Origin of the sequence: Bradyrhizobium sp. STM 3843 (assembly GCF_000239815.1) — a bacterium.
Classification (GTDB): Bacteria; Pseudomonadota; Alphaproteobacteria; order Rhizobiales; family Xanthobacteraceae; genus Bradyrhizobium.
In genome coordinates, this window is the sequence record NZ_CAFK01000336.1 from 1 (window position 1) to 55567 (window position 55567).

At 64.1% G+C, this 55567-nt stretch carries 52 protein-coding genes, 1 tRNA gene and 1 other RNA gene; 23 read left to right on the top strand and 31 right to left on the bottom strand.

What is annotated here, in order from left to right:
* The first annotated feature begins 107 nt into the window (after positions 1-107).
* From hrpB to BRAS3843_RS36885, 3 genes are all read left to right on the top strand, one after another.
* The gene (hrpB, locus tag BRAS3843_RS36875; RefSeq protein ID WP_008974384.1) at positions 108-2582 is read left to right on the top strand and encodes an ATP-dependent helicase HrpB; all 2475 of its coding nucleotides are present in this window, start codon (positions 108-110) and stop codon (positions 2580-2582) included.
* Between the two features lie 166 nt (positions 2583-2748).
* Positions 2749-3246, top strand: coding sequence for a TIGR02281 family clan AA aspartic protease (locus BRAS3843_RS36880; protein ID WP_008974385.1), 498 nt, complete (start codon positions 2749-2751; stop codon positions 3244-3246).
* 126 nt (positions 3247-3372) lie between these two features.
* The gene (locus tag BRAS3843_RS36885; RefSeq protein ID WP_008974386.1) at positions 3373-4872 is read left to right on the top strand and encodes a phosphomannomutase/phosphoglucomutase; all 1500 of its coding nucleotides are present in this window, start codon (positions 3373-3375) and stop codon (positions 4870-4872) included.
* Positions 4873-4927: 55 nt separating this feature from the next.
* Here the strand turns inward: BRAS3843_RS36885 and BRAS3843_RS36890 are convergent, their stop codons facing one another.
* The 5 genes from BRAS3843_RS36890 to BRAS3843_RS36910 form a co-directional block, all read right to left on the bottom strand.
* Positions 4928-6394: a methyl-accepting chemotaxis protein gene (locus BRAS3843_RS36890; protein WP_008974387.1), complete on the bottom strand. Its 1467-nt coding sequence runs from the start codon at positions 6392-6394 to the stop codon at positions 4928-4930.
* Between the two features lie 19 nt (positions 6395-6413).
* Positions 6414-6743 carry a hypothetical protein gene (locus BRAS3843_RS36895; protein ID WP_008974388.1) on the bottom strand — a complete coding sequence of 110 codons (330 nt, stop codon included), beginning with the start codon at positions 6741-6743 and terminating at the stop codon, positions 6414-6416.
* Positions 6744-6870: 127 nt separating this feature from the next.
* A complete protein-coding gene (locus BRAS3843_RS36900; protein ID WP_008974389.1) occupies positions 6871-7371 on the bottom strand; it encodes an Lrp/AsnC family transcriptional regulator in 501 nt (166 codons plus the stop codon).
* 194 nt (positions 7372-7565) lie between these two features.
* The gene (nudC, locus tag BRAS3843_RS36905; protein WP_008974390.1) at positions 7566-8504 is read right to left on the bottom strand and encodes an NAD(+) diphosphatase; all 939 of its coding nucleotides are present in this window, start codon (positions 8502-8504) and stop codon (positions 7566-7568) included.
* A 3-nt stretch (positions 8505-8507) separates the two neighbouring features.
* Positions 8508-8927 (bottom strand): HIT family protein, encoded by a 420-nt coding sequence (locus tag BRAS3843_RS36910; RefSeq protein WP_008974391.1) that lies wholly within the window; start codon positions 8925-8927, stop codon positions 8508-8510.
* Positions 8928-9078: 151 nt separating this feature from the next.
* Here BRAS3843_RS36910 and ffs point away from each other — a divergent pair.
* From ffs to BRAS3843_RS36935, 6 genes are all read left to right on the top strand, one after another.
* Positions 9079-9175: signal recognition particle sRNA small type (gene ffs, locus BRAS3843_RS39210), an RNA gene on the top strand.
* A 117-nt stretch (positions 9176-9292) separates the two neighbouring features.
* Positions 9293-11170: a DNA polymerase III subunit gamma/tau gene (locus tag BRAS3843_RS36915; protein ID WP_008974392.1), complete on the top strand. Its 1878-nt coding sequence runs from the start codon at positions 9293-9295 to the stop codon at positions 11168-11170.
* A 13-nt stretch (positions 11171-11183) separates the two neighbouring features.
* Positions 11184-11504: a YbaB/EbfC family nucleoid-associated protein gene (locus tag BRAS3843_RS36920; protein ID WP_008974393.1), complete on the top strand. Its 321-nt coding sequence runs from the start codon at positions 11184-11186 to the stop codon at positions 11502-11504.
* A gap of 26 nt (positions 11505-11530) precedes the next feature.
* Entirely contained in the window at positions 11531-12130 is a 600-nt protein-coding gene (gene recR, locus BRAS3843_RS36925; RefSeq protein ID WP_008974394.1) for a recombination mediator RecR, read from the top strand.
* Between the two features lie 22 nt (positions 12131-12152).
* The gene (locus BRAS3843_RS36930; protein WP_008974395.1) at positions 12153-12578 is read left to right on the top strand and encodes a hypothetical protein; all 426 of its coding nucleotides are present in this window, start codon (positions 12153-12155) and stop codon (positions 12576-12578) included.
* A 61-nt stretch (positions 12579-12639) separates the two neighbouring features.
* The gene (locus BRAS3843_RS36935; RefSeq protein WP_008974396.1) at positions 12640-13020 is read left to right on the top strand and encodes a hypothetical protein; all 381 of its coding nucleotides are present in this window, start codon (positions 12640-12642) and stop codon (positions 13018-13020) included.
* Between the two features lies 1 nt (position 13021).
* On the opposite strand, the gene BRAS3843_RS36940 is transcribed toward BRAS3843_RS36935, so the two are convergent.
* From BRAS3843_RS36940 to rmuC, 3 genes are all read right to left on the bottom strand, one after another.
* Positions 13022-14404 carry an MFS transporter gene (locus tag BRAS3843_RS36940; protein ID WP_008974397.1) on the bottom strand — a complete coding sequence of 461 codons (1383 nt, stop codon included), beginning with the start codon at positions 14402-14404 and terminating at the stop codon, positions 13022-13024.
* A gap of 171 nt (positions 14405-14575) precedes the next feature.
* Positions 14576-14875 carry a GIY-YIG nuclease family protein gene (locus BRAS3843_RS36945; RefSeq protein WP_008974398.1) on the bottom strand — a complete coding sequence of 100 codons (300 nt, stop codon included), beginning with the start codon at positions 14873-14875 and terminating at the stop codon, positions 14576-14578.
* An 84-nt stretch (positions 14876-14959) separates the two neighbouring features.
* Positions 14960-16174, bottom strand: a complete 1215-nt coding sequence (gene rmuC, locus BRAS3843_RS36950; protein WP_035984074.1) for a DNA recombination protein RmuC — start codon at positions 16172-16174, stop codon at positions 14960-14962.
* A 179-nt stretch (positions 16175-16353) separates the two neighbouring features.
* Between rmuC and def the strand changes: the two genes are divergently transcribed.
* The 4 genes from def (at position 16354) to BRAS3843_RS36970 (ending at position 20981) form a co-directional block, all read left to right on the top strand.
* A complete protein-coding gene (def, locus tag BRAS3843_RS36955; RefSeq protein ID WP_008974400.1) occupies positions 16354-16881 on the top strand; it encodes a peptide deformylase in 528 nt (175 codons plus the stop codon).
* Between the two features lie 94 nt (positions 16882-16975).
* Positions 16976-17911: a methionyl-tRNA formyltransferase gene (gene fmt, locus BRAS3843_RS36960; RefSeq protein WP_008974401.1), complete on the top strand. Its 936-nt coding sequence runs from the start codon at positions 16976-16978 to the stop codon at positions 17909-17911.
* A 118-nt stretch (positions 17912-18029) separates the two neighbouring features.
* Positions 18030-18767, top strand: coding sequence for a tRNA pseudouridine(38-40) synthase TruA (gene truA / locus BRAS3843_RS36965; protein ID WP_008974402.1), 738 nt, complete (start codon positions 18030-18032; stop codon positions 18765-18767).
* A gap of 156 nt (positions 18768-18923) precedes the next feature.
* On the top strand, positions 18924-20981 hold the full coding sequence (locus tag BRAS3843_RS36970) for a methyl-accepting chemotaxis protein (RefSeq protein ID WP_008974403.1): 2058 nt from the start codon (positions 18924-18926) through the stop codon (positions 20979-20981).
* Positions 20982-20991: 10 nt separating this feature from the next.
* Here BRAS3843_RS36970 and dapE read toward each other — a convergent pair whose 3' ends face one another.
* The 10 genes from dapE to rpmH form a co-directional block, all read right to left on the bottom strand.
* On the bottom strand, positions 20992-22158 hold the full coding sequence (dapE, locus tag BRAS3843_RS36975) for a succinyl-diaminopimelate desuccinylase (protein ID WP_008974404.1): 1167 nt from the start codon (positions 22156-22158) through the stop codon (positions 20992-20994).
* A gap of 69 nt (positions 22159-22227) precedes the next feature.
* Positions 22228-23073: a 2,3,4,5-tetrahydropyridine-2,6-dicarboxylate N-succinyltransferase gene (gene dapD, locus BRAS3843_RS36980; RefSeq protein WP_008974405.1), complete on the bottom strand. Its 846-nt coding sequence runs from the start codon at positions 23071-23073 to the stop codon at positions 22228-22230.
* 260 nt (positions 23074-23333) lie between these two features.
* Complete coding sequence (locus BRAS3843_RS36985; protein ID WP_008974406.1) at positions 23334-24026, bottom strand: pyrimidine 5'-nucleotidase; 693 nt, start codon at positions 24024-24026, stop codon at positions 23334-23336.
* A 219-nt stretch (positions 24027-24245) separates the two neighbouring features.
* Positions 24246-25244: a DUF1036 domain-containing protein gene (locus tag BRAS3843_RS36990; RefSeq protein ID WP_139025087.1), complete on the bottom strand. Its 999-nt coding sequence runs from the start codon at positions 25242-25244 to the stop codon at positions 24246-24248.
* 124 nt (positions 25245-25368) lie between these two features.
* Entirely contained in the window at positions 25369-26265 is an 897-nt protein-coding gene (argB, locus tag BRAS3843_RS36995) for an acetylglutamate kinase (RefSeq protein ID WP_008974409.1), read from the bottom strand.
* A gap of 70 nt (positions 26266-26335) precedes the next feature.
* A complete protein-coding gene (locus BRAS3843_RS37000) occupies positions 26336-26707 on the bottom strand; it encodes a DUF423 domain-containing protein (RefSeq protein WP_008974410.1) in 372 nt (123 codons plus the stop codon).
* Positions 26704-27363, bottom strand: coding sequence for a ribosome biogenesis GTP-binding protein YihA/YsxC (yihA, locus tag BRAS3843_RS37005; protein ID WP_008974411.1), 660 nt, complete (start codon positions 27361-27363; stop codon positions 26704-26706). Before yihA ends, BRAS3843_RS37000 begins: the two co-directional genes overlap by 4 nt.
* 163 nt (positions 27364-27526) lie before the next feature.
* On the bottom strand, positions 27527-29389 hold the full coding sequence (gene yidC, locus BRAS3843_RS37010) for a membrane protein insertase YidC (RefSeq protein ID WP_008974412.1): 1863 nt from the start codon (positions 29387-29389) through the stop codon (positions 27527-27529).
* Positions 29386-29799: a ribonuclease P protein component gene (gene rnpA, locus BRAS3843_RS37015; protein ID WP_008974413.1), complete on the bottom strand. Its 414-nt coding sequence runs from the start codon at positions 29797-29799 to the stop codon at positions 29386-29388. The genes yidC and rnpA overlap by 4 nt, the downstream gene beginning before the upstream one ends.
* A 32-nt stretch (positions 29800-29831) precedes the next feature.
* Positions 29832-29966 (bottom strand): 50S ribosomal protein L34, encoded by a 135-nt coding sequence (gene rpmH / locus BRAS3843_RS37020; RefSeq protein WP_006609582.1) that lies wholly within the window; start codon positions 29964-29966, stop codon positions 29832-29834.
* Between the two features lie 407 nt (positions 29967-30373).
* Here rpmH and BRAS3843_RS37025 point away from each other — a divergent pair, with 407 nt between their 5' ends.
* Both BRAS3843_RS37025 and BRAS3843_RS37030 read left to right on the top strand, forming a co-directional pair.
* Complete coding sequence (locus tag BRAS3843_RS37025; RefSeq protein ID WP_008974415.1) at positions 30374-31849, top strand: HAMP domain-containing sensor histidine kinase; 1476 nt, start codon at positions 30374-30376, stop codon at positions 31847-31849.
* Positions 31850-32249: 400 nt separating this feature from the next.
* A tRNA-Arg gene (locus BRAS3843_RS37030) sits at positions 32250-32326 on the top strand.
* Between the two features lie 31 nt (positions 32327-32357).
* Here BRAS3843_RS37030 and BRAS3843_RS37035 read toward each other — a convergent pair.
* The 6 genes from BRAS3843_RS37035 to BRAS3843_RS37055 form a co-directional block, all read right to left on the bottom strand.
* Positions 32358-33188: a pentapeptide repeat-containing protein gene (locus BRAS3843_RS37035; protein ID WP_008974416.1), complete on the bottom strand. Its 831-nt coding sequence runs from the start codon at positions 33186-33188 to the stop codon at positions 32358-32360.
* 254 nt (positions 33189-33442) lie between these two features.
* Positions 33443-35698, bottom strand: a complete 2256-nt coding sequence (locus tag BRAS3843_RS41150) for a hypothetical protein (RefSeq protein WP_139025088.1) — start codon at positions 35696-35698, stop codon at positions 33443-33445.
* 980 nt (positions 35699-36678) lie between these two features.
* Positions 36679-36891: a hypothetical protein gene (locus tag BRAS3843_RS41160; RefSeq protein WP_139025089.1), complete on the bottom strand. Its 213-nt coding sequence runs from the start codon at positions 36889-36891 to the stop codon at positions 36679-36681.
* Positions 36892-36986: 95 nt separating this feature from the next.
* Positions 36987-37790 (bottom strand): hypothetical protein, encoded by an 804-nt coding sequence (locus tag BRAS3843_RS37045; RefSeq protein ID WP_008974422.1) that lies wholly within the window; start codon positions 37788-37790, stop codon positions 36987-36989.
* Complete coding sequence (locus BRAS3843_RS37050; protein WP_008974423.1) at positions 37771-39972, bottom strand: AAA family ATPase; 2202 nt, start codon at positions 39970-39972, stop codon at positions 37771-37773. The genes BRAS3843_RS37045 and BRAS3843_RS37050 overlap by 20 nt, the downstream gene beginning before the upstream one ends.
* Positions 39973-40043: 71 nt before the next feature.
* Positions 40044-41687 (bottom strand): hypothetical protein, encoded by a 1644-nt coding sequence (locus BRAS3843_RS37055; protein ID WP_008974424.1) that lies wholly within the window; start codon positions 41685-41687, stop codon positions 40044-40046.
* A 786-nt stretch (positions 41688-42473) separates the two neighbouring features.
* Between BRAS3843_RS37055 and BRAS3843_RS37060 the strand changes: the two genes are divergently transcribed.
* On the top strand, positions 42474-43256 hold the full coding sequence (locus BRAS3843_RS37060) for an alpha/beta hydrolase (protein ID WP_008974425.1): 783 nt from the start codon (positions 42474-42476) through the stop codon (positions 43254-43256).
* 99 nt (positions 43257-43355) lie between these two features.
* On the opposite strand, the gene BRAS3843_RS37065 is transcribed toward BRAS3843_RS37060, so the two are convergent.
* On the bottom strand, positions 43356-43643 hold the full coding sequence (locus BRAS3843_RS37065; RefSeq protein ID WP_008974426.1) for a type II toxin-antitoxin system ParD family antitoxin: 288 nt from the start codon (positions 43641-43643) through the stop codon (positions 43356-43358).
* Between the two features lie 227 nt (positions 43644-43870).
* Positions 43871-44167, bottom strand: a complete 297-nt coding sequence (locus tag BRAS3843_RS37070) for a DUF2061 domain-containing protein (RefSeq protein WP_008974427.1) — start codon at positions 44165-44167, stop codon at positions 43871-43873.
* Between the two features lie 485 nt (positions 44168-44652).
* Here BRAS3843_RS37070 and BRAS3843_RS37075 point away from each other — a divergent pair, with 485 nt between their 5' ends.
* The 5 genes from BRAS3843_RS37075 to BRAS3843_RS39150 all read left to right on the top strand — a co-directional run bounded on the left by BRAS3843_RS37075 (position 44653) and on the right by BRAS3843_RS39150 (position 49321).
* Positions 44653-45117 (top strand): hypothetical protein, encoded by a 465-nt coding sequence (locus BRAS3843_RS37075; protein WP_008974428.1) that lies wholly within the window; start codon positions 44653-44655, stop codon positions 45115-45117.
* A complete protein-coding gene (locus BRAS3843_RS39145) occupies positions 45114-45644 on the top strand; it encodes a DUF3592 domain-containing protein (protein ID WP_008974429.1) in 531 nt (176 codons plus the stop codon). Before BRAS3843_RS37075 ends, BRAS3843_RS39145 begins: the two co-directional genes overlap by 4 nt.
* Before the next feature lie 170 nt (positions 45645-45814).
* On the top strand, positions 45815-46882 hold the full coding sequence (gene hisC, locus BRAS3843_RS37090) for a histidinol-phosphate transaminase (RefSeq protein ID WP_008974430.1): 1068 nt from the start codon (positions 45815-45817) through the stop codon (positions 46880-46882).
* Between the two features lie 110 nt (positions 46883-46992).
* Positions 46993-47472: a GNAT family N-acetyltransferase gene (locus tag BRAS3843_RS37095; protein ID WP_050886598.1), complete on the top strand. Its 480-nt coding sequence runs from the start codon at positions 46993-46995 to the stop codon at positions 47470-47472.
* Between the two features lie 364 nt (positions 47473-47836).
* Complete coding sequence (locus BRAS3843_RS39150) at positions 47837-49321, top strand: pentapeptide repeat-containing protein (RefSeq protein ID WP_008974432.1); 1485 nt, start codon at positions 47837-47839, stop codon at positions 49319-49321.
* Positions 49322-49378: 57 nt separating this feature from the next.
* Here BRAS3843_RS39150 and BRAS3843_RS37105 read toward each other — a convergent pair whose 3' ends face one another.
* Complete coding sequence (locus tag BRAS3843_RS37105) at positions 49379-50203, bottom strand: NAD(+)--dinitrogen-reductase ADP-D-ribosyltransferase (RefSeq protein WP_035984080.1); 825 nt, start codon at positions 50201-50203, stop codon at positions 49379-49381.
* Between the two features lie 313 nt (positions 50204-50516).
* On the opposite strand from BRAS3843_RS37105, the gene BRAS3843_RS37110 reads away from it, so the two are divergent.
* Together BRAS3843_RS37110 and BRAS3843_RS37115 are read left to right on the top strand one after the other, a co-directional pair.
* The gene (locus BRAS3843_RS37110) at positions 50517-50717 is read left to right on the top strand and encodes a hypothetical protein (protein WP_008974434.1); all 201 of its coding nucleotides are present in this window, start codon (positions 50517-50519) and stop codon (positions 50715-50717) included.
* 46 nt (positions 50718-50763) lie between these two features.
* Complete coding sequence (locus BRAS3843_RS37115) at positions 50764-51024, top strand: hypothetical protein (RefSeq protein WP_008974435.1); 261 nt, start codon at positions 50764-50766, stop codon at positions 51022-51024.
* Positions 51025-51255: 231 nt separating this feature from the next.
* Here BRAS3843_RS37115 and BRAS3843_RS37120 read toward each other — a convergent pair whose 3' ends face one another.
* The 4 genes from BRAS3843_RS37120 to BRAS3843_RS37135 all read right to left on the bottom strand — a co-directional run bounded on the left by BRAS3843_RS37120 (position 51256) and on the right by BRAS3843_RS37135 (position 55560).
* Positions 51256-51879, bottom strand: coding sequence for a PAS domain-containing protein (locus BRAS3843_RS37120; protein WP_244425564.1), 624 nt, complete (start codon positions 51877-51879; stop codon positions 51256-51258).
* 67 nt (positions 51880-51946) lie between these two features.
* Complete coding sequence (locus tag BRAS3843_RS37125) at positions 51947-52897, bottom strand: aldo/keto reductase (RefSeq protein WP_008974438.1); 951 nt, start codon at positions 52895-52897, stop codon at positions 51947-51949.
* 165 nt (positions 52898-53062) lie between these two features.
* Positions 53063-54325: a serine hydrolase domain-containing protein gene (locus BRAS3843_RS37130; protein WP_008974439.1), complete on the bottom strand. Its 1263-nt coding sequence runs from the start codon at positions 54323-54325 to the stop codon at positions 53063-53065.
* A gap of 11 nt (positions 54326-54336) precedes the next feature.
* The gene (locus tag BRAS3843_RS37135) at positions 54337-55560 is read right to left on the bottom strand and encodes an ABC transporter substrate-binding protein (protein ID WP_008974440.1); all 1224 of its coding nucleotides are present in this window, start codon (positions 55558-55560) and stop codon (positions 54337-54339) included.
* Positions 55561-55567 lie beyond the last annotated feature (7 nt).

Consider the following 55567-nt stretch of genomic DNA (forward strand, 5'->3'; position numbering starts at 1 on the left):
GTATCCATCCGTCGAGCGCGAGGCTTACCCCTCACCCGGTTTCTCACTTCGTTCGAAACCACCCTCTCCCACAAGGGGAGAGGGTATGAGTAACCGTGGCCGAGAGATTGCCCCTTCGCTTCGACACGCCGCTGCCCATCGATCCCGTGCTCGACGAGCTGTCGCGCACGCTCGAACGCAGCACCACCGCCGTCCTTGTCGCGCCGCCCGGCGCCGGCAAGACCACGCGGGTGCCGCTGGCGCTGCTGGATGCGCCCTGGGCCAGGAATAAGAAAATCATCGTGCTGGAGCCGCGGCGGATCGCAGCGCGCGCCAGCGCCGAGCGCATGGCCAAGACGCTGGGCGAGCGCGCGGGTGAGACCGTCGGCTACCGTGTCCGATTCGGTTCGAAAGTGTCGCGTGCGACCCGGATCGAGGTCGTCACCGAAGGCATCTTCTCGCGCCAGATCCTTGATGACCCCGAGCTCGACGGCGTTGCCGCCGTGCTGTTCGACGAATTCCATGAGCGCTCGCTGGACGCGGATCTTGGCTTGGCGCTGGCGCGCGATGCGCAACAGGGACTGCGCGAAGACCTGCGGCTCCTGGTGATGTCGGCCACGCTCGACGGCGCGCGGGTTGCGAAATTGCTCGGCAATGCGGCGGTGGTGGAAAGCGAGGGCCGCGCCTATCCGGTCGAGACCCGCTATCTCGGCCGCAAGGTGGATGTGCCGGTCGAGCGCCAGATGGCGGACGCGATCGCGACAGCCTTGCGCGCGGACACCGGTTCGGTGCTGGCCTTCCTGCCGGGCGCCGCCGAGATCCGCCGCACGCAGACCATGCTGGCCGAGCGCGTTCACGATGCATCGACCGAGATCGTGCCGCTGTTCGGCGCGCTCGATGCGGCCGTGCAGGACCGCGCGATCTCGCCGGCTCCCAAAGGAAGCCGCAAGGTGGTGCTGGCGACCTCGATCGCCGAAACGTCGCTTACCATCGAAGGCGTGCGCATCGTGGTCGATTCCGGGCTGGCGCGCGTGCCGCGCTACGAGCCGGATATCGGGCTGACGCGTCTGGAGACCGTGCGCGCCTCGCGCGCGGCGGTGGATCAGCGTCGCGGCCGCGCCGGCCGCACTGAGCCCGGCGTGTGCTACCGGTTGTGGGACGAGCCGCAGACCGCCTCGCTTCCGGCCTATACCCAGCCTGAAATCCTCAGCGCCGATTTGTCGTCGCTGGTGCTCGATCTCGCGCAATGGGGCGTGTCCGATCCTGGGACGCTCAGCTTCCTCGATCAGCCGCCTGCGCCGGCGCTGAAGGAGGCACGCGAGCTGCTCAGCGAGCTCGGCGCGCTCGATGCCGACGGCCGCATCACCGAGGAAGGCCAGCGGCTGCGTGGGCTGGCGCTGCCGCCGCGGCTGGCCCGCATGATCGTCGACTCCGCCCGCTATGGCGCCGCCGAGCAGGCTGCCGCTGTCGCCGCCATCCTCAGTGAGCGGGGGCTTGGCGGCGACAGCGTCGATCTCGAGGTGCGGCTCGATCAGTTCCGCCGCGACCGCTCGCAACGCGCCCAGAGCGCGCGCGACATGGCGCGGCGCTGGGCCGCGCAGGTGGCTTTGTCCCCGTCCGCGCAACAGGCAGGGGAGCTCTCCACCGGCATCATGCTCGCTTTCGCCTATCCCGACCGCGTTGCGCGCAATCGCGGCAATGGCAGCTTCGTGCTCGCCAACGGCCGTGGCGCCGCCGTCGAGCAGACCTCCTCGCTGGCGCGGACGCCTTACATCGCGATCGGTGAGCTCACCGGCACGGCCGCAAGCGGCCGCATCCTGCTCGCCGCGCCACTCGCGGTCGACGACATCGAACGGCATTTCGCCCACGAGATCGAGACCAGGGACGAGATCAGCTTCGATCGCGAAGCGATGGCCTTGCGCGGCCGCCGCAAGCGCAGTCTGCATGCGATCACGCTTGCCGAGGCCCCGCTCACGGTGACCGCTTCGGAGGCGACCGCGCGCGTCCTTGCCGACGGCATCTGCGCGGCCGGCATCGACAGGCTGCCATGGTCGAAAGCAGCCAAGCAGTGGCGCGACCGGGTGATGTTCCTGGGCCGGGCGGAGGGCGACAGCTGGCCCGATTTGTCGGACGACGGACTTCTGGCAAAGCGCGAGGAATGGCTCGAGCCCATGCTCGCCGACAAGATCGCGCTGAAGGACGTTTCACCCGGCGATCTCTCCGATGCGGTGATGGCGCTGTTGCCATGGGATCTGCGTGCCCAGCTCGACCGCGAGGCGCCGACCCATTTCGAGGCGCCGACCGGCACTATGCTCGCCATCGACTATGAGGCGGAGCAGGGGCCGACCATCGCGGTGCGCCTGCAGGAATTGTTCGGGCTCAATATCCATCCATCGATTGCCAAGGGCGCGGTACCGCTGGTGCTGGAACTGCTGTCGCCGGCGCAGCGGCCGGTGCAGGTGACGCGCGACCTGCCGGGCTTCTGGAAGGGCAGCTACGCGGCCGTCCGTGCTGATCTGCGCGGCCGCTATCCGCGCCATCCCTGGCCGGACGATCCGGCCAATGCCGCCCCCACGCGGCGGGCCAAGCCGCGCGGAACCTAATCAAATCTCGAACGACACGCCGCGCCGTTAACGCTTCGCTCACCGTTTTCGCCAAAATGGCGGTCGCAGCCCTTCGCCTTCCGTCGCATGCGGATGTCTTTGATGATGAGATCGCGCACGGGGCCCAACAGTTGAGTGTTCGTCGAGTAGCGTGATGCGTAACATCATGATCATCGCGGCCGTCCTGATCGGACTTGGCACCTTCATGGCGCAATTGGCCGACCGCCTGACGCCGGCGCCCGCATCCGCCACGACGGCCAGAGCCGTCGTGGTCGAGCCCGTCGCGGCAGGCCAGCGCAGCCTCAGCATCCCCTCCGACCAGCGGGGACATTTCCGCGCCGAGGGCCGCATCGACGGCCAGCGGATCAATTTCATGGTCGACACCGGCGCCTCGCTGGTGGCGCTCAACGAGAGCTCGGCCGCCCGGTTCGGCCTGCGCCCGGCGCGCGGTGCCTATACCGCGACCGTGACCACGGCCAATGGGACCGTGAAGGCTGCGCGTGCCCGGCTTCCGATGCTCGAACTCGGCGAAATCACCGTGCGCGACGTCGATGCGCTGGTCCTGCCCGACGAGGCGCTGTCGGAAAACCTGCTCGGCCTCTCGTTCCTGTCGCGGCTGAAGCGTTTTGCCTATGCCAGCGGCCAGATGGTACTGGAGCAGTAATCTCTCTCGCGGAGATGCCGGCTTACGAGTTTACCCCATCTCGACGAATCCGGGTCGACGGCCTTTCGCTTCCCGTCTGCTTTCGCTAAGTCTGCCTCGTCTGCGTTCCCGACGAGGCTCAACTGCATGTTCCCCAAGCCGAAAGCGCTGCTGGTCCCCAACACCTACGCCTTCGAATCTGAGCCGATGGTGAAGCCTACCGGCTTTCGCGAATATGACGCGCGCTGGCTGTTCAACAAGGAAATCAACCTGATGGGCGTGCAGGCGCTGGGCATGGGGCTCGGCGCGCTGATCGCGGAACTCGGGGTCAAGCAGGAAATCGTGACCGGGCATGATTTCCGTGGCTATTCCGCCTCGATCAAATATGCGCTGATCTCGGGGCTGATGGCAGCCGGCTGCAGGGTGCACGACATCGGGCTGGCTGTAACGCCGATGGCCTATTTCGCGCAGTTCGAGCTCGATGTGCCCTGCGTGGCGATGGTCACCGCCTCGCATAACGACAATGGTTGGACCGGCGTCAAGATGGGCGCCAACCGTCCGCTCACCTTCGGCCCGGACGAGATGAGCCGGCTGAAACAGATCGTGCTCAACGCCGAATTTACCGGCAAAGTCGGCGGCTCCTATCAATTCCACGAGAATTTCCCGGCGCGCTATATCGCCGACCTCACCAAGCGGCCGAAGCTCAAGCGCAAGCTGAAGGTGGTCGCGGCCTGCGGCAATGGCACGGCGGGCGCCTTTGCGCCGCAGGTGTTGGAGGCGATCGGCTGCGAGGTGGTCCCGCTCGACACCGAGCTCGACCATACCTTCCCGAAATACAATCCAAACCCCGAAGACATGGAGATGCTGCACGCCATCCGCGATGCGGTGCTCGCGCACAAGGCCGATGTCGGCCTGGGTTTCGACGGTGACGGCGATCGCTGTGGCGTGGTCGACAACACCGGCGAGGAGATCTTTGCCGACAAGGTCGGCGTGATGCTGGCGCGCGACATGTCGGCGATCCACAGGGATGCACAGTTCGTGGTCGACGTGAAATCGACCGGCCTGTTCATGACCGATCCCGTGCTGCAGAAGCAGGGTGCCAGGACCGTCTATTGGAAGACCGGCCACTCCTACATGAAGCGGCGCACCAATGAGCTCGGTGCGCTGGCGGGGTTCGAAAAGTCCGGCCATTTCTTTTTCAACCGGCCGCTCGGGCGCGGTTATGACGACGGCCTGGTCTCGGCGATTGCGATCTGCGAGATGCTCGATCGCGCACCCGGCAAGTCGATGGCGGATCTGAAGAACGCGCTGCCCAAGACATGGTCGTCGCCCACCATGTCGCCGCACTGCGCCGATGAAGCGAAGTATGGTGTCGTCGATGCGGTCGTGAAGCACTTCGAAACGCTGCAGCGGCAGGGCGGCCGGGTGGCGGGTCAACCGATCCGCGACCTCGTCACCGTCAACGGCGTGCGCGTGACGGTCGAGGATGGCAGCTGGGGGCTGGTGCGGGCCTCATCGAACAAGCCGGAGCTGGTCGTCGTGGTCGAGAGTCCGGTTTCAGAGCAGCGCATGCGCGACATGTTCGAAGCCATGGACTCCGTGCTGCGCACCCATCCCGAGGTGGGTGCGTATAATCAGAAGATCTGACTGACGTCCATGCCCCGCGAGGGGCATGGATGCCGCTGGTCTGCCGGAGCAGCAGCTAGGCTGCGCTCAACGAACTCAGGAAGTGCTCGACCTCGGATTTCAGCCGGCTCGATTGGGAGGACAGTCCGTTGGCGGACTCCAGCAGCCGCGACGCGGCGCTGCCAGTCTCGTCGGAGGCGCGGGTCACGCCGCCCATGCTGTGGCTGACTTGGCGGGTGCCTTCGGCCGCCTGCTGCACATTGCCGGAGATCTCCCCGGTGGCGAGGCCCTGCTGCTCGACCGCGGTGGCGATTTCCTTGGAGATCTCGTCGATCTCGGCGATGGTGCCGCCGATCGCCTGAATCGCGCTGACCGCATCGCCCGTGGCGCTCTGGATGCTCTGCACCTGGCTCGAGATTTCCTCGGTTGCCTTGGCGGTCTGGTTGGCCAGCGCCTTCACTTCGCTCGCGACCACTGCAAAGCCCTTGCCGTGCTCGCCGGCCCGCGCCGCCTCGATGGTGGCATTCAGCGCCAGCAGGTTGGTCTGGCTGGCGATGGTCTGAATCAAGGTCACCACCTCGCCGATCTTCTGGGTGCCAGCGGCGAGGCTCTCGACCACCGTGTTGGTGCGGCGGGCCTCCTCGGCGGCCTTGGCGGCGATCTGCGCCGAGCGCGTCACCTGCTGGGAGATGTTGTTGATCGATGCCGTCAGCTCTTCCGTCGCGGCAGCTACGGTCTCGACATTGGTCGAGGCCTGCTGCGAAGCGTTGGCCGCGGCCGAGGTCTGTCGCGAGGCTTCGGCGCTGCTCCGGCTCATCGAGGACGACAGGACCTGCATCTCGTTCGCGGCGACCGCGACGGCTTCGACGATGCCGCCGATCTTGCGCTCGAAGCCTTCGGCGAGTTCGCGCCGGGCGATGTCGCCCTGGCGCTTGGCGCGGCGTTCGGTCTCGGAACGTTCGGCGTTGGCGTGGGCTTCGGCCGCGTGGGCCTTTTCGGCTTCGGCCGTCTTGCTGGCAGTGGTCTCGAACAGCTGCGAGAGCTTGAATGTGACCGCAATCAGCACGCCGGCTTCGATGAGCAGGATGACCGCGTGCAATACGACGCGGCCAAAATCGGCGCCGCCGGGATAGATCGCGGCCGGGAAGACGAAGTTCAGCACCAGATGATGGAGCGCGACCGCGACCGTTCCAGCCAGGATCGGCCGGTAATCGCAATAGGCGACAAGGCACGCCAGGGCCGCGAAGAAGTACATGTGCATGTCGATCTGCCAAGCATGGCCCGACATCTGATAGACCAGGACAGAGACACCGCCCATCAAGGCCACCGCAACGGTGAGTTGGGTCGACAGCGCGCTGCCGGCACTGCGCCACGACAAAGTTGCAGCTAGCGCCATGGCGGCCATCAGCAGCGTCGGCATCAGCCAGTCGCCGCGCGACAGCCCGATGATGAGTGCAAGCGGAACGTGAGCCCAGAGGACTGCGAGCAGGACCTTGCTGGTCGTGTCGCGGAGGGTTGCCAGATCGTTGGTCTCGACGGTCATTCCCAATTCCCCAAACAGATCATCTCGAAAGGCAGGCGGAGACCGCCTGCGGGTCGATGGCCAACCAAGCTCCGGCCTCGCGAAGACGCGCGAGCCCGTTGCTTCCGCCGGGACGCACGACCAGCAGCGACGGAAGGGTGGTCGTGCGAACGAGCGCGGCGTCGGCAGACGCCGCTGCCAGCATCGCGCGCTGCGCGCTCCACCATGGCGGGAAAGCCACGGCCACGATCTCGCTCCCGGGGCGAACCTGCAACGACAGCGCAGCGACCGCAGCAAAGCTCGCGAGTAGCAGCACCGTGGCGTTCAGCCAGGCGAACCGGGGCGGAGGTAAGGTTGTACCCGGCACCATCGCATCCTAGAATAGATCGACGGAGCTAAAGTCCGGTAAACAACCGTTAGGGATGACTACGGGGTTGACAGCCTGTGTCTCGTTGCGGCGATGCGCAGCAACGGCGACTCTGGCGAGACCAGAGGCATCAGACCGGCGGCACTGGCAGTGCGGTCACCGACTTGATCTTTTCCATGGCAAAGCGCGAGGTGACGTTCTTCAGCGGTACCGCGCTGATCAATTTCTTATAGAACACGTCGTAGCTCTGCATGTCGGCGACGACCACGCGCAGCATGTAGTCGACGTCGCCGGCCATCCGGTAGAACTCCATCACCTCCGGCATCGAACTGACGGCTTCGGCAAATCGCTTCAGCCAGGCGTCGGAATGATCAGGACTTTCGACCGAGACGAAGACGCTGAGGCCGAGGCCGATCTTGTTCTGATCGACCAGTGCCACCCGGCGCAGGATCACCCCGTCGGCCTCCAGGCGCTGGATGCGCTTCCAGCAGGGCGTGGACGACAGCCCGACCCGGTCACCGATCTCGGCGACCGACAAGGAGGCATCCTCCTGGAGCACCATCAGGATCTTGCGGTCGATGGCGTCCAGCCGGCGGTTGGCTTCCGGGAGTTGGGCGGCGATATCGGTCATGGGAAGAATTTTGTTCCATACAAGGTCATTAAATCCCTCATATAGAGAAAAACATTCCAAATCAAGGTCGGTCCGCCGGCGGCGGCCGGCGCAGCGCGGCCGCGTGCAAAAAAGCGCAGCAAGCTCAGAAGCTTGCAGGTCTCGGATGGGCGGAATGGTCGCCGGGGAAACGACGCGAAAGAAAGGAAGACGGGCTATTCCGTCCCTTTGAGCCACCGGCCGACCAGATGATGGGCGATGGCGAAGGGATGTGGCCCGGAGAGCCCGTCCGGATGCTGGCGCGCGAGCATCAGCCGTGCCTCCTCGCGGCTGAACCAGCGCACGTCCTCGAGCTCGGTGCGGTCGACCACGATGTCCTCGTTCAGCGCGCGGGCGCTGCAACCGATCATCAGGGACGACGGATAGGGCCAGGGCTGGGTCATGTAATAGGTGACATCGGCGCAGCGGATGCCCGACTCTTCGAACACCTCGCGCCGCACCGCGTCCTCGATGGTCTCGGCGGCTTCGACGAAGCCGGCGAGGCAGGAATACATCCCGGGCGGAAAGCGCTGTTGCCGCCCAAGCAGGCACTTGTCGCCATGCGCAACCAGCGAAATGACCACCGGATCGGTGCGCGGGAAATGCTCGGTCTTGCAGTTCGGACATTCGCGCTTCCAGCCAGCCTCGCGCATCCCGGTGCGCGTGCCGCAATTGGCGCAGAAGCCGTGGCGCTGATGCCAGGACACCATCGATTTGGCCATCGCGATCGCGCCGAGTTCGTCCGGCGGGATCGTGCCCTGCATGGCAATGCCGCGGAGCTCGGTGACGGCGACATCGTCGCGGCCGGCCAGCGCCTCGGCCGCAGCGGGCGAGATGCCCATGCCGAACAGCGCGCCGCCATCCCGCAGGCCGAGAAAGATCGTGCCGGGGTTGGCCCCGAACCCGAGCGCCTCGTCGATCGTGAGCAGCGCGCGCATGGCGTCGCCCTCGCGCTTCATGAGCAGCGAATCGCGATGCACGACATAGGCGCGGGTCGACGGATTGCGTTCCAGCGCGATCAGCTGGTCGTCATGGAAGCGCAGGTGGGCGGCGCGGTCGACGGCGTTTTGGACAAAGGCCGGCTGCCCGAGCGGAAACAGGTCGAAGGGGGACATTATTCATCCTAGCCAGATCTTGCGCCGGATCGCGCTGATGAAATGCTGCACCTCTTCAGCGTCATGCGGCACAGGCGGCGCTACGCCCCAGACCGGGCGCGGCCAGGCCACGTCGCTGGTGCGGCGCGCGATAAGGTGGATGTGCAGCTGCGGCACCATGTTGCCGAGCGCGGCGACATTGAGCTTGTCGCATTTGGTGATGTCTTTGAGGGCGCGCGAGGCGCGGGCGATCTCGGTCATCAGCTGCGCCTGCGCCACCTCGTCGAGATCGATGATCTCGACCGCGCCCTCGCGGCGCGGCACCAGCAGCATCCAGGGATAGTTCGCGTCCTTGATCACCAGAACCCGGGAGAGCGGCAGGTCGCCGATATCGATGGTGTCCTTCGCAAGCTGCGGGTGCAGCGACCAGGCGGAGTCGGGCATCGGTTCCCCGGTGATTGTCACGAATCAAGCGCGTCGGCCGGACCTGGTCCGGCCATCGGCACCTAAGGCTTTTCCGGCGTCCTGCACAAGTGTCGGAGGAAGGGTGCGGTCCCGCTTGCTTTCCGGTCCGTTTGGCCCCAAATAGGGACCGGGAGATTGGCGGTGGACGAGCCACTCGCCAACCGGGTCAGGTCCGGAAGGAAGCAGCCCTAACGAGGTCCGGATCGGGTCGCTCGTCAGTCTCCTACCTGTTTTCTCGTGCGAATCGTGCATCATGAGCGGAGACCCCGCAAGCAGCGGGCACTCGGCTCCGTTCCGCCGCGGTTCAGTCTTCGCGATCGAGCCGGCTGGAAGACATTCAATCGATGACTGAGGCTGGCGCTTCTCCATCCACGCCCGACAGCGCCGCGCAGGCCGGCTTTGATGCCACAACCTCCGCAGCCAAGCCCTACCGGGTTCTGGCGCGCAAATACCGTCCCTCGAGTTTCGAAGATTTGATCGGCCAGGAGGCCGTGGTTCGCACGGTCTCGAACGCCTTCGAGACCGGCCGCATCCCGCAGGCCTGGATTCTGACCGGCGTGCGTGGGGTGGGCAAAACCACCACCGCCCGCATCCTCGCGCGCGCGCTGAATTATGAGATGCCGGATGGATCGGTGAAGGGGCCGACCATCCATATGCCCGTCCTCGGCACCCATTGCCGGGCGATCATGGAAAGCCGGCACATGGACGTGCTGGAGATGGACGCGGCGTCGCACACCGGCGTCGACGATGTCCGGCAGATCAATGACAGCGTACGCTACGCGCCGGCCAGCGCCCGCTACAAGGTCTACATCATCGACGAAGTCCACATGCTGTCGACGGCGGCGTTTAACGCCTTCCTGAAGACGTTGGAGGAGCCGCCGGAGCACGCCAAATTCGTGTTCGCGACCACCGAAATCCGGAAGGTGCCAGTCACCGTATTGTCGCGCTGCCAGCGTTTCGATCTGCGCCGGGTCGAGGCCGATGTGCTGATGAAGCATCTGGCCAATATCGCCACCAAGGAAGGCGTGACGATCGAGCCGGAGGCGCTCGGCATCATCGCCCGCGCGGCCGAAGGCTCGGTGCGCGATTCGCTGTCGTTGCTCGACCAGGCGATCGCGCATTCGGCCGGCGAGGTTCGCGCCGAGGAGGTCCGGCAGATGCTGGGCCTGGCCGACCGCACCCGCGTCATCGACCTGTTCCAGCATCTCGCCAGCGGCGATATCGCCGCGGCCTTCAACGAATTCCGTGATCAATATGATGTCGGCGCCGATCCGGTCGTAGTGCTGTCGGATCTCGCCGAATTCGTGAATTTCGTCACCCGCGTCAAGGTGGTGCCGGCGACCGCGGACAATGTCGCTTTCAGCGAGACCGAACGGCTGCGCGCGCGCGATTTCGCGACCAAGCTGTCGATGCGGGTGCTGTCGCGGATGTGGCAGATGCTGTTGAAGGGCATCGCCGAGACGCAAAGCGCCACAAGGCCGGCGGCAGCGGCGGAGATGGTGCTGGTGCGCATCGCCTATGCCGCCGACCTGCCGACGCCGGATGAAGCGATCCGGATGATCGAGCAGAACGGCGGCGCCGCGCCGGTCGCGACGTCGAGTGCAGCGCCACGTGGCGCTCCGACGCCGGCGATGTCGGGCTCCGCCATATCGTCTCCAATGGCGTCGCAACCGGCGCGTGCCCAAGGTCTAAGTCAAGGCCCGACCCTGGCTGCGGTCGGCAGTCCGATGCGGCCGCAGATGTTGACGCCGGCGCCTGCCCCGCAGGACTTGGCGCCGGCGCTTCGGCTGGCCAGTTTCCAGGAACTCGTCGCTCTCGCCGGCAAGAACCGCGACCTCATGACCAAGAGCGCGCTCGAGGCCGATGTCCGCCTGGTCCGGTTCGAGGACGGGCGGCTGGAGATTGCCCTGGAACGCAGCGCCCCGCGCGCGCTTGTCACAGATCTCGGACGCAAGCTGGAAGACTGGACCGGCCGGCGTTGGACGGTCGTTGTCTCCAACGAGCCGGGACAGGCGACCTTGCGCGAGCAGAATCTGCGCGCGAAAAGCGAGCGCGAACGGGCGGCGGAGGCCGATCCGCGGGTGCAGGAGGTGCTGGCGCGCTTTCCCGGCGCCAAGGTGGTCGAGGTTCGCAAGCTTGCCCCCGAGCCGCCGGAATCCGAAGCTAGCAGCGCTGTCGAGCCGGTCGACGAGTCCGATAGCGATGATCAAGAGATGTTCTAAGAGGACGTAAGCGATGGCCGACTTTCTGGGCATGATGAAGCAGGCGGCGCAGCTGCAGTCGAAGATGCAGGAAATGCAGGAGGAGCTCGGCAACCTCGAGGTCGAGGGTACTTCCGGCGGCGGCCTGGTCGCGGTGCGAATGACCGCGAAGATGGAAGTGAAGGGCATCAAGATCGATCCGTCGCTCGTGAAGCCCGAAGAGACCGAGATCCTGGAGGATCTCGTGGTCACCGCCTGCAATGACGCGCGCCGCAAGGCGGAGGTCGCGATGCAGGAGAAGATGCAGGCCATCACCGGCAAGCTCGGCCTGCCGCCGGGATTCGGCTTTGGTTAGTTCGCTAGGTGTGAATCGTTGAACTGATGGCCGTCGCCGGTCCCGAGATCGAACGTCTGATCCAGCTGCTTGCGCGCCTGCCCGGGCTTGGGCCGCGCTCGGCGCGTCGCGCCGCGCTGCATCTCATCAAGAAGCGCGAGGCGCTGATGACGCCGCTTGCGGCCGCGCTGCAGGTCGCCATCGAGCGCATCCAGGTCTGCAAGACCTGCGGCAATATCGACACGCAAAATCCCTGCACGGTCTGCACCGATCCGCGCCGCGACGGCGCGATGATCGTGGTGGTCGCCGATGTTGCCGACCTCTGGGCGCTGGAGCGGGCGAACGCCACGGCTGGCCGTTATCATGTGCTCGGCGGCACGCTGTCGCCGCTCGACGGCGTCGGTCCGCAGGATCTGACCATCGATGCGCTGGTGCAGCGCGCGCACGCGCCCGAGGTGAATGAGATCATCCTGGCCTTGAATGCGACGGTGGACGGTCAGACCACCGCGCACTACATCACCGACCTCCTGCAGGAGGCGAACGTCAAGGTGACGCGGCTGGCGCATGGCGTGCCGGTCGGCGGCGAGCTTGACTATCTCGACGAAGGCACGCTGTCGGCCGCGATGCGGCAGCGGACCCTGTTCTAAGCAAACATACGGAAGTTGATCGATGACGAAACGCGGATTCGGCAAACGGCTGGCTTTGGGCGCGATTCTGGCCGGGTTGTCAGCGCCGTTGGCGCTGGCGCAGCAGAGCGACGAGCCGCTCAAGGTCGGCAAGCCGATCAATGCCGGCGACGTGCTGTCGGGCGAGCTCAATGTCCTGAAGGTTCGCGGTGCCAAGCCCGGTGAGCCTGCCATGGCCTATCAGATCGCCAGCGAACCGCGTCGCTTGCCGCCGCCGAACGGGCTCTGCAATCTCGAGACCGGGCCGGAGACGTTTCAGCTGATCATCGCCAACAATGCGCAGGCGGCGCAATTGAAGGGCCTGCTCGGCAAGCAGATCGCGGTGAAGGTCGGCGAAATCGCCTGCGCGCAGGACGCCGGGCAGGTGAGTGAGGCGGTGATCACGAAATGGAGCTTGGTGAAGCGCTAATTCCTGGTTAGCTTGCGCCATGGAGCGATACGCCAGGTGCGTGCGTGACGGGAGGTCGCGGATGAAAGCCCTACCAGCGCTTGTCGTTGCCACGGCCCTTGCATCGCCGGCGGCCGCGTCCGAGGAGGGCGGTCAGGTCGATCTCGGTTACCCCAGTGTTGCCGCGGCGCTGGAGGGGCTACGCGCCAAACCGGGTACCAGGAGCTCAATGCAATCCGGTTGGACCGTGATCGAGGACAGCGCGGCCCTCACCGTCTGGTCATTTGTGCCGTCGGACCATCCTGCCTATCCCACCGCAATTCGGCGCCGGGTGATGCCGGAAGGAGATAACCTGTCCATTCAGATGGACGTGCGTTGCGAGGCCGAAAAGACGGCCTGTGACGCGGTCGTGGCTGAGTTCGAGCGGCTCAATGGAAAGGTGCGCGACGACCTCAAGCGATAGATCAGACTCGCATCTGGAGGCCGTCAAAATGTCGGCGCCGCTGCAGCCAGCCAAGTAGCACAAGACTCGGAATCGCGACCAGCACGCAGATCATGAAGAACAGCGGCCAGCCGGTCGCCTTCGCCACATAGCCCGCGCCTGACGACAGATAAGTCCGTCCCACTGCCGCCAGCGCAGTGAGCAGCGCATATTGGGTGGCGGTGTGCAGCGGGTTCTGACACAGCGCCGAGAGATAGGCGACGAAGATCACGGTGCCGATCGCGCTGGTGAAATTCTCTGCGCAGATCGCCAGTGCCAGCGCCCATTGGCTCACGCCGGTGATTGCGAGCCAGGAGAAGGAGAGGTTGGCGAGCGCCTGAACCACGCCGCTGATCCACAGGCTGGTGGCCAGTGAATAGCGCCGCGCCAGGAAGCCGCCGGCAAAGCCGCCGGCGAGCGTCGCGGCAAGCCCGACGCCTTTGACGATCGCGGCATAGTCGACCTTGCTGAAGCCGAGATCGATCACGAACGGCGCCGTCATGGTGCCGGAAAACGCGTCGGTGAATTTGAACAGCACCACGAAGGCGAGCGCGGCGAACGCGTCCTTGCGGGCGAGGAATTCCGAGAACGCGCCGCTGGCGGCGTGGATCACGCGGACGATTGCGGTGTCTGCGGCGGTGGCGGCCTCGGCCTGCTTGGATTGCGCGGGCTCGGTCGCGAGCAGCGCGGTGACGGTGCCGATCAGCACCAGCCCGGCCATGACGATGTAGCCCCACATCCAGGACGACGGTCGCGGCAGGCCGCTGCTCTCGAATGCCGAGACGACGACGAGCGCGCCGGCGGTCGAGACCAGCATGCCGATGCGGTAAGCGGCGACATAAGCCGCCATGCCTGCGGCCTGCTCGCTCTCGGGCAGGCTCTCGACCCGGAAGGCGTCGACCACGATGTCCTGGGTCGATGAGGTCGCAGCGACCAAGAGCGCCGCGAGCGCAACCATGAACGGCGCGCGGGCGGGATCGGTCAGGGCCAACAGCACGATCGATCCGATCAGCAGCATTTGCGCAAACACCAGCCAGCCACGGCGACGGCCGAATGCGGCTGTGAAGAGCGGGACATGCAGCGCGTCGACCAGCGGCGCCCACAGGAACTTCAGTGTGTACGGAGTTCCGACCAGAGCGAAGAGTCCGATGGTACCGAGATCGACGCCGACCTCGCGCATCCAGATCTGCAAAGTCGAACCGGAGAGTGCCAGCGGCAGGCCGGAGGAGAAGCCCAAGAACAGCACGATCAGCACGCGCGGCTGCAGGTAGACGGCCACGCTCTCGCGCCAGGTGGGGGCGGGGGCGTCGGCGGCGCGGGTGCCATTGTCAGCGCTGATGTCGGATGCGGTGTTGGGCAGGGTCATAGAGTCGTCGTAGCAGATTTGGGCCGGGAGCGCTTCCCCACTCTCCACTGTCATCGTCCGCGAAGGCGGACGATCCAGTACTCCGAGGCGGCTCGGTTGACCGCAGACGCTGCGGCGTACTGGATGCCCCGCCTGCGCGGGGCATGACAGTGTTTGTGGGTATGAGTGCGTCTAAAGACCGGCGATACCTGGATAGAGATCATCCCAGTTCGGGTTATTCTCCTCGATCAACCGGATCTTCCATGCGCGATTCCATTTCTTCAGCCGCTTCTCGCGCCGAATTGCATTCTCTGGATCGTCGTATTGCTCGAAGTAAACGAGCCGTAAGGCGTCGTATTTCTTCGTGAAGCTGCCGATCAGTTTCGATTTGTACTCGGCCACGCGGCGAACGAGATCGTTCGTGACGCCGATGTAAAGCGTGCCGCCGATCTTGCTGGCGAGGATGTAAACGTAGAAGCTGCATACGCCCATCTGCGGCCTCTGGAATACTGGATCGTCCGCCTTCGCGGACGATGACACCGTATGTGGAGGAGCAGTTCCTTCAACGGCGGCGGATCACTCCCCCGCCTGCATCCGTCCCGCCAGCGGAAACAGGTCGGGTGCCGCACCCGGCGCAGCCACGATCCGTGGGGCTTCGACCGGGGCGTCGGTCTTGCTGAAATCGAGCTCCTCGATCCGGCCGGCGCGCTTCTCGATCTTGTCGGCGGAGATGAGAATTTGACGAACGTCCTCGTTGACGTCGCCAAAGTGCTTCTGCAGCTTGAGCACGCGCTCGCGCAGGCGGCCGAGGTCGTCGCCGAGATGCATCACCTCGGTGCGGATCTGGTCGGCAGCGTCGCGGATGCGTGCGTCCTTCATGATCTGCTGCATCACCTGGATCGCGAGCATCAGCAGCGACGGCGACACCAGCACGACGCGGGCGCGATAGGCCTTCTGGATCACGTCGTCGAAGCCGTCATGAATCTCGGCATAGACCGATTCCGAGGGCACGAACATCAGCGCGGTATCCTGGGTCTCGCCGACAATCAGGTATTTCTCCGCGATGTCGTTGACGTGCTTCAGCACATCGGCGCGCAGCCGCTGGCAGGCGAAACGCTTTTCCTCGTCGCTGCGCGCGTCGTGCAGCGCGGTCACGGCCTCGAGCGGGAATTTCGCATCGATGCAGAGCGGGCGCGCATCCGGCAGGAACACGACGCAATCCGGGCGCTTGCCGCTCGACAGCGTGTACTGGAACGCGTAGCTGCCCTTCGGCAGCCCGTCCTGGACGATCGCCTCCATCCGCGCCTGGCCGAAGGCGCCGCGCGCCTGCTTGTTGGCGAGCACGTCGCGGAGCGTCGTCACCTGCGTGGTCAGCTCGGTCAGGTTCTTGTGCGCATGGTCGATGATGCCGAGCCGCTCATGCAGCACGCGCAAGGACTCCATCGTGTGGCGCGTGGTCTGCTCCATCGACTGGCCGACCCGGTGGGTCACCGAATCGAGCCGGTCGTTGACAGTGCGCGCGAGCTCGGTCTGGCGGCCGGCAAGCACCTGCGCCATCGCGTCCACGCGTCCCGACGCCTCGCTCTGGGCCCGCAGCATCTCGGACAGGCGCTGCTCCAGCTCGTCGGCGCGCATCGCCTGCATCGTCGCAAGCTCCGCCCCACGCCGGCCGGAGCGGGCCACCGCCACCACAAGCGCAACAAGCAGCAGCAGCACCAGCGCGCCGAAGCCGGTCAGCGCGTCAAAGGCCCGGACCGGCAGGTCGCCGATCACGAAAACGACGGGGTTCATCGGGGTCATGGGCCCAATCTATCAGATTCGCGGATAAACAGGAACAAAATAAGAACATTTATGGTTAACGAACCGTTGAAATTCATGGTTAACGCTGACTTAAAATTCGTTGCTCGGGGACGGCCGGAGTGGCGGCGTTCAGATTGACCGCGTGCTGCGGCGCGCTTAAATCGCGCGCCATGGCCCTCAGAGAAATCATCATCCTGCCGGACAAACAGTTGCGGCTGGTGTCCAAACCTGTCGAGAAGGTAACGCCGGAGATCCGGCAGCTGGTCGACGACATGTTCCAGACCATGTACGACGCGCCCGGGATCGGGCTCGCGGCGATCCAGGTCGCGCAGCCGGTGCGCGTCATCACCATGGATCTCGCCAAGCGCGACGAGAACGGCGAGGGCAAGGCCGAGCCGCGGGTCTTCATCAATCCGGAGATCCTGTCCAAGTCCGACGAATTGTCGGTCTATCAGGAAGGCTGCCTATCGATCCCCGAATATTACGAGGAGGTCGAGCGGCCCGCGCGGGTGCGGGTGCGCTTTACCGATCTGGACGGCAAGGTGCATGAGGAGGATGCCGAAGGCCTCTATGCCACCTGCATCCAGCACGAGATCGATCACCTCAACGGCGTGCTCTTCATCGACTATCTGTCGAAGTTGAAGCGCGACCGCGTGATGAAGAAGTTCGCCAAGGCCGCCAAGCGGGCGGCGGAGTAATGAATACGGCGAGCCGACCGGCTCGCGCGGTCGGCTCTCTCCCCCCTTGTAACCCTCCCCCACAAGGGGGGAGGGAACGCATCGAGCAAGCAGCATGCCCCTTCGCCTGATCTTCATGGGCACGCCGGATTTCGCCGTGCCGACCTTGCGCGAACTCGCCGCTCACGGCCATGAGATCGCGGCCGTCTATACCCGCGCGCCGAAGCCGGGCGGCCGCCGCGGGCTGGCGCTGCAGCCGACTCCGGTGGAGCAGGAGGCGAGGCGGCTCGATATTCCTGTGCTCACGCCGAAGACGCTGAGAACGGACGAGGCGCTCGCAGAATTTCACGCGCACAACGCCGACGCCGCCGTCGTCGTGGCCTATGGCATGATCCTGCCGCAGCCGATTCTCGATGCTCCCAGGCTCGGCTGCTACAATTTGCATGCCTCGCTGTTGCCGCGCTGGCGCGGTGCGGCGCCGATCAATCGCGCCATCATGGCAGGCGATGCCGAGACCGGCGTGATGGTGATGAAGATGGATGTCGGCCTCGACACCGGCGACGTCGCCATGGGTGAGCGCCTCGCGATATCAGATGCGATGACGGCCTCCGACCTGCATGACCAGCTCGCTGCAATCGGCGCCGGGCTGATGGGGCGGGCGATGGCGGCCTTGGAGCGCGGTGCGCTGACGCTGACCAGACAGCCTGAGGATGGCGTCACCTACGCGGCCAAGATCGAGAAGGCCGAAGCCAAAATCGACTGGGCGAATTCCGCGCATGCGGTGCTGCGCCACATCCATGGCCTGTCGCCGTTTCCCGGCGCCTGGAGCGAGGTCGAGGTGGATGGCGAAGCGGTGCGGGTGAAGATCCTGCGTTGCGCGCTCGCCGCCGGCGCCGGCACGCCGGGCGAGGTGCTCGACGACCAATTGACCATCGCCTGCGGCGAGGGCGCGATCTGCATCGTCGAGCTGCAGCGCGCCGGCAAGGCGCCGATGCAGGCCGCTGATTTCCTGCGCGGCACGCCATTGAAGCGCGGCGCCAGCTTTTCTTAAGACTGTCATACCCCGCGCAGGCGGGGTATCCAGTGCGCCGAAGCCTTCATTGTTGAACCGAGACGTCAGTGGATACTGGATCGCCCGCCTGCGCGGGCGATGACACCTTCGGGATGGCATGCCCCGCTACAAGCTCATCATCGAATATGACGGCGCGCCGTTCTGCGGCTGGCAGCTGCAGGAGACGCTGCCGTCGGTGCAGGGTGCGCTCGAGGCCGCGGTGCAGGCCACCTGCGGCGTGCCCACCCGCGTGCACGGCTCGGGGCGCACCGATGCCGGGGTTCATGCGACAGGCCAGGTCGCGCATTGCGACATCGACAAAGAGTTTCGTCCCGACCGTTTGCGCGATGCGCTGAATGCGCATCTGCGCCCGCACCCGGTCGCGGTGCTTGCCGCCGAGATCGTCCCTGAGACGTTCGAAGCGCGCTTCTCGGCACGGAAGCGGCACTATCGCTACCGCATCATGAATCGCCGCGCCAATCTCGCGCTCGATATGGGGCGTGTCTGGCGCGTGCCGAAGCGGCTGGATTCGGATGCGATGCATGAGGCCGCGCAGCGGCTGCTCGGCAAGCACGATTTCACCACGTTCCGTGATACGGAATGTCAGGCGAGATCCCCCGAGAAGACGCTCGACCAACTCGACGTCATCAGAGACGGCGACGCGGTGACTATCCTCACCTCCGCGCGCTCGTTCCTGCACAGCCAGGTGCGCTCGATGGTCGGCTCGCTGGTGTGGGTCGGGCAGGGCCGCTGGAACGCGGATGATCTTTACGCTGCACTTGCCGCGCGCGACCGCGCTGCCTGCGGTGTCGTCGCCCCTCCGGAGGGGCTCTATTTGGTGCGGGTGGAGTATTGAGGAATGTCCCGCCATGGAACTGCAGGTTTCGTCCGCCGGGCCGAATGGCTTTCCTAATTAGTTTCCGTTTCGTTTCGCCGGAGGGAGTTTCTTAACTCCAAATTGGAATCCTCGCTGCTATCCGTGAGCTCATGCTGCTGTTCAGCGAGGTCTGTCGTGCGCATTCGCCAAGTCTTCCTGCTATCTCTGCTGCTCGGGGCCGTGATCGGCCTGCTCGCAACCATGGTGTTCGCCTGGCAGCAGATGGCCTCGCTTCAGGCAGCCCGGACCGCGGGCAGTGATGCGCAGCTGCTGTCGGCGATGTTGCGGCTCCCGGAAAAGCTGAACCTCGAGCGCGCCATGGTCAATCCGCGCCTCGCATCGGCCAACGCGGCGACGGCGGACGAACTTGCATCGCTCCGGAAGGTCACCGGCGGATCGGATGACGCGCTGACCAAGGCGCGCGGTCTCGCGCAGTTGCCTGAGGATCTGGCGGCTCTGGATTCGATCGAGCAGAAGCTGCGCGCGCTGCGCGGGGCCGCCCTCGACGCCGTGGCTCAGCCCAAGACGGCGCGGTCCGAGGCGGTCGTCCGCGACTATGTGCCGCAGATGTTCACGGTCCAGGAAGCGACCGGCGGCCATGTCGACGTGATCGTGCGCCGGATCAATTCGGCCAATTCCGCCATCGGCCGGGCTGCCCGGCTGGCGGTGATCGGCTGGGACTTGCGCGATTGGGCCGGCCGGGCGACCACGACGTTCATTCGCGCCATTGCAACGAAGCAGCCGATGGCCGGAGAGGCGGCGGAAGCGCTCGCCACCTTCAAGGGACGCATCGACCGGATCTGGTCCACGGCGAAGATTGCGGCTGCCGATATCGACCAGAAGCCGGTGTACGCCGCCTTGGCCGAGGTCGAGAGCGGCTATTGGGCACGCGGCGGCGAGCTTTATGCGTCGCAGGTAGCGCCAAACCGGGGCAAGGTGCTCGATCTCGATCCCGATCAGTTCCTGCGTTCGATATTCCCGGTGCTCGACACGATCCTGCCGCTGCGCGATGCTGCGCTGGCCGAGGCCGTGCGCCAGAGCGAGATCGCGATCGCCGAGTCCCAGAGCCGTTTCGTGTTGGCGATGGCCTTGTTGCTGATCAATGTCGGCGCGGCCGCACTCGCGACGCTCTGGTTCAATGCCCGCGTCATCAAGCCTCTCAGCAACCTGACCGAACTGATCGGGCGCATCGCCGGTGGCGCACGTGACGTGGAGATTGCCTATCGCGACCGGACCGATGAAGTCGGCACGCTCGCCAACGCCATCGGCGTTCTGCAGGAGAAGTCCGCGGAGGCCGATCGGCTGGCGCAACAGGGGGCAGACGCGGAAGCGCGGCGCGACGCGCGCCGGCAGAAGGTCGAGGCGCTCACCCGCCGTTTCGGCGACGTCATCGACACGCTCTGTGGACGACTGAGCGAGGCGGCGAGCGGCCTGAAACAGTCGGCCGAGGCGCTCGACAACTCCGCCAGCACCACCGCGTCCCGCGCCACCACCGTGTCCGAGGCGGCGGCGCAGGCGACATCGGGCGTCAACACCGTGGCGGCGGCTTCCGAGGAACTCGACGCGTCGATGAAGGAGATCACACGGCAGATCTCGGAAGCTGCATCGGAATCGTCGAACGCGACCAGCCAGGCGCTCGACACCACCGACAAGGTCCGCACGCTGGCCGGCAGCGCCACGCGCATCGGCGATGTCGTGCAACTGATCCGTGCCATCGCCTCGCAGACGAACCTGCTGGCGCTCAACGCCACGATCGAATCGGCGCGGGCGGGCGAGGCCGGGAAGGGTTTCGCCGTCGTGGCTTCCGAGGTGAAGAGCCTGGCATCGCAGACCAGCAAGGCGACCGAGGAGATCGAAAGCCAGATCGTGGCGATCCAGAACGAGACCGGCAGCACGGTGGCCGCGATCGAGAAGATCGCCGCCGTGGTCAACACGATCAGCGGCGTCACCGGATCGGTCGCGGCGGCTGTCGCCGAGCAGAGCGCCACCACCCGGGAGATTGCCCGCAGCGTGCAGCAGACCGCGAGCGGCACCCGGGACGTCTCGTCGTCGATCGAATTGGTCTCCGCGGCTGCGGCCGACACCCGCGGTTCGGCCCGCTCGCTTCTCGACTCGGCTGCGAGCCTTGCCGGGCAGGCGACCGATCTGCGCCGCGAGGTCGACCAGTTCCTGTCGGAGGTGAAGGTCGCCTGATCCGGATCGGTTAGGCGAAATACCTGTCGAGAATGCCGCGATAGATGTTCGTCAGCGTCGCGATATCGGCCACCGCCGCGCGCTCGTCGATCTGGTGCATGGTCTGGCCGACCAGGCCGAACTCGATCACCGGGCAGTAGGACGAGATGAAGCGCGCATCCGAGGTGCCGCCAGTAGTGGATAGCTCCGGCTTGCGTCCGGTCACCGCTTCGATCGCGCCGACCGCGAGATCGGTGAAGGGACCGGGCTTGGTCAGGAACACGTTGGAGTTCGACGGCAGCCAGTCGATGTGGGCGCGGATGCGGTTGCCGCACGCCACTCTCAGCCGCTCCTCGACCAATGCCCGCAGCGATTCCTGGGTGTGGCAGTCATTGTAACGGATGTTGAATTTCGCCCGTGCGCTGCCGGGGATCACGTTGCTCGCCGCGTTACCGACATCGACGGAGGTGAATTCGAGGTTCGACGGCTGGAATTGCGCGCTGCCGCGGTCGAGCGGCTCGTCGGAGAGTGCGACGATCAGGCGCGAAATATCCGGCACCGGATTGGCGGCGCGGTGCGGATAGGCGACATGGCCCTGCTTGCCCTCGACGACCAGCGTGCCGGACTGCGAGCCGCGGCGGCCGATCTTGATGCAGTCGCCCATCACTTCCTGATTCGACGGCTCGCCCAGCACACAATGATCGAACGTCTCGCCGCGCTCGGCCGCCCATTGCAACAGCTTCACCGTGCCGTTGATCGAGACGTCCTCTTCATCGCCGGTGATGAGAAACGAGATCGAGCCCTTGCCGTCGTCTCGCGGCTTGCCGCCATGATCGCGCAGATAGGCGAGCGCGGCGGCGAGGCTGCAAGCGATGCCGCCCTTCATGTCGACCGCGCCGCGGCCGTAGAGATAGCCGTCCTTCACCTTGCCGGAAAACGCACCAAGGCTCCAGGCGCCTTCGTCGCCGGGCGGCACCACGTCGGTGTGGCCGGCGAAGGTGAGATGCGGCGCTTCGCTGCCGATCCGGGCATAGAGATTGTCGATGTCGGCGGTGCCCGGTTCCGAGAAGGTGACGCGATGCACCTCGAAGCCGGCCTCCCTCAAGAGCCGCTCGAGCACGCCGAGCGCGCCGGCATCGGCCGGGGTGACGGACGGACAGCGGATCAGGTCGCGGGCAATGGCGAGGGCATCGGTCATGCCCCCGATTAACATGCCAGTTTAGCTGCCCGCCAGTCCTGCCGAGTGGCGCCGCGGTCCAAGCGACGATCAGTCGCGTAACAGCTCGTTGATCGAGGTCTTGGACCGGGTCCGCTCGTCGACTCGTTTGACGATGACGGCGCAGGCGGTGGAGGGGCCGATCTCGCCGTTCTTCATCGGTCTGCCCGGCAGCGCACCCGGCACCACGACCGCGTATTCCGGCACCTCCCCGACGAACACCTCGCCGGTCTCGCGGTCGACGATCTTGGTCGAGGCACCCAGGAACACGCCCATCGACAGCACCGCGCCCTTGCGCACGATCACGCCCTCGGCGACTTCAGAGCGCGCGCCGATGAAGCAGTCGTCCTCGATGATCACGGGACCGGCCTGCAGCGGCTCCAGCACGCCGCCGATGCCGGCGCCGCCGGAGATGTGCACGCGCTTGCCGATCTGGGCGCAGGAGCCGACGGTGGCCCAGGTGTCGACCATGGTGGCCTCATCGACATGGGCGCCCAGATTGACGAAAGAGGGCATCAGCACCACGCCCTTGGCGATGAAGGCGGAGCGGCGCACGATCGCGCCCGGCACGGCGCGGAAGCCGGCGTCGCGGAAACGGTTCTCGCCCCAGCCCTCGAATTTCGAGGGCACCTTGTCCCACCAGGTGGCCTGGCCCGGGCCGCCCGGGATCACGCCCATGTCGTTGAGACGGAAGGACAACAGCACCGCCTTCTTCAGCCACTGATTGACGGTCCATTTGCCGTCGGTGCCGCGCTCGGCCACCCGCGCCGCGCCCTTGTCGAGCAGTTCGAGCGCGCTCTCCACGGCATCGCGCACCTCGCCCTTGGTGGTGGTCGAGATACCGTCACGTGCCTCGAAGGCGCTGTTGATGGTGGATTCCAGGGCGGAGAGGGACATCGATCGATCCTTGGATTGGGCGTGGCGCTCGTGCGGGAGCGCGTCAAATCGGCAGAACAGGGGTGGCTTTTTCGGAGTTTGGCTAGGGGGTGTCAAGTTTTGCTCTGCTGTCGTCACCCGCCACCGGGTCTCGCCTTTGGCGAGCCCGACGACAGGCTCCGGCGGGTGACCCAACATTCCAGAGACAGTCCTGACGAAGCGATAGGCCGCGGCGTACTGGATGCCCGCCTGCGCGGGGCATGACGGTCAAATCTTTGAGCTTATCCCGCCAGCCCCTGCAAGAACCTGGTCAGATCGTCGGTCACGTAGTCGACATGCGGATCGTCGCGGCCTTCGAGCTCCCAGTCCTCGCGGACCACCTCCTTGGTGCCGTCGGGCACCACCAGCACCGTGGTCATGCCGAGGCCGTGCGGCACCACCAGGTTGCGCGCGAGATCCTCGAACATGGCGGCTCGCGTCGGATCGACATCGTGAAGCTTGAGAAAGCGCTGATAGGTCTCCGGCGCCGGCTTCGGCGTCAGCTCGGCGGCGATGATGTCGAACACGCCGTGGAAATGCGACGTGAGGCCGAGGCGGGACAGCACCGCCCCGACGTGATCGACCGAGCCGTTGGTCAGGATCAGCTTGCGTCCCGCCAGCTTCTCGATCGCGGCTCCCATCGCAGGATTCGGCTCCAGCGGGGAGTGGTCGATCTTGTGGACGTAGGCCAGGAAGTCGTCGGCATGCACGCCGTGCTCGGTCATCATGCCGCGCATCGTGGTGCCATAGCGACGATAGTAATCCTTCTGGATGCGGCGGGCCTCCTCCGCTGACACGTTCAGCCAGTTGGCGACGAACTCGCCGATCCGCGCATCCACCTGCTGCCACAAATTGACGTGATGCGGATACAGCGTGTTGTCGAGGTCGAACACCCAGGTGTCGACATGATCGAAGGTGCGGGCTGGGTTCGTCATCGCTATCTCAAATGGTCATTCGGTGAGAGCTGGCACTACGTACTCCGTTGTCGTCCCCGCGAACGCGGGGACCCATACCGCGGAATCGATCAGTAAGGCACGGTGGCAGATGATCATCGACTCACAAAAGCCGGTGGTTATGGGTCCCTGCTTTCGCAGGGACGACAGCTGTGTTTGCGGCGACATCTCCAACGCAACACTGACGGGCAACGAAAGCCATCACGGCAGCGCGAAGCGCAGCGTCTTGCCGCCGCGGGCGATGTCGACTGCGGCAAAGCCGGTTGCGGTGAAGCCCCGGCTCAGGCAGTCGCCCTGTTCCGAGGTCTCGAACTTGCTCTCGCGGGTGCAGAGCTGGGTCAGGCCGCCCCAGTTCAACGGCTTGTCCTTGAGCTTGATGCTGCGGTTGTCGGCGTCGACGGCTTCCGCAAAGCTATAAACCTTCTTCGGCTGCCCGGTGATATCAGGATGCAGGCACTTGCCGGGATCGATGCGATACCAGCCGCGGCTGATCACGCTCCTGCCATCGTCGGTGGCCACCGCCGCCATCACCTTGTGCGGGGTGTCGTTGCACCAGGTCAGCCCGGTCGGCGAGGGCGCCTGCACTGCATCGACCATGGTGGAAAAGAAACTGGGCTGCGACACGATGTCGGCCGACAGGTTGCGGCTCTTCAGGAACGCGGCCAGTGCTGCTTGCGTCTTCGGCCCGTCGACGCCATCGATCGGCGCGGCGTCGTAGCCGGCGATGCCGAGCAGCCGCTGGATCCCGGCGAGCCGGGCCTGCTCGTCGTCATATTCCGCGCTCTCGGCGAGGTAGGCGACCAGAGTGCCGTCGTCCGTCTTGGTCGGTGTGATCTGGGTGAAGGGCGCCGGCGTCTGTCCGGTCCGGCACTGCCGCGCCGCTGCGATGATGAAATTGTCTTGCGCGACACAGAGCGTGTCGTTGCCGTTTTCCGGGATGGGCGAGGCGCCGTAGAGGCTGAGCGCGCGCGCATGCAACAGGATGCGGTCGGCGGTGAGATCGCCCTGCAGCACGACGCGGCAGGTGGCGGGATCGATCCGAAACCAGCCGCGGGTCGCGGTGGCCGACTTCTCATCGACGCCGATCGCGGCCTCGACGACATAGCTCATGCGGTTGCAGAGTTTGAGGTCAGCGGCGGCGGGCGCGGAGGTGAGAAGGGAGAGGATGATCAGCAGCGCGTACGTCAACGCTGCGGTCATTCCGGGACGATGCGGAGCATCGAACCCGGAATCTCGAGATTCCAGGTTCGCCTCTTCGAGGCGCCCCGGAATGACGATCCCATTTCGCACCCTCACGGTCTTCATCCGGCGACTGCGCTGCCCATCACTTGTGGATCAGCGTGCCCGTGCCCTGGTTGGTGAAGAGCTCGAGCAGCACGGCGTGCTGGACCTTGCCGTCGAGAATGACGACCCCCTGCACGCCCTGTTCGAGCGCGTAGATGCAGGTCTCCACCTTCGGGATCATGCCGCCGGAGATGGTGCCGTCGGCGATCAGTTTGCGCGCATCCGCGATCGACAGGTCGGGGATCAGCTTCTTGGACTTGTCGAGCACGCCCGGCACGTCGGTGAGCAGCAACAGCCGCTTGGCCTTCAGCGCGCCGGCCACTGCGCCGGCAAAGGTGTCGGCGTTGACGTTGAAGGTCTGGCCCTCCTTGGAGGTGGCGAGCGGCGCCAGCACCGGGATCAGCTCATAGCCGATGATCTGGTTGAGCAGCGTGAGATCGACCTTCTCCGGCTCGCCGACGAAGCCGAGATCGACCACCTTCTCGATGTGGGAATCCGGATCGACCATGGTGCGCGTCGCCTTGACCGCGCGGACCATGTTGCCGTCCTTGCCGCACAGGCCGACCGCCTTGCCGCCGGCCTCGTTGATGTAGCCGACCAGCTGCTTGTTGATCGAGCCGGCCAGCACCATCTCGACGATCTCGATGGTGGCGGCGTCGGTGATGCGCAGGCCTGCGGCGAATTCCGAGACGATGCCGAGGCGCTTGAGCATGGTCGCGATCTGCGGTCCGCCGCCATGCACCACCACCGGATTGATCGCGGTCTGCTCCAACAGCACGATGTCGCGGGCGAAGGCCTTCGCCGTCTCCTCGTCGCCCATGGCATGGCCGCCATATTTGATGACGATAGTTTCCTCGTCATATTCCTGCATGTGCGGCAGCGCTTCCGACAGGATGCGGGCCTGATCGAGCGGGCTGATATGGGTCGCGTCGGTCATGGGAGACAATCTCGCTGGCGGGGAAGTCGCCGCCTTCTAGCCGATTGCCGCAGGCGGCGCAAAGCGGCCGTCACCCGCGGCGCGGCCACAGCGCGCAGACGGTGATCGACAGCCAGCTCACGATCAGCAGGTTGCCGCCGATCGGCGCGGCAAACGGAAACAGCCGCTCGCCGGTGAAATGGCGCATGGCGAGATCGCCCGCGAACAAGACCGAAGCGACCACGAAGCCGGTGGCGGAGATCAGGCCGACGCGGCCGTGCACGGCGCCGCGTCCAGCCAGCGCGACGGTGGCGAGCACCGCGGAGGCATGGAACAGCAGCATGTTGGAAGCAGGCCCGAGCCGCGAGGCGTCCGCAGCGTGGGCGGCCAGGGCCGCGAGCGCGACGCCGGCGGCGCCCATCAGCCCGGCGCAGGCAACCAGAATCCGCGGCCACCGGCTCATGCGCCACGCTCCCGCAACAGCCGCGCCATCGCCGCGCGCAGCTCCGCCATGCCGGTGGCGGCGCGCGAGGAGGTCGCCAGCACCTGCGGGAAGGCGGCCGGATGCCTGGCCAGCGCCGCCTCGGTCTCGGCCACGCGAGCGGCGAGCTCCGCCGGCTTGATCTGGTCGGCCTTGGTCAGGACCAGCTGGTAGCTGACCGCGGACTTGTCCAGCGTGGTCAGCACCTCCTGGTCAACCTCCTTCAGCCCGTGCCGCGCGTCGATCAAGACGTAGACTCGGGCGAGGCTGGCGCGTCCCAGCAGGAACTGGTGGATCAGCGCGGTCCAGGATGCCACCTTGGTCTTCGGAGCAGCGGCGTAGCCGTAGCCGGGCATGTCGACCAGCCGAAGCGGGACCTTGTCCGGCCCCTCGAAGAAGATCAGCTCCTGGGTGCGGCCGGGCGTGTGCGAGGTCCGCGCCAAGGTGGTCTGGCCGGTCAGCGCATTGATCAGGCTCGACTTGCCGACATTGGAGCGGCCGGCGAACGCGACCTCCATCGCTCCCATCGGCGGCAGCGCCGCGATCGAGGGCGCCGCGTGGGTGAAATGCCACTGGCCGGCGAACAGCTTTCGCCCTTGTTCGATCAGCTCGGCATCATCAGTGGCGCTGGTGGTCATCGTGATCTCAATCTCCGTCATGCCCGGGCCTGACCCGGGCATCCACGCCCTTCTTCCGCACGACCAAGACGTGGATGGCCGGGACAAGCCCGGCCATGACGGCTGATTAGTCTATCGAGGTCTCAACACGCTCATCTCTGACGGCTGAGAGTGACTCGCCGCGTCACGCCGCTTTCTTGAAAAACGCGCCGCGGATGTTGTCGAACAATTCCACCTTCACGCCGTTGCGGCGCATGATGACGCTCTGCTGCAGCACCGAGAGCGTGTTGTTCCAGGCCCAGTAGATCACGAGGCCGGCCGGGAAGCCCGCGAGCATGAAGGTGAAGATCAGCGGCATCCAGTTGAAGATGATCGCCTGCGTCGGATCTGGCGGCGTCGGGTTCAGCTTCATCTGGAACCACATCGTGATGCCCATGATGATCGGCCAGATGCCGAGCGCGAGATAGTGCCCGAACATCGGCAGCTGTGTCGGGTCGTAGTGCAGCAGCCCGAACAGCGTGAACAGGTTGGTCGGGTCGGGCGCCGAGAGGTCCTTGATCCAGCCGTAGAACGGCGCGTGCCGCATCTCGATGGTCACGAACAGGACCTTGTACAAGGAAAAGAACACCGGGATCTGCAACAGCACCGGCAGGCAACCCGCGACCGGATTGATCTTCTCCTTCTTGTAGATCTCCATCATCTCCTGCTGCTGCTTCACCCGGTCGTCCGGATAGCGCTCCTTGAGCGCGGCAAGCTGCGGCTGGATCGACTTCATCTTCGCCATCGAGGCGTAGGACTTGTTGGCGAGCGGGAAGAACAAGAGCTTCACCAGCACCGTCACCAGGAGGATCGAGATGCCGAAATTGCCGAAGAAGCGGTAGAAGAAGTCGAGCGCCAGGAACATCGGCTTGGTCAGGAAATAGAACCAGCCCCAGTCGATCAACAGATCGAAATGGTTCAGTCCGAGCGCCTGGTTGTAGCCGCCAAGCCCGCCGATCGGGAAGTTGATGCCGACGACGCCCGCTTCCTTGGCGCCCGCGAACAGCCGCGTGGAGACGGTGTTGGTGGCGCCGGCCGCGACCGTCTGCGCATCCTCCAGATAGTCGGTCTGGTAGCGGCGCAGATTGCCTTCGAGGCTGGACTGGTAGCGCGCCTGCAGGTGTGCATCGGTCTGCGGCAGCAGCGCCGCGGCCCAATATTTGTCGGTGATGCCGAGCCAGGCGTCGGTCGCGCTGAAGTTCACGACCTTTTCGTCGTCGATCTTCTTGTAGGTGAATTGCTGCAGGCCGTGCTCGCCGAGATAGCCGATCAGACCCTCATGCAGGATGTAGTAGCCCGAGACCTGCGGGGTGCCGTGGCGCGAGATCAACCCGAACGGATAGAGCGTCACCGGCGCGCCGCCGGTATTGGTGACGTCGTCCTTGATCGTGAACAGATAATGCTCGTCGACCGAAATCGTGCGGTGGAAGGTGAGCCCTGCGCCATTGTCGTAGGTCAGCGTCACCGGCGTCGACGGCGTCAGTGAGCCCGAGCCTTGCTGCTGCCAGACCGTGTTCTGGTTGGGAACGCCCACGCTCGAGCCCGCGCCGGCGACCCAGCCGAACTCGGCATAATAAGGGTGGGCGGTGTTGGAGGGCGAGAACAGCACGATCGCGGGCGATTTCGGGTCGACCGTCTCCCGATATTGCACCAGTGCGAGGTCGTCGATGCGGGCACCCTTCAGCGAGATGCTGCCGGCAAGGCGCGGCGTATCGATCTTGACCCGAGGAGTGGCTTCGAGCGCGGCGTCGCGCGGCACCACGGCGCTGCCGGCCGGGGCATTGGTGGAGGGCGCGCTGGGGGCGCCTGATGAGCCCGGCTGCGGCGCCGACGTCGACGTCTGCGGCTGCGATGTCTCCGGCTGTGCTGCCTGCTTCTTGGCGAGCTCCGTCTGCGCCTGTTGCGCGCGCTGCCGCTCCATCTGCGGCATGTTGTAGAAATATTGCCAGGCGATCAGGACCAGCCCGGACAGGACGACGGCGAGGATGGTGTTGCGATTGTCGGTCATCGTTCTTCTTGTCGTCTGGTCAGTTGATCCGGTTGGCGGGGCTTGGCAGGTGGCCGCTTGGAACGCGGCTCGCCCTGCGAGCGAGGCGGCCGATCGAGCCTGCCCAGCGCGGTCGTGAGATCGTCGAACATGGTCGAGAAGTCGCGCGTGAGCGCGTCGCGCCGACCGACCAGCACATAGTCACTGTGCGGCCGCATCGACAGGGGATCGAGCCGTTGCACCAGCGCGCGCAACCGCCTGCGGATGCGGTTGCGCTCCGTGGCGGTGCCGTTCTTCTTGGTGACGGTGAAGCCGATCCGGATCGGGCCCTGGTCCTGGCGTTCCCGCCGCTGGACGACGAAGGCAGGGCTGCTCGCCCGCACGCCATCGGCAACGGCGAGGAAGTCCGCCCGCTGCCGCAGCCGATCCATGATGGAAATCTCCGGGGAGAGACGCCCTGGCTTCAGGCGCTCAGACGCTTGCGACCGCGCGCACGGCGGGCGGCGAGAACCTTGCGGCCCCCGGTCGTGGCGAGGCGCGCGCGGAAGCCGTGACGGCGCTTGCGCACCAGTTTGCTGGGTTGATAGGTCCGCTTCACGGGTCAATCTCCGCTGACGGGCAAGTTGCCAGAAGGCAATCTGCCTGTATAAATTGTCGAGGATGTCCGGTGATGCTGCCAGGCCCAAAGCAGGCCGCCGCCGGCCCAGGAATCGAGCCGCCCCCGGACAAGCCGGAACCATCGCGGACAGTTGGCGCGGCTTATACGGGAGCGACCTGTTCTCGTCAATCGTGCGGCGGACCATCTGCGCGAAGCCTGCACGGGTGCCGAATGGGGCGTGAATAGAACCGATTTCCCGGGGTTTTCGGGGGAGGGGTGGTTTCCATCTGGCCTTCAACATAGGTCAGTGGAACCGGAACATGAGCGATCCGTAATTTGACGGGGCCTGGGGCCGGGCTCCATGTTGCGGAACGGTAAGGGTTGGGATCCCTCGTGAAGGGCGACACGTGCCAGAAACCGACGACCAGCCGATCATAGAGCGCCTGCGGCCGAAGCGGTCGCGCCGGCTCGGGCTGTCCGGAAAGCTGCTGCTGTTGACCATTCCGCTGGTCATGATTGCGGCCGTGCTGATCTATGTGCCCGCGATCGCCAATTTCTGGACAAACCGCCTCAATGACCGGCTCGCCGCTGCCAATACCGCAGCCCTGGTGCTCGATGCGGCGCCATCGGGAATGGTGCCCGATTCGCTTGCCCGCCAGATCCTGACCTCGATCAACGCCCGCGCGGTCGCCATCAAGATGGGCCAGCAGCGGCGGCTGCTTGCCAGCGCCGACCTGCCTGCAGCCATCGATCATGACTTCGACATGCGCGACATGACCGCGTGGTCCGCGATCGTCAATTCGCTCAGGACCATGACCGAGCGAGGCAACCACGTGATGCGCGTGATCGGGCCGGCGCCCGGCCGCGCCCAGTTCATCGAGGTGGTGACCGACGAGAAGCCGTTGCGGCAGGCGATGTATCGCTTCTCGCGCAACCTGTTGGGCGTCTCGCTTCTGCTGGCCGTGCTGACGGCCGCGCTGGTCTATCTCGCGCTTCATTATCTGTTCGTGCGGCCGATGCGGCGATTGACCGCAAGCCTGGTCGGCTTCCACGAGAATCCGGAAAGTGTGGCGCGGATCATCGTGCCGAGCCAGCGCAGCGACGAGATCGGTGTGGCCGAGCGCGAGCTCGCCGACATGCAGCGCGACTTGGTGTCGATGCTGCATCAGAAGAGCCGTCTCGCGGCGCTCGGACTGGCGGTGTCGAAGATCAATCACGACCTGCGCAACCTGTTGGCCTCGTCGCAGCTGTTGTCCGACCAGCTCGCCAGCGTGCCCGATCCGCGGGTGCAGCGCTTCGCGCCGAAGCTGATGCGCTCGCTCGAGCGCGCCATCGATTTCTGCCAGTCGACCCTCTCCTACGGCCGGGTCCAGGAGCCTGCGCCCGATCGCCGCATGGTGACGGTCGAGTCGGTGGTGACGGAGGTGCGGGAGACCGCGGGGCTGTCGCCGACGACGTCGATCACCTGGGTGGCCGCGATCGAACGCGGCCTGGAGGTCGATGCCGATCCGGACCAGCTGTTCCGGGTGCTGCTCAATCTGGTGCGCAATGCCGCGCAGGCATTAGAGAGCCAGGCGGCCGACGCAGGCGTCCGCCAGATCCGCGTCAGCGGCCGCCGCGAGGGCGCCGTCGCAATCCTCGAAGTCTCGGACACCGGGCCTGGCGTGCCGGCCAAGGTGCGCGAGCACCTGTTCGAAGCGTTCCGCAGCGCCGGGCGTCCGGGCGGCAGTGGGCTCGGGCTTGCGATCGCCGCCGAGCTGGTCCGCGCCCATGACGGCGAGATTCAGCTGGTCGAGGGCACGCTGGGCGCCACCTTCCGCATCGCCATTCCCGATCGCCCAGTGGAGTTGCAGAGCGTCCGCAAGGAGCGGGCGCGCGCCTGAGCCGTGCTGCCGCGAGAACCCTGCGCCCCTGCGCCCGACGAGGTCGCCAAAGATCTCCTGCCGTCGGTCCGCAAAGGTCCGACCAACTTTCCTTGTGTTCGGTGCTGCCCATTCCGTCATTCCGGGGCAATGCCGAAGGCATTGAACCCGGAATCTCGAGGTCGTCGGACAAGGACAGCGTCCCATTGGCTCCGCCCAGCATTGGTCAGCGGCTAACTCCCTGACACCCGTGGCTCGAGCCGTCCCCGGTCCGGCCGTCCCGCAAAAATCTGCGCCAAAATCCGTGCCTGCCACCTTGCCAAGCGCGTCCTGAGCCGTTAGTCAGGTGGCCTTTCGCAGGGCCCTCCGGATTGCGGACCGGCCTTTTCGGGCGTTCAGCCCGAGACCACACGCGAAAAACGCGCCCGTAGCTCAGCTGGATAGAGCATCAGACTACGAATCTGAGGGTCGGACGTTCGAATCGTTCCGGGCGCGCCATTTGATCTCGGGCTGGAATACAGGGCCTCGATCACTGCGACCCTTGAGGTGGTCGCCGCGCCAGATGCAAGTTTCTGGCCTTGTCGAGATTCTGAACTCTTTCCAGCGCGGCCGCGCTCGGCAACAAGGCCGAGGCGAGGTCGGCCTCCGTGAGATCGGCACCGGCCAGATTTGCGTTGGACAAGTCGGCCCCGGAAAGGTCGGCGCGGGTGAGGTTGCAATTCGAAAGATTGGCGTTCTGCAGCTTTGCGAATTCGAGATCGGTACGCGAGAGATTGGCACCGCTCAGATCCGCATTCCTGAGATCGGCGGATTTGAGCACGCCACGCATCATGCCCATAGATTGGTTGCGCATGTCAGCACTCAGATCGGCGCCGACAAGCTTGGATCCGATCAGGCTGGCGCCGGAAAGGTCGGCAGCGATGCGCGCGCCGCTCAAATCGGCACCGCCGAGCTTGGCGCGTTGCATCTGCGTGCCGAGCAGCGAGGCCTTTGCGAGCGACGCTCCCGTCAAATCGGCATCGATCAGCCAAGCCTGATTCAGAATGGCCCGATCGAGGCGCGCGTATTTCAGGTTGGTCCGGTTAAGCTTAACGAGCCGTAGATTGCCGTCGGAGAAGTCGAGGCCCGAAAGATCGAGGTGCGACAGCCGCGTTCCTTCCAAATCCAAAGACCGGTGGCCTGCCGCGCCTTGAGGCGCGCCTTTGAGCCGCACCTCGACCTCGGCACGCGTCATCTCCGAAGTCGACATTTCGGGGCTGTTGAGGTCGACGCTTCGCAGCATGTCCTGCGATACCGCCTCAACGGGATCAAACAGCACCGTCGTGAAGGATACCAAGGCAAATGCGAGACGAAACAGCATTGCCGTCTCTCCGCTCCCCGCGCACGTTCAGATGGTCGCGGATCTTCATCATGCGGACTTTAATCGACTGATCCAAGTTAAAAGCCCAAAGACAGGGCGTTCGGCGCAGGACATCTAATACAGGCGCATGCGCATCCCTGAGACTTGGGCGGCCGGCAACAGTTCCCTTATCGCCGCAGCCGTGCGGGAACCCTTTGTCGACCCGTATGTGGTCGACCTAGGTCGCGGTTAGTCACCTCGGCCCAAACCGCAGCCTAGGGGCTAAATGGCAATGAAGCGGCAATACTTCGCCCGACTCCAAACATCTCATTCACTCGTTGCTTGATCCGTTTGCGGTAGGAAGCCCCAAGCAGACCGACGAGCCCGATTGCGAGCATAGTCCAAGCAGGTGGCAGCGGAGTGGCTGAAATCCCAGCTGAAGTGAAATCAAAGCTGAATCCCTCACCGCTACTCATGACCTCGGAAAAGGCTAGCCTAATGTCATTAAATCCATTCACCAGATAAAAACTCAGGAGGCTATTGGAGAAGAAGGCTTGCGCAGCTGCCAAATCGGAGAAGGATTGGGAAACTAGTAGATTCCCATTGTCCAACAGCTCAAAATGTGCGCTGTCGAAGCCGGTCCCGATGGCATTACTTCCGGTTAGATCGAGCAGGAAGGGTGTGCCCCCTCCATAGAGGGAGAATGTCGCGGATTCCTGATACGTAAGTGCGTCCCCAAGTCCGCTGGCGCCCATCGAACCCAAAGCGAGTGTCAGAGCCCCCGAATTGTACGCACTCACTGCCGAGAAGCTCTGGCCTGCAACCAGGGCAGTGCTAGTAGGGATGCCGCTGCCTACCTGGGCCTGCGCAGTGGCCGCGCCAGCGGCACTAACTTGGCTACTGGAAGCAGCTTGAACTGTGACTGCATTCGAAAACGTCGTCCGAGCGGTTGCCAGTGCCTGTCCGCTAGAACCAGAGGCCGATGATCGCGCTGCAGCTAAGTTGCCATTAATTGTCCTAGCGATTGAAGTGGCGTTTGCTGCGCCAGCAATGCCGACAGTGTTCGGACCATTGCAACAGGGAGAAAGGACACCCCCACTGCCACCGGTCGAGGTTGCGGTCGCGTTTGCAACTCCGCCCTGCATCGCCGTTGAAACGGCTATTGAAGTCGCCATTCCACCATTGCCGCTGGCCAACCCGAGCGAGGAAGATCCTATTCCGCCGGTTGCATTTGCAATTGCTGGCCCTCCGTTTGCGGCGCTTGCAGTCGCCGAAGCCGCGCCTCCATTGGCCGCGGCGATGTTTTCCGCCAACCCACCATTGCCCCCGGTCGCGATCGCGATTGCTGCTCCACCTCCCGTTGTTTCAGCGTTCGCGGATGCCGCGCCTCCTGATCCGGCCGAAATTGCCGAGGATCCGCCGTTTCCACCGGAGGCTTTCGCGATTGCGATGCCTCCACCAGTTGCGCCGGCTGTTGCAGCAGCAGCACCTCCAGCACCGGCTCTGACTCGAAGGTTGTCGCCACCGTTGCCACCAGTTGCCGTTGCCGTTGCCGTCCCAGCGCTTGAAGTACTGGAATTGGCCATAGCGGTAGCCGTACCTCCGTTCCCGCCGTTTGGAGAGAAATCGGTGGCTCCGCCATTGCCTCCAGTTGCGGCTGCAGTCGCAGAACCGCTCGCCAAGCCAACCGCATTGGAAATTGCAATAGCAAAGCCACCGTCGCCACCGTTGCCGCGTTCAGACGTTCCGCCATCCCCGCCCTTCGCGGTGGATAACGCGTTGACTGGCGCTCCATTGGTTGCTGTTGCCGTCGCGCTTGCGCTCGCGCTGCCACCGTTGCCGCCACTACCTGACGATCCTGGCCAGGCACCGGCACCGCCAAAGGCGTATGCGGTCGAATTAGCACCACCATTTATTCCGCTATTGATGGCTGTCGAGTTTGCGACCGCACTGCCGCCATCTCCGTTACCGAGGAAAAGAGGATAAGAAGCGCCCCCTCCCATCGCTTGCGAGAATGCACTTACGCTGCCACCGATAACCGAGCTGCTCGCCGTGGTTTGTGCGTTGGCCATGCCATTAGGACCTCCGAAATATACTCCTTGTCCCATTCGACCGCCCACCGCATAGGTGCTGAGATTGTAACTTAGAGCACCGAAGGGGTTAGTGCCCACCAGCGTACTGCTCGCATTGCCTCCCGCCCCTCCAGCCTCCCCATTACCCCCATTTCCGCCGATGGCCGTTTGAGTGAGGTAAAGTGCGCCGCTCGTTGCGCCACCAACTGCGTCGTTCGCACCGCCGTTGCTCGAAAGGCTCACGGATGCCCCATTGCCGGGAGAATATCCCATGCCGCCGTCGCCGCCAATCGCAGTGCCCGAAACCGTGACGGTGCCGCCATTTGTGGAAATGCCAAATACTGCAGGGCCGCCCAGACCTGCACTCGACAGTGTAGCCGAACCTCCATTGCCGCCGGCATTGGTGATAGGGGCGCCGCCGCCACCATTCCCTCCAGTTGCTACCGCGGAGATATTCACCTGCTGTATTCCTATGGCAGTCGCTTGCACGTTAGCGTTGCCACCATTCCCGCCTGTGGCAACATTTTGTGCTGATCCGCCATTGCCACCCGTAGCACTGGAGAAGACAGTGGGATTCTGAGCCCCAAGTACGATCGCATTTGAGTTGGCATTCCCTCCCGAACCGCCGTTGCCGTTGGGACTACCGGCGCCGCCGTAGCCACCTGCGCCCCCTGTACTCACCGCAGAAGCGGAGCCAATTCCCGAGCTGCTTCCTGTAGTGGTAACCGCAAGCGCCGTCGCGCTTCCACCCGCGCCACCATTGCCTCCAGCAAATCCTGTATCGCCAGCGCCTCCAGCACCACCGGCTCCTCCTGTCGCGTTTGCCGTGTTGCTGAAATCGGCGTTCGGCGGAATTATCGCAACGACTGAGCCACCCGCCGTTCCGTTGGCCCCGGGCGCGGCCAATCCGATCAAACCTCCCATCCCGGGGAGACCAGTAATGTCCAGTGTGGCGGCCTTCGCAGTGCACGCCAACGACAGGCAAGCAATAGAAACGAAAATCAAAGATGATTTTACCACTATCACCCCCCGAAATTCGAAAAATATATCTTTATTCACGCCTCTCGCGGTGATTGAGTCAAGAGTGGACTTCTAATGCAGGCTCAGAGATGAAAAATCTGCAGCAGCACTAGGGGCTGCCCATCGCAAGACGCTCGTGGTATGAGCGGTACCCACCATTTCAAGTGCGACGTTCACAAGATCGATCATTGATCCTAGCCGCAAGGATTTCACCTCGCTGTGTTGGGTTATTAGTAGCATTGCTGGAGCAATGTCGATGCTAATTGGTATCGACCGGATGTTAGAGTTGTCTTGATCGGTGCCAGCGCGGGGACGATTTCAGACTTGTGGTCACGTGTAGAGAGCGAGGCCGAGTGCAATGTCATTGGATATCGCAGCTTTGCCGATTGGGATGCGTGGCGGGCTGCGGCATTGTGGCATCAGAGCGCCACGGCGAAGCAGTAGTGTCCGTCTTCATCGGCCGTGGCGCGCCAGTTTTTTACCTGCTTACGATAGCGCACGGTTTGAGAGAATGCATGCGCCAGCTCCATCAGCTTGCGCATGGGGTGTCGGGATCGGCGAATTTCCGGGCTCGATGCGTCATTTTTGACGTATACGTCCGGTGTCAGTCGAATACGCGAAAGACCGATCATCTCGGTGCGGCCCTCGTGCCAGGGCGAGAATGTCGCCGAGCCGATAGGGCGCTGCGTCGGAGCGTGGGCGTCGCATAGATCGGCGTGAAGTGGACCTAGCGATAGTCCCTGTTGTTGATCACCTTGCTATCCTTGCCTTCACCAGCGTCGGTCGGCATGCATTCGACCTGCACGAGGTCGGGATAGAGCTCCCAGGACCGAACCAGGAATTTCCTGCGGACACCGTAGGAGGTGATAACACAGCGGTTCAGCACCGGGCTGACCGCCGCCGCGACGTAGCCGGGATAAAATAGCGAGCCATGATGGAGGATACTCCAGATCTCATTGAACCAGGTCGAACGCACCCGGAACGTCACCGTGTTCTGCTCGGTGCAGGGCAGCGTCTCGCAACCGTAGACCTCGTGGATCTCCAGGCCTTCGGTTTGGGAACTGGAGACGTTCTGGGAGTTGGAAAGATACAGCTGCTCGTCGTGACGCACAGTGGCAAGGTACCAGGGTAGGGTCACAGTGACGGTCGCTGCGCCATAGACGAGGTAGCAGGCGGCGATCGTCGCGAGGATCATGATTCCGCCGCGCGCCTTGCTGAATTCCGGATCACCATAGGCGTCCTTGGCGTAGACGCAGCGCGCCCAAAGCGCGCGGTAGCGGGCGAACGCCCATCGCACGAAGCGGTAGATCCGCCAGGTGACCGGAGCGATCAACTGCAGGTAGATCCACCCGCAGGAGCGGACGAACTGCGACCAGAACCGGCCGAGCGCGCTCAGCTCTCGGTGGGCGCGCCCGACCTCGGACTGGTCATAGGATTTCTTGGCCTCATAGGCCTTGGTTTTGAAGTCGGACAGCGTCTTGTCGATGCCGTGCAGCAACGCATCGGCGTCGTTATGCGGCTTTTCTGTCATGGGCGATCCAGTTCGACGTGAAATTGCGGCTTGTGGCATCGAAGCCGATGTCGAGGGTGCCACTGAAGGTGGCGTCCGCCATCGTTTTCTCAACGATCATGGCCTCGATGCGTTTAATGCGGCCTGGCAGGCCGCGCGCTCCGATCTCGGGCGAATAGATCTTGTCGCAGAACTCCCGTAGCTGCGCTTCTGGGAAGCGCACGTCGATCGATTGCGCCGCGTAGAAGGCGTTGATACGTGAGATTTCGCGGAACACGATCTTCTCGATCGTGTCCATGTTGAGCTTGTGGAACAGGATGATGTTCTCGCGTCCCTCAAAGCGGTTCAGGAATTCCGTTCGGAAGGCCTTCTTCAGGTCGCGGATGGTGAGTTCGTAGGCCTCATCCTGGCTCAAGTCGCCGGGACCGGTACCGACCCTCAGCGCATGATCCGCGCCGATGTTGGTGGTCATTGGCATCACCACGTCGCCGAACTCGACCTTGCGGCCCAGGTTGTCGCGGCAGCGCCCGTCGTCGAGGATGTTGAGGCAGATGTTGAAGATGTCGGGGTGAGCTTTCTCGATCTCGTCCCACAGCATGACCTGATACGGATTGGCCCGCACCGAGTTGGTCATCTCGCCGCCCGCCGCGAAGCCGTCGTAGCCCGGAGGCGCGCCGATCAGCTTGGTGACGTCGTTCTTTTCCATGAACTCGCCCATGTCGTAGCGGTTCAGCGCCTTGTCGGTGTCGAACAGTGCCTCCGCCAACGCCTTGGAGACCTCGGTCTTGCCGACGCCACTGGCGCCGCAGAACAGGAACGGCAGCGGCCTGTCGGTGCGCCGCCCTCGTCGCCAGACTTTGACCGCACGATCGATATGATCGAGCACCGCGTCCTGACCGAACACGCGCCGCTTCAGTGAGCCATGGAGATTGAGCAGCTTGACGGCGTCGTTCTGCTTGAGCTTGGAGGCGTCGATGCCGGAGATCAGCGAAAATTCATCGATCACCATGCTTGCAGTGAACAGCAGCCGATCGTTGATCTCCTTCGTGACCGCTTTGTATTTCACCCGATTTTCGTCGACGGCCGCCTGCGTCCGCGCGATGTCGCCGCGCAGCTTGAGAATCTCGGGCGTCGCATAGCCGGACGCCCTGGCGATCAGATCGAAGTCGCCATCGCCGGTGGAGGTCTTGCCGGCGGGATCGTCGAGGTGCCGTTTCTTCTCCTCTTCCTCGAGCCCACGCAGTTGGGCCTCCATTTGTGCGATCGACTTCTCGCCGTCGCGTTGCGCCGCGTAGTAACCCTTGATCTTGGCCTGGTATTCGGCGAACTCGGCCTTATGGCGGGCGATGGCGGCGCGCACGGAGGCGGCCTTTTCCTGGTCTCCGGATGACGACCCGCTCTCCGTGAGACGCGCGAGCTCTGCCTCCAGCTCCGCGAGCAGTGGCGGCGTCGAATGCGCCCGCAGCAGATAGCGCGCCATGCCGCGGTCGAGCAGGGTACGGGTGCGCGCGGGCTGCGCCGCGGTGAGGCCCGTATCGAGTGAACGGTACTTGCTCGACATGTCGATGGCGGCCTTCACCGCAGCCGGATCGATCCGGACCTCGTAGCTCTCCTCGAGGTCCCTGGCGCCGTGCAGTGCGATCTCCTCGAGTTCAGCGCCGACCGGCTCGGTCAGGTCCATCAGCGTAAAGTGATCGCGGAAGTCGGAGTGACACTTAAGGACCTGTGTCAGGTCGGCCTCGCGCACCTCAAGGAAGACCTGCGTCTTCTTCGCCTTCACCATCGCCGTCAACGCGTTGACGATGTGCATCAGCCCACTGTTGCGCAGCGCATCGATCAGATCGAGCGTATCCTCCACGATCAAAACGCTATCGGGGGTGCGGTTCAGGGTCGCAAATATGGCCTTAAACTGCTTGACGATAGCGTCGTTGTCGCCGAGGCCGAACAGGCCGTCGGTGTCGAGCCAGAACAGCCGCTTATTGACGATGTCGAACGGTGCGTCGGGGTCGGACTTGCGCGCTTGAAGGGCCAGGGCCAGCGTGGTGATGCCGACGCCGCTCGGACCTGAGACGATCACGCTGTTGGATTCCATCCGCGTCAGGATGGTGCACAATTCCTCGAACTTCTCCGTGCGGCCAACCAGCTTGAAGTTCTTCCGGCTGGCGAGCTTCTCGCTGCCGGTGATCAGGAAGTTATCGGCCATTTCGGATTTCCATCAGTCAGGCTTGGAGGTGGGGAAGCGCGGACCGGCAGAGCCCGGTCCGCGGGCGGGGCTCAGAATTGCCCGAAAGTAATTTCCTTGTCGTCGACCGGTTTCGGCGCCACGGAAGCGGCCGACGCACCGGGACCCTTGGCGTCCAAGCCGATGCTTTCTTGTAGCCGCGCACGTACGGTGGCGGTGACATCGCTAAGCTCCCCGAGCCGGCTCTGGATGTTGGAGAGCCCGTCTTCTCGCAGCTTGTTGGCGGCCTGCAGCGATTCGGCGATGCTCGACATGGACTCGACCTTCTCCATGATCCGCTTGGATGCCTCGTCGACCTGCAGCGCCTGGCGGATGACCTCCTTGTTGGCTACGTCGTCTGTCACCGCATTCATCGCCCGCATTGAATCGCGCACGCTCTCCGAGGCCTCGTTGAGCGCCGAGTTGTTGAGCGCCTGGATGGTGGTGTTGAGGCTGGTGGCGACACTGGCGATGCCGTCGCTGGAGAGTTCGCGCAGGTTGACATTCTGCTTGCCGAGGGCGTCGTGGAAGGTGTTGGCGTCGACCGCGTCCTTCTCGAGATCGGCCACGGTCTTCTTGGTGCTCCGCCCGCTGTCCAGCAGATTGGTCACGTGACGTTCAAAATCGTTCTTCTTGCGCTCGCGCTCGAGACGGGCGAGGGTATCCTCGCCCTCCTTGGGGGTCGACAGCGCCTGAACCTTCTGCTTGTTCGCGGCGCAGGCGAGGTCTATGCCTTTGTCAAGAATCGCGACCACCGTGATCATCTGCGAATTGATCTTGACGAGCTTATCGGCTTGCCCCTCGATCCCTCCGAGTTCGTCGCGCAGCTCCGAGACCGTGACCTGCGACTTGTCGATGTAGTCGAGTGCCGCCTTGATGATGCCTTCGACGCGCTTGACGTGCTCGGGGCCGGAGATGTCGAGCATCTTGCGGACCTGGTCCTTCTCGGCCTTGAACTTGCCCTGCTTGGCGTCGTGCTCAGCCTTTTCCGCGATGATCGCCAGCGCCTTGTCGCGGCAGGTCTTCAGGTCATCCATCCGCTTGGCGATCAGGAGCTCCTTGGCGGCGATTTCGACCTGTGCGGATTTCTTGATACCGCCGAACAGGCCGGTTTGCGTCTTCAGCTTGGCGATGTCGCGATCGAGCATCTCTCTGTCGGAGGTAATTTGCCGCGTTTCAGATTCGGTTTCTGAAGTGCGGCGATCCCAATCAGCCTCGCGCTTGCGATCCTCCTCAATCTCCGCGAACGTATCCAGCACGACATTGTCGCCGGCGGTGCGCAGCGTGTAGAGCGCATCCAGATTGTCGACCAACGGCCGTATCATCTCGCGGAAGTCGAGGACGCCCTTGTTCATGTCCGCAAACGTCTGCTTCATCTTGGCAAAGACGGTCGTCGACGACAATTCGATCAGCTTGCGCTGCATCAGCGTGCGCTGCTGCGCCAGATATTCCTTGTAGGCCTCGAGCTGTTTGATCGACGCCTTGCACTCCTCGGCGAGGTCAGGCGAAAGCAGGGTTCCGACCTGGCGGCTGCGCTCCTCCGGAGTGGCTTCGGGATTGAAGACGATCTTCGCCACTGGATTGGCGGTGATGTCGACGGGCGCGACCTGCGTCGCCTGCTTCGGCGCCATCCGCGCCTTGACGGCCTCATTGACTGCGGTCGATTCCGCGAGTTTCGGGGATGCTGAGGTGGACATGCAGTCGTCTCCTGGTCTGGCGACTCCGTGAGGGAGGCGCATGGGCGGCGCAGGCGTCCAGGCCGCGTCGCGGAAATCGTCTTTAGGCGGCAAACTCGAGAAATCCGGCCAGCGCGGAACCTAGATGCGACCCCTCTGTCGCACAACCATAGGGAGGTTCAATTCGAACCGTTTAGCCAAACGAAGTTGCGACGTCCTTTATGCGTCGTTCTGCGTTTGCCGCGAGTTTCAGCCTAGAAGGAGGGCTCATTGTCTTGTTCTCCGATGGCTGCTGTCGCTTCGTCGCCGGTCTGGTTCGATTGAGTCTTCGGCTGCCAGTTCTGGATCGATGTGAGGCGTCCTCCGCATTAGTCGCTCCAGGAGCGCGCTTGGCTTGACGCCGGCGAGGTTTGCACGGCGATTTGAACAGAGGGCTGTCGTGCCGACTAAGAATTCACATGCAAGTAAGGTCTAGAGATTTGAATTTTCTTGTGAAATTCTTGCCCCTCTGTCTGCGGAGCGGGAGCTCCGGCCGGCTCGATCTGATTATTTCTGGCGAAAAATTATAACTTAATTTCAATGGTATATGAATTCGCGGTTTTATTCTGAATGGCGCGCCAGCTACTACAAGACACGCCACTGCGCCTCGGGGTAACCTTGGCCGCGCCATCGTCCGCCCTGGCGTCACCTTCTGGACGAATCCGCAAATCTGGCCTGAAGCACCTGAGAGCGGTTCTAGCGGCCGTGAAACTAAGGACTCGCCAGAGACAGAGACACCTGGACTGTCAATGTATACGGAGATGACGCATGAAACTCGCGCATGACGGCATCCAACTGTCCTTCGACATCGCCGGGGCGGGACCGCTTCAGTTCCTGTTCGTCCATGGCCTGGGCGGAGATCGCACGCATTTTGCACCGCAGATGGAGTATTTCGCTCGTCAAGGTCGGGCGTTGAATGCCGAGTTGCGGGGGCATGGTGAGAGCGACAAGCCGCAACAGACGTATTCGATCGAAGGCTTCGCCGAAGATCTCGTTTGGCTGTGCAAACGACAGCAGATTACAAAGCCGGTCATTGTGGGTCAAAGCATGGGTGGCAACATGGCGCTCGAAATCGCCGCCCGCTATCCGGACTTTCCTGCAGGCCTGGTGCTGCTCGATTCAGGGGTGCTCTTCCCTGCCTCAGCAGGGACAGTGTTCGCCGGGTATCTGGAGGGCTTAAGGGGCTCGGATTTTGCGGACGAGGTGCGGAAAATTGTGGCGGACTCCTGTCTGCCGACGGACAGGTGCCGCGCCCATGTTGAACAGACCTTTCTGGCGACGCCACAGCACGTGCTGGTGTCCACATTTACAAGTCTGTTTCCCTGGGACGTGCATCGGGCGCGTGAGTGCGCCCAGGCGTGCCGGGTCCCGGTACTCTACATCGAAGCGGCCCATCGGCTCGCGGATCTGGATCGTCTCGCGGCACTGTGCCCGCAATTGGTCACGGCCAAGGCCGTCGGCTCCGGGCATTTCCTGTCGCTGGAAGTGCCGGAGCAGATCAACCCGATGATCGACCGGTTTATCTCGCTCTACGTGCGGGAGCCCGGGTAGACTTCGTCGCGGCCGCGCAGTGCGAATGGCAATTGGCGGTCCGGTCGTGCGTGCGAACCGCCGAGACGAACGCGCCATCCCCGCTCGGCCATGCTTGCCCTATTCGGCGGTTCGGGAGATGACCTTCTCCGAGAGGTCATTTAAATAAGCTTGTAGCTCTTCGATATTTCCGAATTCTTTGAAGTCTCCCCGATCCAGCGCAGCGACGCCGACGCGAGCCGCTGCTTGCAGGGCTTTCAGCTTGCTCGCATCCTCCGCCTCGCGCTGCTCCACGAGCCGCAAACCATCGCGCAGCACTTCACTGGCATTCTGATAGCGGCCAGACTTGACGAGAGTCTCTGGGAGTTCTTCCTGACGCTCCGTCAGCACGACATTTCTGATGGGCATTGGCATCGTCCCCGGGGCATTCGAAAGCGAATCCATATGGCATATTATGCGATACGGATTTGATCGCCTCGACCCGAGTGTTGGTGCGCACCCTTGGCAGCAGCCGTGCCGCTCAAGAGCTGACTTGTATCTGACCGGCATGCCCTTCAAGTCGGAACGAAGCACCGTTGATCTGCTCGATTAGATCCGGAGACTCTCTATCATCCCGCATGCATGCGCCAGCTCCGTCAGCTTGCGCATGGCGGCGTCGGGATCGGCGAATTTCCGGGCTCGACGAAGACGTCATTGTTGACCTGTACGCCCGGTGTCAATCGAATACGCGATAGGCCGATCAGCTCGGTGCGGCCTTCGTGCCAGTTCCATACCAACTCGTGCACCACGTACATGACGACCGAGGTGATGGCGACGAGCCCGGCGGTGTTGCCGGCGGTCGCGATGTGCCCGGTGGTCCAGAAAGAGATCGCAAAAATTTCGGCGGTTCCGATCACTCGCCACGTCAGGGCCTTGGCGATCGCCTTACGCATTGGGATGCTCTCCTCGGTTTTATGAATGGTCCGAGTGTCCGCAGACCCTCACAAGTCGTGCGGTGCGCGCTTCTCGGAAGTGATCGCGCTGAACATGAAGGTTCCCGTTGGTCGTCATCGCTGAATGTCGGGGAGGTCCGTGGATTTGCGCCCGCGTCGACTGAACCTCGTCAGCGGGTTCTACCGGCCGCCCGACGGATCAACATCATAATCGATAAAATTTTACCGACAATTGAAACCAATTATTAACCTTACCGCGGTCGCGGCGGCCTCGCGATGAGGCGTGCCACCAGCCGGCGCGCATCTGTTCCGGGCTGCTTTGTTCGGCGCGGTGCTCAATCCGCCTTGCCGCGCTCTCTCTATCTCTGCCGCCAGCGCCACTCTCGCGCGGCCAACTGTTTCAGGGCGCGTGCTTCGGTGCGATCGCCTCGCAAACGACATAGTCCCGGCAAGACTGCGATCGCTTCACAAGGATCCAGTTCGCCATGAGACACCGCTTCGGAGCCACGGCTCTGGCGCTGCTCGCTATCGCCAGCGCCGCCGCGCAGGCCAAGGCCGAGCAGCCGGCGGATTACTGCCGGCGCGTCGGCAACGACGACGCACCCCGCGATCTGCCGCCGGACATGGCGCCTGCCGTAGCGAAGTTGTTCGAGCTCTCGGGCCCGGAGGAGGCGGCTGATGCGGCGGTCTATCGCTGCGCCGGCGGCAAGCCGCTCGCCTGTTATGTCGGCGCCAACCTTCCCTGCGCCAAGATCGCGACCTCGCGGACAAACGAGGCCGTCTCGCGCTATTGCCGAGAGAATCCGGGTGGCACGGTTCCCGCAGCCGTCTCCGGGCACGACACGTTGTTCGAGTGGCGCTGCGTGGGAAAGGATGCGCTGGCAGGCAAGCCCCTTTGGCATCTCGACGCCCGCGGCTTCGCTATCGAATTGTGGAAGCCTCTGCCATGAGGGGCGTCTTTAAGAAGCTGTCTCCGCGGACCTTCGTGCTGGTTTTCGCGGCGCTGGCCGGCTTCTGTTTCCTCGCCGGCGGCCGCGACGGGGTCGAGCGCATCCAAGTCCTGCGCGCCTACGAGCGCGCCGAGGGCGAGGTGACGCTCGAGTTGCGCCGTTCGAGCCGGATCGGCGGCGTCGGCCGCCGCTCGCCTTATCGCGCGCCCGCCGACGTCTTCGACTACGCACCGCTGGTGCGCTTCGAAACGGCGCAGGGCGGCGTCGTCACGGTCGCCGGAGCGGTCAGGTCCAGCCTCGTGCGCTATCAAGTGGGCGAGAAGCTGCCCGTGTTTTACGACCCGCGCGATCCGCAGCAGGCCGTGGTCGGAACCTTCCTCGAATTCTGGACGCCGATTCTTGCCTGGACCGGGTTCGGCCTGGTCTGGGGGCTCGCAGCCTATGGCGCCGAGAGGCTCATACAGGCCGGTCGCGACGACAAGCGGCATCGCGCGAAACACGTCATCGCAAGCGGCGAGACTGGATGACGGCTTTCGCCGGCACACGGCCGCGCAGCTTCGAGCACAGCATGGCGGAGCAATAGGGTCCATCTTCATCGCCGCCGCGGCCATTTGGCCCTAGCCGTGGACGTTCAGTTCGCGATCTGATTTACCTGTCGTGGCCCGCTTCCGAGCGGTGCGTGGCGCAGAGGGAAATCGTGAGCAGGTATTGGTCAGAGCTGGCGAAGGGGTTGTCGCCTTATGTGCCGGGCGAGCAGCCGCAGATTCCCGGCCTGGTGAAGCTGAACACCAATGAGAGCCCCTTCGGACCGTCGCCGAAGGCGATCGAGGCGATCCGGGCGGCGGCCAGCGATACGCTGCGTCTCTATCCCGATCCGCAGGCGACACGGCTGCGCGAGGCGCTGGCCGATTATCACAAGGTGGCGCCGGATCAGGTCTTCGTCGGCAACGGCTCGGATGAGGTGCTGGCCCACGCCTTCGCCGCGTTGCTGAAGCAGGGCGAGCCGGTGCGGTTTCCCGATGTGACCTACAGCTTCTATCCGGTTTATTGCAGGCTGCTGGGCATCGACCACACGACCATTCCGCTCGACACCGACATGTGCGTGTGTGTCGACGACTATCTCGATCGCGCTGGTCCCGTCATCGTTGCCAACCCGAACGCCCCCACGGGAATCGCACTTCCGCGTACGGAGATTGCGCGGCTCGCCGCGGGGCGCAGCGATGCAGCCGTGGTGATCGACGAGGCCTATGTCGATTTCGGCGCCGAGACCGCGATTCCCCTGATCGGCGAGCATCCAAATCTCCTGGTGGTCCAGACCATGTCGAAGTCGCGCGCGCTCGCTGGACTGCGCGTGGGTTACGCGATCGGCGATGCCGGATTGATCGCGGCGCTGACGCGGGTGAAGGACAGCTTCAATTCCTACCCGCTCGGGCGGCCCGCCCAGGCCGGCGCGATCGCCTCCATCGTGGACGAAGCGCATTTCCAGGAGACGCGTGCGGTCATCATGCAGAACCGCGCCAATTTGACCGCCGCGCTGATCCGGCTCGGCTTCGAGGTCCTGCCGTCCAGCGCCAATTTCGTCTTCGCGCGCCATCCCGAACGGTCAGGCCGGGCGCTGGCGGCGGGCCTGCGCGAGCGCGCAGTGCTCGTCCGCCACTTCACGGCGCCGCGCATTTCCGACTACCTCCGCATCACCATCGGCTCGACAACGGAGCTCACGCGCTTGACGGACGCCCTGCGCGAGGTTCTCACGCAGAACAGCTGAGATCGGTGCGATCCCGGTGCATGAGAGAAATTGAGACGCATACGTCTCGGCGCATCGGACGGCCGACCCGCGCAACCTCCGGGAGGATCACATTGCCTGTTGTACGGTTCATGGCAGCGGCGGACGTCGCGGTGACCGCGCGGCTCTTCCAGGAGATGCAGGCGCATTACCGCGTCGATTGCCCGTCACTGAGCGAGATCACGGCAAGGCTGACGGGCTTGCCGAACGGCGTCAGCATCCTTGTTGCGGCCAACCCGGATGTGGTTGGGTTCGCGGCCCTCAGCGCGATCTTTCCAGGGCCTGGCCTCAACCCTGGGTTCTTCCTCAAGGAGCTATTTGTCTCTGCTCATGCGCGCAGATGCGGCGTCGGGACCGCACTGATACGTTACGCCGCGCAGCTCGCAGTGCAACGTGGCTTCACACGCCTTGACTGGACCGCCGATCGCACCGACGACAAGCTTCTCCGCTTCTACATGGCGCTCGGCGCAGTCGAGCAGCCGGAGAAAGTGTTCCTTCGCCTAAGTGGGCCGGCGCTCAACGCGGCTGCATCGCATGAGTCGGGCGAGGGAGAAGGCATGGCCCAGATGTGACACGCTCAGCCTCTGGCCGAATGCCTGATGTCAGCGGCGCCGACGTCAGGCTCGCCCAGGCGGCCGTTGTCTCGCATGTAATCCACGGTGGGATCTTCACCGGCGAGCGCCGCCGCACGGATGCTCACAGAGGCGCACAATCCCGGACACCATCCAGGAGCGCGGGAGCCCGTTTGCTGAACTGTGCTGAAGCTGACGCTTGCGACATTCAGGCCGGTGACACTTCATCTCCATGTGGTCAGCGGCCGAACGTCTGGTCAGGGAGAGCTCCTTGCGAAAGTTTCGACGGCTTCCGGGATTTCGGTTTGTCTTGCTCGCTGCTTGTTTGACGGTCTTAGCGGCTTTTCCCGTGCCTGGAACTGGCATGGCTGCGGCCAACGACATCGTCGTTCCGAGGCCTTCGACGGAGGAAAGTGCGCTGGACGCATGTGTCGCCTTCTCGGCAAAAGGTCGCTCCGACGTGGCGCGGGCCGACCTCGGCCCTCGGCTGCGCGATCCCAAAAAACGTATCGAGGCAGAAGACCGGTCGGGCCAGAACCTCGCCGGCAGGAACTTCAGTGGCAAGATCTTTGTCAGCGCGAAGCTCAAAGCTGCGAGCCTTCGCGGCGCCGATCTCACGGGGGCAATCATTTGCAGCAGCGACTTGACAGGCGTCGATCTCACCGGCGCCCATCTCGAGCGCGCCTTCATCGGCGGCGGCACCGAATTGGATGGCGCTAATCTTGGTGGTGCATCGGCACATGGTTTGACTATTGCAGATGCGTCCGGAGCCATTCGGATCGATGGCGCCGATCTGGGGGACGCGACCATCATGTGCGAACCTGGCGATTTCGTTCCCTGCCTCGGCAACCGGATATCGATCGTCAGCATGTTCGGTACGAATCTAAGAGGCGCGACGATCGATCATTTGTGCTGTTCGGCTCTCGGCCTCCAGACGGCGCGGCTTGGAGGCGTGACGACGCAGTTGAATGGATATCATGACATGAATTTTACCCTCTTGGCTGCCGGCGTGGCTGAATCCGAACGGATCACACTGATACCGGACTACGGCTTTTCGGGGCACAAGACTGAGTTCACCGGCGAAGAGGTTCACCAGCTTGCCCCCATTGTGAACCGAATGCAGCTGGCATCTGTACACCCCAGCTTCGATTGCTCGCGCTCAAGGACTGATGTGGAAAAGGCCATTTGCGCCGATTCGAAACTCGCAGCGTTGGACCGCGCGCTAGCTTGGCTATGGGAGAAGGTGGAGCACAATGCGGCGCAGAATGCGGACCAGGGGAAATGGTTCAGCACGCGCGGGGACTGTCCACCACCGGGCGAAGACTCGCGCGGCTCATTCGTGTCCGCGGCAGATCCTCGGGGTTGCATTGGGCTTGCTTATGTCGAACGCATCAAACAACTCGCGCCAGTATCGACGGCGACAGCGATCGGTAGCGCGACATACACCACAGACCGGCCAATGGACATGCCGCGGGACAAGACCGCGGCCCTTGCTCAAAGGTTCATAGCCGCGCGCGGCTTTCGGGTGGATGAAATCACCGTCAAGACTTTGGGCAATGGTGCAGGTCATATCTCTGGTTATGGCGTTTGGGCCAATGGTCATCTCTGCGGATTTGACGCGTCCGAGCCTGAGACCAAGCGAGCCGGCTCGCAGTTTAGGATCACGGACGGTTCGGCGACGCCCCGTGACGACGACAGCATCAGCTTCGCCATCACGCCGTGGGTGGTGGTCCGGGTCGGCGGTGACAAGCAGTTCCAGTGCGGCGCACGTGGCGGCTGGTCCGACGTCTACTTTCGACAGCCCGACAGTTTGGTTTCAACAGCAGATGGTCTGACGCCTCCGCAATGAAAAAAGAGGCGCGATCGCTCGGCCGCCGCCATCAGCCGCGCGCATGCGGCTGCTGTCTCACACATAATCCACGTTCACGCGGAATTCGCCGCCGATCACCAGATACTCGCCTTCGCCCTTGAGCGGGTGCGACGACAGCAGACTGTTGAAGAACAGGATCTTGCCGACGGGAATGCGCGCGGTGAGGAGGGTGTCGCCGAAGCAGCCGGCGCTGTCGCGGTCGGACGAGAACGAGACCAGGTTGTTGAGCCGGACCACCGCCTCGCGCCGCGCCGTCCGCTCCACGATCCAGTGCTCGTCGAAATCATTGACGCCGCGATACAGCGTCAGATGGCTCGCGCCTGAGAAAGCAAAACGCCGGATCGCCCATTGGCAGAACTCGAACAACAGATCGAGCTGCACCCAGATCGCGTTGTTGTGGAAGCGGCTCGACATCTTCTCTTCGACATAGGTGGCCCAGGCGCGGCTCGACACCCGCTCGATGACCTCCTTGTGGAATGATGGGCCGATGCCGAACCGGCTCTCGACCCAGCCCTTCAGCACGGCGCCCTCGGCGCCGTTGCTATCGAAGCTCCAGCCCTGGATCAGCCGCAGGAAGGACGAGCGAAAGCGCCGCTTGCCGGCCGACGCCGCCGCGCGCTGTTCGGGATCGAGGCCGAACATCGCCATCATGTAGGACGAGAAGGCCTCGCCGGCCTCGGCGAGGTCGTCCGCCTGCTCCAGCATCGTGAACAGGCTGGGGTTCATCTCGACCACGCCCCAGATGTGCAGTGGCACCGCAGCATCGTTGAAGGCGCAGCTCGAAAGCCACTCCGAGGGGCGCCCCACCAGGTTGGTCGAATGGCCGATGCCGCGCCGCGGCAGCTGTCCTGTGTCGTTCATGGCGGCCATGATGCGGCCTTGCGCGCCGCCGGGAAAGCCCCGCGTAGCGGCTTCCCGCGCCAAATCGGCGACATCCTGCATCCGCCGCCGACCGCGGCTGCCTCTGCCGCGCTCCGCGCGAGCATCAATAATTTGGCTCGTGGTCCTTCGACCGCAACATTTGCGAATGTGCCTCTCGGAAAGAGATGCGAATGTTGCAGGCGGACCATAAGGGGCAACCGCCTCCGTCAACCTACGTAAGGGACGGTCCCGAATGGTTCGCAGGCGCCGTTTTGCTTAAAAGCAGGTTGAGGACAACGGCTCCGGTGTTCCTATGAACCATTCGATTTACAGCGCCGATCGAGCGACCCACCTGAAGATCGTGGTCATGGCTTTGGTGATGGCGACCGTGATCGCAGGGGGCAGCCTTTGTTTTCACGCCGTGAACCTTGCAAGCCGTGAGGGTGTTGTCGTCGTCGTGGCGAAGGCGCCGGCGATGGCCAGCGCCGGTATCGACCGCCGCACGTTGAACTGAGGGGACCGCAGCCAGATCTCGCATTCTTTGATCGGGGAGTACCGGCATGGATCGTACAACCGAGTTGCAGCACTTGATCGATGCGGAGAAGCGGGTTGCGCAAGGCGAGCACCACATTGCGCGGCAGGAGCAGATCGTGTCCGAGCTGGACAGCCACGGCCACGACGCCACGGCGGAGCTGGCAGTGGCGCTGCTGACGACGTTTCGCCGCTGTCAGGTCGAGCATGTGGCCCACCGCGACTTCATTCTCAGGGAATTGCAGCAACATCCGGCGGCGCCGGCACCTGACGCATCGCGACGAAGCTGAAACAGAAAGTGCGTAGCACACCATGGACCGCAACGTTCTCTTTAAGTGCCCGAGAACGGGGATCAACGTGCAGCATTGGCTGTCGGACACAGCACTGAGCGAGAGCGATCAGTCCTATGTTTCGATGCCCTGCCCGGCGTGCGGATCTCTGCATTTCGTCAACAGCCGGACGGGCAAGCTGCTTGTGCCGAGCGAGCCGGCCGATCGTGGCTCGCCGCGGTCGCGGAGCTCTCAGTGGCTCACCTGATCGGTCACGTCCTCCACGTGATGCAGCAGGAAGACAAGCCGCCCCGCATCGTCATGGATCGGTGTGTTCACCGGCTGCCAGCGCTTTTCGACGAAGGTGCCGGAGAGGTCGCGGACATCGTAGCGCTGCACCGCCATCGCATGGGGACGTCCGGTCTGGGCGACCGTTTTCAGTGACGCGTACAGATTGCTGACGCCGTCGGCGAGCGGGTCGTCCGGATTGTCGGGAAAGACCTCGAACAACGATCTTCCGACGATGGCTTCGCGGCTGGTGAAGGTCGCGGCGGCGTAGGCCGCATTGATGTCGATGATCTGCAGGCGCGGTCCGGGATCGAGCAGCATGTAAGGATGCGGCGAGCCGTCGAAGTCCGCCAGGAACTGCTCTCTGATCGACGCTGCGTCCCCAGCTTCCACGGCGTGTTGCGTGAACGGCAAAGGACCCGCGCCCTCCTCATCCGCATCGATCAGCGCCAGCTCGCGCTTGGCGGTCGCCAGCAGCCGCTCCAGCGTCCCTTGAAGGGTGGTTTCGCTGGTTTCGCCCAAAAGTTTCTGAAAATGAGCGATGTTCTGCTCACAGATGAATCGTTTCATTATCCTGCAAAGCCGCAACTGTCGCGCTGCAGTTGTAGTCTAGTCCAGCCGCCGTGGGAAGGCCGCCGCCCTTATGCTGCGTGCCTCAGGCGCTCGCGGCGTCAAGCTGCGCCACTTGGTCGCGGCTGAGCTCCAGCCGCGTTGCTGCGACCAACGTGTCGACATGCTCGGGCTTGGTGGCGCTCGCGATCGGCGCCGTGACCGACGGCTTGGCCATCAGCCAGGCGAGCGCGATTGCCGCCAGCTCCGCTCCGGTCTCACGTGCGACCTCGTCGAGCGCCGCGAGGATGCGCAGGCCGCGGGCGTTCATGTATTCCGGAATCGCGCGCTGCCCGCGCGGGCTCTTGCCGAAATCCGCCTCCGAGCGGTATTTGCCGGTCAGAAATCCTGCGGCGAGCGAGAAGAAGGTGATGACGCCGACCTCGTTGGCTTCGCAGACGCCTTGCAGTGCGCCTTCGTAAACCGATCGTTTGGCGAGATTGTATTCGGGCTGCAGGCTTTCGTAGCGCGGCAGCCCGGTCTTGTTGGAAATATCGAGCGCGCTCTGCAGCCGCTCGGCGGAAAAATTCGAGGCGCCGATGACGCGCACCTTGCCGGCCTTGATCAGTTTGTCATAGGCCGCGAGCGTCTCCTCCTGCGGCGTGGTCGGGTCGTCCCGATGCGACTGATACAGATCGATATGGTCGGTCTGCAGCCGGCGCAGGCTGTCCTCCACCGCGCGGGCGATGTAGTCGGCCTTCAGCCCGATCTTGCCGTCGCCCATGTCCCACCCGACCTTGGTGGCAAGGATGATGCGGTCGCGATTACCGCGCGCCGTCATCCATTTACCGATGATGGTCTCGGATTCGCCGCCAGAGTGGCCCGGCGCCCAGCGCGAATAGACGTCGGCCGTGTCGAGAAAATTCAGCCCGGAGTCCAGCACCTTGTCGAGCAGGCGGAACGATGCCGCCTCGTCCACCGTCCAGCCGAGCACGTTGCAGCCGAAGCAGAGGATCGGGACGGAGAGGCCGGAACGGCCGAGCTGACGATGCTTCATGGCGGGGCTCTCGAATTCGTGGGTCTGGTCGGATGGCGGAACCGCGCGCCAGATTGCTCCGGTTTGCCTGACCTGACCAGAGCAGCCATAGCATGGGTGGCACACAGTGCCATGTTTCAACGCAAGTAATTGGCGGGTCCCGTCGGCGTCGCGCCGGGCAGGGAGCTATGCGCGCGAGCCGTCAACAAGCGCGTCATAGATGCCGCGCTGGTACATGGGCAGCGCCCGGCGACCGGCGGCGCCGCGTCCGGTCGCGATCGTTGCCCCCGAGCCCGCGGACACCGGCACCTGGTGCTGGATCAGGTAGATCATGATCAGGTCATTGACCGGATCGGCCTGCCACCAGGTGCCGAAGATCCCCGGCCAGGTGATCGCGCCCGGCGCGCCGCATGCATAGGGATTGTCGATCACGTCCTCGGCTATCGAGAGCCCGAGCCCGAAGCCGGACTTCTGCCACAGCGGCATGCCCGCGAACGGGACCTGGCGCTGTGCATCCGTCAGCCGGTTGGTCCGCATCAGCCTGACCGTCTCCGGCCGCAACAACCGTCCGCCTTCGCAGGCGCCGTCGTCGAGCAGCATCCGCGTGAAACGATGATAGTCGGGCGCGGACGAGATCAGCCCGCCGCCGCCCGGCGTATAGGCCGGCGGTGCGTCGTACATCACCGGTTCGACCTTGGCGAGCCGGCCCGCCGCCTCGTCATATCTGTAGAGGCTCGCGAGGCGGCTGCGCTTGTCGTGCGGCAGCCAGAAGTCCGTATCCGCCATGCCGAGCGGCGCGAAGATCCGTTCCTGCAGGACCTGGCGAAGCGGCTTGCCGGCGACGCGGCCGATCAGGAAGCCGAGCACGTCGGTCGAATGGCCATAGTGGAAGCGTTCACCGGGCTGATAGGCCAGCGGCAGGGTGCCGAGCGCGGCCAGCCATTCGTCGGGGGTCGAGCGGTTCATCGCGGGGTCGCCGAGCGCGCGCTCATAGGCCGGCTTGAGCGGGCCTTCCGAAAAGAAGGCGTAGGCGATCCCCGAGCGATGGGTCAGCAGATCCTCGATGGTGATCGCGCGTTGCGCCGGCACCGTGTCGTCGAGCGGGCGTGCGGCATCGCGCAGCACGCTGAGATTGGCGAGCTCCGGTATCCAGCGCGAGATCGGGTCATCGAGCGCGATCCTGCCTTCCTCGAGCAGCATCAAGGCTGCCACCGAGGTGACCGGCTTCGTCATCGAGGCGATCCGGAATAGCGTGTCGGACCGCATCGGAGCCTTAGTTTCAAGGTCGCACCAGCCGATCGCCTCGGCCTGCACGATCTCGCCGCCGCGCGAGGTGAGGGTCACGACGCCGGCGAGCTCGCCACGATCGACGAAGGCCTGCAGGGCAGGGCCGAGCGCGGCGAGCTTCGTGGCATCGAAGCCGCGCGCGCGGATGGCATCCATGGTCATGAGTCCGGCGTTCAGTTGGTCTTGAACTCGTCCGTCATGATCGGCCCGAACAGCACCCAGCGCTGGCCGTCGAACTTCATCATCTGGAACTGCTTGTTGATGCGGTAGTCGTCGGAGCTGGTGTTGACGGACATCCCAGGCAGTCCAAGGTCGGGCACGAAATCCCTGATGTTGGTGGCCTGCTTCATGATGTTGGCGCGTGTCAGATCGTCGCCGCATTGCTTGAGGATGTGGACCAGGAGCGCTGCCGTTGAGTAGCCATAGGTGGCGTAGCCGCTATTGGCGTCCTCGCCGGGCGCGTATTTGGCCATGAATTCCTTGTAGCGCTTCATGCCGGGGTCATCGGCCCATTGCGGATCGAGCGGATCCTTGCCGTAGGCGACAGAGATGATGTCCTTGGCGTTGTCCGGGCCGGCCGGGATCAGCACCTGTCCGACTGCCGAGGCGTTGACCTCCAGGATATGAACCGGCTTCCAGCCCAGCTCGGCGGCTTTCCGGATCGATTGCGCCGCGAATTTCGGCGTCGACATGTCGTAGAACAGATCGGCGCCCGAGGCCTTCAGCGTCACCAGCTGGGAGTCCACCGTCGGATCGGACAGCTCGTAGGACAGCTCCTTGACGATCATGCTGGCCTTGGCGCCGAGCCCGTCCTTCAAGCCCTTGACGTAGTCTTTGCCGAGATCGTCGTTCTGATAGAGGATGCCGATCTTCGCGTTCGGATAGTTCTCCAGAATATACTTGGCGTAGATATGGGCTTCCGACTGGTAGTTGGGGTTGGCGGAGATCGTCCACGGAAAGTTCTTGGGATCGGTGAAGCGTGACGCGCCGCTTCCCGCCAGGAGCTGCGGCACGCCCTTGCTGTTCAGATATTTCTGGACAGCGGCGTTCGGCGGGGTCCCGATGATCTGGAAAGTGGTGAGCACCTCATCGCTCTCGACCAGCTTGCGCACCTGCTCGACTGTCTTCGGTGGGCTGTAGCCGTCGTCATATTGGATCAGGTTGATCTTGCGGCCGTTGACCCCGCCCTGCTCGTTGATCATGCGGATATAGGCGGCCTCTGCCTTGCCGATATTGCCGAAGGCGGAGGCTGGTCCGCTCAGCGGATTGGTCTGGCCGATCTTGATCTCGGTGTCGCTGGCACCGGGATCGTATTTCGTCTCGGCAAGCGCTGATGTCGTGAGGCTCGCGCCGAGCATCAGCACGAGAGCGGCGGCCGGTCCCTTCAAACGCGTCATCCCATGT

What these genes read in the sequence shown, in the direction of transcription:
- BRAS3843_RS37055 (WP_008974424.1), bottom strand. Translation starts at nt 41,687, where the DNA reads ATGTCCACCTCAGCATCCCCGAAACTCGCGGAATCGACCGCAGTCAAT.
- rnpA (WP_008974413.1), bottom strand. Translation starts at nt 29,799, where the DNA reads ATGGATCGGCTGCGGCAGCGGGCGGACTTCCTCGCCGTTGCCGATGGC.
- BRAS3843_RS37135 (WP_008974440.1), bottom strand. Translation starts at nt 55,560, where the DNA reads ATGACGCGTTTGAAGGGACCGGCCGCCGCTCTCGTGCTGATGCTCGGC.
- BRAS3843_RS37125 (WP_008974438.1), bottom strand. Translation starts at nt 52,897, where the DNA reads ATGAAGCATCGTCAGCTCGGCCGTTCCGGCCTCTCCGTCCCGATCCTC.
- BRAS3843_RS36885 (WP_008974386.1), top strand. Translation starts at nt 3,373, where the DNA reads ATGTTCCCCAAGCCGAAAGCGCTGCTGGTCCCCAACACCTACGCCTTC.
- BRAS3843_RS37070 (WP_008974427.1), bottom strand. Translation starts at nt 44,167, where the DNA reads ATGCGTAAGGCGATCGCCAAGGCCCTGACGTGGCGAGTGATCGGAACC.
- nudC (WP_008974390.1), bottom strand. Translation starts at nt 8,504, where the DNA reads ATGTCCCCCTTCGACCTGTTTCCGCTCGGGCAGCCGGCCTTTGTCCAA.
- BRAS3843_RS36900 (WP_008974389.1), bottom strand. Translation starts at nt 7,371, where the DNA reads ATGACCGATATCGCCGCCCAACTCCCGGAAGCCAACCGCCGGCTGGAC.
- BRAS3843_RS36915 (WP_008974392.1), top strand. Translation starts at nt 9,293, where the DNA reads ATGACTGAGGCTGGCGCTTCTCCATCCACGCCCGACAGCGCCGCGCAG.
- BRAS3843_RS36985 (WP_008974406.1), bottom strand. Translation starts at nt 24,026, where the DNA reads ATGACGAACCCAGCCCGCACCTTCGATCATGTCGACACCTGGGTGTTC.
- BRAS3843_RS36935 (WP_008974396.1), top strand. Translation starts at nt 12,640, where the DNA reads ATGAAAGCCCTACCAGCGCTTGTCGTTGCCACGGCCCTTGCATCGCCG.
- BRAS3843_RS37110 (WP_008974434.1), top strand. Translation starts at nt 50,517, where the DNA reads ATGAACCATTCGATTTACAGCGCCGATCGAGCGACCCACCTGAAGATC.
- BRAS3843_RS37050 (WP_008974423.1), bottom strand. Translation starts at nt 39,972, where the DNA reads ATGGCCGATAACTTCCTGATCACCGGCAGCGAGAAGCTCGCCAGCCGG.
- BRAS3843_RS36920 (WP_008974393.1), top strand. Translation starts at nt 11,184, where the DNA reads ATGGCCGACTTTCTGGGCATGATGAAGCAGGCGGCGCAGCTGCAGTCG.
- BRAS3843_RS37075 (WP_008974428.1), top strand. Translation starts at nt 44,653, where the DNA reads ATGAGACACCGCTTCGGAGCCACGGCTCTGGCGCTGCTCGCTATCGCC.
- recR (WP_008974394.1), top strand. Translation starts at nt 11,531, where the DNA reads ATGGCCGTCGCCGGTCCCGAGATCGAACGTCTGATCCAGCTGCTTGCG.
- BRAS3843_RS36890 (WP_008974387.1), bottom strand. Translation starts at nt 6,394, where the DNA reads ATGACCGTCGAGACCAACGATCTGGCAACCCTCCGCGACACGACCAGC.
- BRAS3843_RS36990 (WP_139025087.1), bottom strand. Translation starts at nt 25,244, where the DNA reads ATGACCGCAGCGTTGACGTACGCGCTGCTGATCATCCTCTCCCTTCTC.
- BRAS3843_RS37115 (WP_008974435.1), top strand. Translation starts at nt 50,764, where the DNA reads ATGGATCGTACAACCGAGTTGCAGCACTTGATCGATGCGGAGAAGCGG.
- argB (WP_008974409.1), bottom strand. Translation starts at nt 26,265, where the DNA reads ATGACCGACGCGACCCATATCAGCCCGCTCGATCAGGCCCGCATCCTG.
- BRAS3843_RS41160 (WP_139025089.1), bottom strand. Translation starts at nt 36,891, where the DNA reads ATGATCGGTCTTTCGCGTATTCGACTGACACCGGACGTATACGTCAAA.
- BRAS3843_RS37130 (WP_008974439.1), bottom strand. Translation starts at nt 54,325, where the DNA reads ATGACCATGGATGCCATCCGCGCGCGCGGCTTCGATGCCACGAAGCTC.
- BRAS3843_RS39150 (WP_008974432.1), top strand. Translation starts at nt 47,837, where the DNA reads ATGGCTGCGGCCAACGACATCGTCGTTCCGAGGCCTTCGACGGAGGAA.
- def (WP_008974400.1), top strand. Translation starts at nt 16,354, where the DNA reads ATGGCCCTCAGAGAAATCATCATCCTGCCGGACAAACAGTTGCGGCTG.
- BRAS3843_RS36945 (WP_008974398.1), bottom strand. Translation starts at nt 14,875, where the DNA reads ATGGGCGTATGCAGCTTCTACGTTTACATCCTCGCCAGCAAGATCGGC.
- BRAS3843_RS39145 (WP_008974429.1), top strand. Translation starts at nt 45,114, where the DNA reads ATGAGGGGCGTCTTTAAGAAGCTGTCTCCGCGGACCTTCGTGCTGGTT.
- BRAS3843_RS37000 (WP_008974410.1), bottom strand. Translation starts at nt 26,707, where the DNA reads ATGAGCCGGTGGCCGCGGATTCTGGTTGCCTGCGCCGGGCTGATGGGC.
- BRAS3843_RS37065 (WP_008974426.1), bottom strand. Translation starts at nt 43,643, where the DNA reads ATGCCCATCAGAAATGTCGTGCTGACGGAGCGTCAGGAAGAACTCCCA.
- BRAS3843_RS37095 (WP_050886598.1), top strand. Translation starts at nt 46,993, where the DNA reads ATGGCAGCGGCGGACGTCGCGGTGACCGCGCGGCTCTTCCAGGAGATG.
- yihA (WP_008974411.1), bottom strand. Translation starts at nt 27,363, where the DNA reads ATGACCACCAGCGCCACTGATGATGCCGAGCTGATCGAACAAGGGCGA.
- BRAS3843_RS36895 (WP_008974388.1), bottom strand. Translation starts at nt 6,743, where the DNA reads ATGGTGCCGGGTACAACCTTACCTCCGCCCCGGTTCGCCTGGCTGAAC.
- BRAS3843_RS36930 (WP_008974395.1), top strand. Translation starts at nt 12,153, where the DNA reads ATGACGAAACGCGGATTCGGCAAACGGCTGGCTTTGGGCGCGATTCTG.
- rmuC (WP_035984074.1), bottom strand. Translation starts at nt 16,174, where the DNA reads ATGAACCCCGTCGTTTTCGTGATCGGCGACCTGCCGGTCCGGGCCTTT.
- fmt (WP_008974401.1), top strand. Translation starts at nt 16,976, where the DNA reads ATGCCCCTTCGCCTGATCTTCATGGGCACGCCGGATTTCGCCGTGCCG.
- BRAS3843_RS36910 (WP_008974391.1), bottom strand. Translation starts at nt 8,927, where the DNA reads ATGCCCGACTCCGCCTGGTCGCTGCACCCGCAGCTTGCGAAGGACACC.
- dapD (WP_008974405.1), bottom strand. Translation starts at nt 23,073, where the DNA reads ATGTCCCTCTCCGCCCTGGAATCCACCATCAACAGCGCCTTCGAGGCA.
- BRAS3843_RS36880 (WP_008974385.1), top strand. Translation starts at nt 2,749, where the DNA reads ATGATCATCGCGGCCGTCCTGATCGGACTTGGCACCTTCATGGCGCAA.
- dapE (WP_008974404.1), bottom strand. Translation starts at nt 22,158, where the DNA reads ATGACCGATGCCCTCGCCATTGCCCGCGACCTGATCCGCTGTCCGTCC.
- BRAS3843_RS36940 (WP_008974397.1), bottom strand. Translation starts at nt 14,404, where the DNA reads ATGACCCTGCCCAACACCGCATCCGACATCAGCGCTGACAATGGCACC.
- BRAS3843_RS37035 (WP_008974416.1), bottom strand. Translation starts at nt 33,188, where the DNA reads ATGCTGTTTCGTCTCGCATTTGCCTTGGTATCCTTCACGACGGTGCTG.
- BRAS3843_RS37045 (WP_008974422.1), bottom strand. Translation starts at nt 37,790, where the DNA reads ATGACAGAAAAGCCGCATAACGACGCCGATGCGTTGCTGCACGGCATC.
- BRAS3843_RS37105 (WP_035984080.1), bottom strand. Translation starts at nt 50,203, where the DNA reads ATGAACGACACAGGACAGCTGCCGCGGCGCGGCATCGGCCATTCGACC.
- BRAS3843_RS37060 (WP_008974425.1), top strand. Translation starts at nt 42,474, where the DNA reads ATGAAACTCGCGCATGACGGCATCCAACTGTCCTTCGACATCGCCGGG.
- yidC (WP_008974412.1), bottom strand. Translation starts at nt 29,389, where the DNA reads ATGACCGACAATCGCAACACCATCCTCGCCGTCGTCCTGTCCGGGCTG.
- truA (WP_008974402.1), top strand. Translation starts at nt 18,030, where the DNA reads ATGCCCCGCTACAAGCTCATCATCGAATATGACGGCGCGCCGTTCTGC.